Raw genomic sequence first — 56,573 nt, forward strand, 5'->3', positions numbered from 1 at the left:
CAGGACGGCGGCAACATCCGCATCCGCTGGTGGGCCGATGAACAGGGCGCGCACCTGTCGGTGCAGGACTCGGGGATGGGGATCGAGGCCAAGCACCTGCCGCGCCTGACCGAACGCTTCTACCGGGTGGACTCCAGCCGCAACTCCCACACCGGCGGCACCGGCCTGGGCCTGGCGATCGTCAAGCACGTGCTGCTGCGCCACCGCGCGCGGCTGGAGATCAGCAGCGTGCCCGGCCACGGCAGCACCTTTACCTGCCATTTTGCCGCTGTGCAGATGGATATCGGCAAGGGCAGATAGCCACAGCGGGTGGCTGGCACTGACCGACGCCGCCCTGCCCCCCCTTTGCTTTTGCCGCCTCAGCCGCTACATTGGCTGTCCTGCGCCGGCACAGCTGGCGGCTTTTTATCATCATTTTCGCAGACGGACCCCGTAAAACCCCATCATGGACCCTTCCCCTGGTATCAGCGTCACCTCCCTGTTTGCCGACTTCGGCATGATTCTTTTTGCACTGTTCCTGGTCTTGCTCAACGGCTTCTTCGTTGCCGCCGAGTTCGCCATGGTCAAACTGCGCTCGACCCGGGTCGATTCGATCGCCGAGCTGCACGGCTGGCGCGGCAGCATTCTGCGCAAGGTGCACAACCAGCTCGATGCCTACCTGTCTGCCTGTCAGCTGGGTATCACCCTCGCCTCGCTGGGCCTGGGCTGGGTCGGTGAGCCGGCCTTCGCCCACCTGCTCGAGCCGTTGCTGGCGTACTTTGGCGTCGACTCGCCGGAGCTGATCAAGGGCGTGTCGTTCTTCATCGCCTTCTTCGTTATCTCGTACCTGCACATCGTTGTCGGTGAGCTGGCGCCCAAGTCGTGGGCGATCCGCAAACCCGAGCTGTTGTCGCTGTGGACGGCGGTGCCGCTGTACCTGTTCTACTGGGCCATGTACCCGGCCATCTACCTGCTCAACGCCAGCGCCAACGCCATCCTGCGGGTGGCTGGCCAGGGCGAGCCGGGGCCGCACCATGAGCACCATTACAGCCGCGAAGAGCTCAAGCTGATCCTGCACTCCAGCCGTGGCCAGGACCCGAGTGATCAGGGCATGCGCGTACTGGCGTCGGCGGTCGAGATGGGCGAGCTGGAGGTGGTCGACTGGGCCAACTCGCGCGAGGACATGATCAGCCTCGACGCCAAGGCGCCGCTCAAGGAAATCCTGGCGATGTTCCGCCGGCACAAATTCAGCCGCTACCCGGTGTACGATGCCGAGCGTGAGGAATTCACCGGTTTGCTGCACATCAAGGACCTGTTGCTGGAGCTGGCCGACCTCGACCATATCCCCGGCAGCGTCGACCTGGACGACCTGACCCGGCCACTCGAGCGGGTGTCCCGGCACATGCCGCTGTCGCAGCTGCTCGAGCAATTCCGCAAGGGCGGCGCGCACTTTGTGCTGGTTGAAGAAGCCGATGGCAAGGTGATCGGCTACCTGACCATGGAAGACGTGCTGGAAGTGCTGGTCGGTGATATTCAGGACGAGCACCGCAAGACCGAGCGCGGCATCCTCGCCTACCAGCCAGGCAAGCTGCTGGTGCGCGGCGATACTCCGCTGTTCAAGGTCGAGCGGCTGCTGGGCGTTGACCTTGACCACATCGAGGCCGAAACCCTTGCAGGGCTGGTCTACGAGACGCTGAATCGGGTGCCTGAAGAAGAGGAACTGCTCGAAGTCGAAGGCCTGCGCATCATCATCAAGAAGATGAAAGGGCCCAAGATCGTTCTGGCCAAGGTGCTCAAGCTGGAATAACCAGCACATCTTTGGGGCTGCTGCGCAGCCCCAATTTCACGGATTGCCCGCCGTGAAATTAGGCAACCCGCCAAGGGGTCGGTCGAACTGATAGGGGATCGACTCCAGTGCCAAACCGACATTGCGCTGCACCACAAAGTGTAGATGCGGCCCGGTGCTGTTGCCGGTATTGCCCGACTTGGCCAGCGCATCCCCTACGCTGACCCGCTGCCCCTCGCCGACCACCACCGAGCCCTGCATCAGGTGCAGGTAGACGCCCATGGTGCCATCGCTATGAAGAATGCGCACAAAGTTGCCTGAGGCATTGGTACCGCGGCCGTTCTGGCTGTTCTCGGTCTTGATCACCACCCCGCCGCGCGCAGCGACGATCGGTGTGCCTTCAGGCATGGCGATGTCCATCGCATAGCGGCCCTTGGCGCCGAAGTGGCTGTAGCGCCCGTTCGGCCCCTGACTCAAACGAAACGGCCCGCCACGCCAGGGGAACGGGTAGCGAAATGCCTGCGGCCGCTGCAGCGGGCTGCCGAGGGCGTAGTCGAGTTTGCTTTGATAACCCAGTTGCTTGCCGGGCTGGGCCATGACCACGCTGAGCAACTGGGTCGAGCGTGCTGGCAGCACCTTGCGCACGATCCGCGGCGCGTTGCCCCCCTGAGCATTGCTCAGCCCTTGCAGCCGCAACTCGACCTCGACCGGCGCGAACAGCTCGTTGTGCGCGCTGAAGCGCATCCCGCCGGTAATCACCTCGCTGTACAGCCGCACCTGGCCGTCGAGGCGCTCGACGATCGGCTCGCGAAAGATCACATAGACCTTGGCGCCTTCGCTGTCGTGATCGGAGTACGACACAACACCGTAGGCATCAGTGGTTCGATACAACGTCATGGCCACACTCGACGCCGAAGCCGTGAGCAAGGCACAGAACAGCAGCAGGCGGCTGGGCATGGATGGTGGCTTTATGACAGTTGGGTTCTGTCGAAGCCTAGCAGGCGGATTGCCATTGGGTATGGCAGTTGGTCGGCGCAGCCGCGGCCCGTGCTGACAGGGGCCGCGGCTGCGTCGGACAGCGCCTCACGCGCCGGGAGTGAAGTGCTTCTGAGTAGTGCCGCGGGCAATCAAGCGCGACAGGTAGTCGAGCTTCTGCGCGTCTTGGTCGACAAACTTGAAGGTCAGCTGCAGCCAGTCGCTGTCCGGCTTCGGCTCCATCGCCGCCACTGCATGCAGATAGCCGTTCAGACGCGCGACTTCAGCGTTGTCACCCTGCTCAAGGTCGAGCACCGCGCCTTCAAGCACCTGCGGCAGGTTGGCGCTGCGACGCACCACCAGCAGCGCTTCCTTCAGGCTCAGGGCCTTGATCACACAGGCTTGCGCGCCGCTGGCGAGGCGCAATTGGCCTTGGCCACGACCGGCCGGTGCGGCACTTGGCGCGGCCTTCGGTGCTGCTGCGGGGACCAGCGGCCGGGCAGCCTCGGCGGCTACCGGAGCGGCTCTGACAGCCTCCGGGCGACCACCGGTCAAGGCGCTCAGCGAGTCATTGGCAAACGCCGAATTGACCTTGGCCACGCCGCCCGAGATCAGGCTGTCGAGCTTGCCGATCTTGCTCAGGGATTTTTTCACCTTGGTCAGCAGCTGTTCGTTGGTGAACGGCTTGCCGACAAAATCGGACACCCCGGCCTGAATCGCCTGAATCACGTTTTCCTTGTCGCCACGGCTGGTCACCATGATGAACTGCAGGGCTTTCATCTCTGGCTGCTGACGGCACCAGGTGAGCAATTCCAGGCCCGACATTTCCGGCATTTCCCAGTCGCACAGGACCAGGTCGAAATGCTCCTTACCGAGCAATGCCATGGCTTTGCGGCCGTTCACTGCATCTTCGATGACCATACCCGGGAAGGCGTTGCGCAGGCACTTCTTCACCAGATCGCGAATGAACGGGGCGTCATCCACAACCAGCACATTGACTTTACTCATCGATACTCCTCTTGATCCCGACTAGCATAACGCTCACTGATGGCCATTTGCCAAGCAGCGAATCAGGTCGGGACGTCGCACACTGTTCGCGGGTGCCTGCTGGCTGCTCGACCGCAAACGAAAACGCCCGGCACTGGGCCGGGCGTTGAGGCTCGGGAGCAATCCTATTTATCGTCCGATTCAGCCAAAACATTAGCGATTTCAGCCTCGCGGCCTGCGGTGCCTTCGACCTCGGCTTTCATCCGCTTCAAGCCCATGTGGCGCACGTCGGTGCCGCGCACCAGGTAGATCACCAGTTCGGCGATGTTGCGCGCGTGGTCGCCGATCCGCTCCAGCGAACGCAATGCCCAGATCACGCTGAGTACCCGCGAGATCGAGCGTGGGTCTTCCATCATGTAGGTGACCAGCTCGCGCAGCGCAGTCTTGTATTCGCGGTCGATGGTCTTGTCGTACTGCGCTACCGACAGCGCCAGCTCGGCGTCGAAGCGGGCAAATGCGTCCAGTGCGTCGCGGACCATGTTGCGCACCTGGTCGCCGATGTGGCGCACTTCGACGTAACCACGCGGCGACTCGCCTTCTTCACACAGCTGGATGGCGCGGCGAGCGATCTTGGTCGACTCGTCGCCGATGCGCTCAAGGTCGATTACCGATTTGGAAATGCTGATGATCAGGCGCAGGTCAGAAGCCGCCGGCTGTCGACGGGCCAGAATGCGCACGCATTCTTCGTCGATGTTGCGCTCCATCTGGTTGATCTGCTCATCGACTTCGCGCACTTGCTGGGCCAGGCCCGAGTCAGCCTCGATCAGCGCGGTGACCGCATCGTTGACCTGCTTCTCGACCAGCCCGCCCATGGCCAGCAGGTGGCTGCGCACTTCTTCGAGCTCGGCATTGAACTGCTGGGAGATGTGATGGGTAAGGCTTTCTTTGTTGATCATGCGTTCGCTCCGCGCAGAAGCCAGCTGCTGCAAGCTTCAAGGTATTCGGGTCGGTGACGGCGTGAAGCCGGCAGCGGCTACTAGCCGTAACGACCGGTGATGTAGTCTTCGGTCTGCTTCTTGGCCGGGTTGGTGAACAGCGTATCGGTGTCCCCATACTCGATCAGTTTGCCCATGTACATGAACGCGGTGTAGTCGGAAACGCGCGCCGCCTGCTGCATGTTGTGGGTGACGATGACGATGGTGTACTTGGATTTCAACTCGTAGATCAGTTCTTCGACCTTGAGCGTGGAAATCGGGTCGAGCGCCGAGCACGGCTCATCGAGCAGCAGCACTTCTGGCTCGACGGCAATCGTGCGGGCAATCACCAGACGTTGCTGCTGACCACCGGACAGGCCCAGAGCCGACTCGTGCAGGCGGTCTTTGACCTCATCCCACAAGGCCGCGCCGCGTAGCGCCCATTCGACCGCTTCGTCGAGGGTGCGCTTCTTGTTGATGCCCTGGATGCGCAGGCCGTAGACCACGTTCTCATAGATAGTCTTGGGGAATGGGTTGGGCTTCTGAAACACCATGCCGACCCGACGACGCAGCTCGGCTACGTCTTCGCCCTTGCGGTAGATGTTGGTGCCGTAGAGGTTGATTTCGCCTTCTACGCGGCAACCGTCAACCAGGTCGTTCATCCGGTTGAAAGTGCGCAGCAAGGTCGACTTGCCGCAGCCGGACGGGCCGATGAAGGCGGTCACGCGCTGCTTGGGGATATTCAGGCTGACGTCGAACAGCGCCTGCTTGTCGCCGTAGTACAGGGACAGGCCAGGCACCTCGATGGCCACAGCTTCTTCAGCCAGGCGCAGGCTCTGCTTGTTGCGACCCAGGGCCGACATGTCGATGCCATGAGCTTGAGTTTCATGTTGCATGGTTTCACTCCGTTTGTAGCTGCCGGCTTCGAGCTGCAAGCTGCGGTCTGGGCAAAAGCGCCTGGCTGCTGAGCCCGGCGCTTGTGGCGTGAAGCTGAATCAGTGGTCGAGCGCCTTGTACTTCTCGCGCAGGTGGTTACGCATCCACACCGCCGACAGGTTGAGCGTGGCAATCACCAGCACCAGCAGCAACGCGGTGGCGTACACCAGCGGCCGCGCGGCTTCGACGTTGGGGCTCTGGAAGCCGACGTCGTAGATGTGGAAGCCCAGGTGCATGATCTTCTGATCAAGGTGCAGATAAGGGTAGTTGCCGTTGACCGGCAGCGTCGGCGCCAGCTTGACCACCCCCACCAGCATCAGCGGCGCGACTTCGCCAGCGGCGCGGGCGACGGCGAGGATCATGCCGGTCATCATCGCCGGGCTGGCCATCGGCAGCACGATCTTCCACAGCGTCTCGGATTTGGTAGCACCGAGCGCCAGCGAGCCTTCGCGCAGGGTCCGCGGGATTCGCGCCAGGCCTTCTTCAGTGGCCACGATCACTACCGGCACGGCCAGCAACGCCAGGGTCAGCGATGCCCAGAGCAGGCCCGGGGTACCCAAGGTCGGCGCTGGCAACGCTTCCGGGAAGAACAGCCGGTCGATCGAGCCGCCCAGCACGTAGACAAAGAAGCCCAGGCCAAACACGCCGTAGACGATCGCGGGGACGCCGGCGAGGTTGTTCACGGCGATGCGGATCAGCCGGGTGACCGGGCCCTGCCGGGCGTATTCACGCAGATAGACCGCCGCGAGCACACCGAACGGGGTGACGATGATGGCCATGATCAGGGTCATCATCACCGTGCCGAAGATGGCCGGGAAGATCCCGCCCTCGGTGTTTGCCTCACGCGGGTCGTCGCTGAGGAATTCCCACACTTTGGCGAAATAGGTGCCCAGCTTGGTAACGATGCCCATGCCATTCGGCTGATAGGCATGCACGACCTTGTCGAGGTTGATCTCCAGCTCGCGGCCATTGCCATCGCGCACCACCAGGCTGTCCCGGCTGAAATCGCGGTGCAGCGCGCCGAGGCGTTCTTCGATGGCCTTGTAGCGGCTGTTCAGCTCGGCACGCTCGGACTCAAGGTCTGCCTGCGCGGTGGCGTCCAGCTTGCCCGCCAGCTCCAGCTTGCGGCTCTGCAGGCGCAGGCGTTCAAGGCCATGGTTGATGGCACCGATGTCTTTCTTCTCAAGGTCTTGAAGCTCGCCGGCAAGTTCGCTCGCGCGTTTCAGGCGGGCTTGCAGTTCGCCCCAGGCCGCATCGCCCTGGGCCACTACCTGGCCGTCCTGCTTGACGCTGACCAGGTAGCCATAGAAGTTGCCCCACTCGCGGCGCTCCAAGGCGATCAAGTCCGCCGGGGCGGTCTGATCGACCAGCCAGTCGCCGACCACCCAGGTGAAGTCGCTGCCATTGATGTCGCGGTTGCCGACCTTGATCAGCTCCCGAGTCATGAATTCCGGGCCGTTGTCCGGCACTGGCAGGCCAGCGCCCTTGAGCCGCGCCAGGGGTACCTGTTCCTGCTGCACTACTTCGCCGACGACGATGTGCTCGGCCTGCCCTGGCACCTTGTAGGTGGCCTGGATCACGTCGGCCGGCCAGAAGTGGCCAAGGCCGCGCACGGCGATCACCGCCAGCAGGCCAACGGTCATGATCACGGCGATGGCGACGGCGCCACCGCTGATCCAAACGCCGGGAGCGCCGCTCTTGAACCAGCCTTTGAGGGAATCCTTTTTCACGGATCTCTACCTTTCTATCAAAGCGACGAGTATTTCTTGCGCAGACGCTGACGAATCAGCTCGGCCAGGGTGTTCATCACAAAGGTGAACATCAGCAGCACCAGCGCGGCGAGGAACAGTACCCGGTAGTGGCTGCCGCCGACTTCCGACTCCGGCATCTCCACCGCGACGTTGGCCGCGAGGGTGCGCATGCCTTCGAACAGGTTCATCTCCATCACCGGCGTGTTGCCGGTGGCCATCAGCACGATCATGGTTTCGCCGACTGCGCGGCCCATGCCGATCATCAGCGCCGAGAAAATCCCCGGGCTGGCCGTCAGAATCACCACTCGGGTGAGGGTCTGCCAGGGCGTTGCGCCCAGCGCCAGCGAACCCAGGGTCAGGCTGCGCGGCACGCTGAACACGGCGTCTTCGGCGATCGAGTAGATGTTCGGGATGACCGCAAAGCCCATGGCGATACCGACCACCAGGGCGTTGCGCTGGTCGTAGGTGATGCCCAGGTCATTGCTGATCCACAGGCGCATGTCGCCGCCGAAGAACCAGCTCTCAAGGAACGGGCTCATGGACAGCGACAGCCAGCCAGTGAAGAGGATCACCGGCAGCAGGATCGCGGCTTCCCAGCCGTCCGGCACGCGCAGGCGGATCGACTCAGGCAGGCGGCTCCAGCCAAAGCCGGCCAGAAGAATACCCAATGGCATCAGCAGGAACAGGCTGAACACGCCCGGCAAGTGCGCTTCCAGGTACGGCGCGAGGAACAGACCGGCGAAGAAGCCGAGAATCACCGTCGGCATCGCCTCCATCAACTCAATCACCGGCTTGACCTTGCGGCGCATGCCCGGAGCCATGAAGTAGGCGGTGTAGATCGCAGCAGCGATGGCCAGCGGTGCCGCCAGAATCATCGCGTAGAAGGCTGCCTTGAGGGTGCCGAAGGTCAGTGGCGACAGGCTCAGCTTGGGCTCGAAGTCAGTGTTCGAGGCAGTCGACTGCCAGACGTACTTCGGCTCCTCGTAGTTCTCGTACCAGACCTTGCCCCACAGCGCGCTCCAGGACACTTCCGGGTGCGGGTTCTTCAGGCTCAACGGCAGCAGTTTGCCGCCTTGCTCGATGATGATGCGGTTGGCCCGCGGCGACAGGGCCAGAATGCCTGCGCCATCGGCAACTGGCTCGACCAGCAAGGTGCGGTGCGCGGTGCTGTGGAACACGCCCAGCTGGCCGGCGCTGTCCAGAGCAATGAAGCCCTTGCGGCGCTCTTCGGCGTCGATCTGCACCACCGGCGCGGTACCGAGCTGGAAGCTGCGGATCAGTTTGAAGCGCGACTCGCCATCCGGGTCGCGGGCCATGAACCACTGGCTCAGGCCACCCTTGGAATCACCAAAGATCAGCGAGATACCGCCCACCAGCTGGGTGCTCGCGGTGATTTCCGCCTGGCCGTCTTCGAGCAGCTTGTAGCGACCGTTGAGATTCTTGTCGCGCAGGCTGAACACATCGGCCTGGGCGCGACCGTTGACCACATACAGCCACTGCTGACGCGGGTCGACATAGATTGCTTTGACCGTTTCGGTCATCTGCGGCAGGTCGATGCTGGTCTGCTCGCTGCTGACCTCGCCGGTCATCATGTTTTCTTCGCGGGTCAGCTGGCTGACCAGCAACTGCGAGCCGTGCGAGCCGGCCAGGATCAGCGACTCACCATTGAGGCTGACGTTGACATGTTCCAGCGCGCGGCCTGCGCTATCGAGCACGAATGGCGTCTCGCCGTAAGGGAAGTCGATGCCCGGGTTGATGGTCTTCTTGTTGTCCGGGTAGGTGACCTTGTAGGTGTGACTGAACACCAGTGCCTGACCGTTGGACAGACCCAGCACGATCAGCGGGCTGCCCGGTTGATCAGCGCTGATCGAGGTCACGTGCGCACCGGCCGGGACTGGCAGGTCAACACGTTTCAGCTCGGCACCGGTCTTGCTGTCGAAGAACAACGCCTGACCTTGGTCGGACACGCGCAGGCCAACCAGGTTTTGTTCTTCAAGCGCGATCAACAGCGGCTTGCCGGCATCCTGCTGCAGCCAGGTGGGCTGCAACGCCTGCTTGCGGGTCAGCTCGGCGCCCTGGAACAGCGGCAGCACCACGTAAGCCAGATAGAAGAAGATCAAGGTGATTGCCGCAAGCACGGCAAGCCCGCCCACCAGTACATACCAGCGGGTCAGGCGATCTTTGAGGGCGCGCATGCGGCGCTTGCGTTGCAACTCGGGCGTATTGAAGTCAATGCGCACCGGCGGAGCCTTGTCGCTCATGGTGGAGTTGGCCAGATCATTCATGCGCACACCCTAGCGGTCCCATATTACAAAAACATGACAGTGCGTTGACGCAACAAAGCCCGCCGCACAGTAAGCCTGGCGCCGGACCGAAAATAGCTGACAGGGCCGGCCCGCAGGCCAACCCCGTCCAGTGTTACTTAATGCTTGGCAACGTTGCCGGCATGCGACAGGCCCAGATCAGCCAGCGCCTTGGCAGCTACCTTGGCCGGCAGCGGGATGTAGCCATCTTTTACTACAACCTGCTGGCCTGCTTGCGACAGCACCAGCTTGATGAACTCGGCGTCGAGCGGAGCCAGCGGCTTGTTCGGCGCCTTGTTGACATAGACGTAGAGGAAGCGCGACAGCGGGTACTTACCGTTGAGGGCGTTCTCTTCGTTGTCTTCGATGAACTCGCCACCTTCTTTCTTGGCCAGCGGCACGGTCTTGACGCTGGCAGTCTTGTAGCCGATGCCCGAGTAGCCAATGCCGTTCAGCGAGCTGCTGATCGACTGTACCACCGAAGCCGAACCAGGCTGCTCATTGACGTTAGGCTTGAAGTCGCCTTTGCACAGGGCTTCTTCCTTGAAGTAGCCGTAGGTGCCGGATACCGAGTTGCGACCGAACAGCTGCACCGGCTTGTTGGCCAGGTCGCCGGTCACACCGAGGTCACCCCAGGTTTTCACGTCGGCCTTGGCACCGCACAGGCGCGTCGACGAGAACACCGCATCGACCTGCGCCATGGTCAGGCCCTTGATCGGGTTGTCCTTGTGCACGAAGACTGCCAGGGCGTCGACCGCGACCGGGATAGCAGTTGGCTTGTAGCCGTACTTCTGCTCGAAGGCCTGCAGCTCGACGTCCTTCATCTTGCGGCTCATCGGGCCGAGGTTGGCGGTGCCTTCGGTCAGCGCGGGTGGCGCAGTCGAGGAGCCGGCAGCCTGAATCTGGATGTTTACGTTGGGGTATTCCTTCTTGTAGGCCTCGGCCCACAGAGTCATCAGGTTCGCCAAAGTATCGGAACCGACGCTGGAGAGGTTGCCCGATACACCGGTGGTCTTGGTGTAAGTCGGGATCGCTGGGTCGACAGCGGCCACCGCGTTGGCGGTTGCAACGCCAGCGGCGACGAACGTGAGGGCCGCCATCAAACGCTTCAGTTTCATGCCTTGCTCCTAGCAGGAATAGGGGGTGTGCTGGATGGAACGGGCCCCAGTATCTGCAGGGCGCATGAACACTCTATGACTTCAATGTGACAATTGGATGAAAGGCCATCATCGCACCCGCGAGATGGCCTTTCACTTTTGCTCGAGTTGAAACGCCTTTGTCAGCGTTTTTTCGCCAGCAGATACAAGCCCACCAGCAGGCCGACCGTGCACAGCACCGCCACGTAGTAAGCCGGCGCCATCGGGCTGATCTTCAACAGGCCGGTCACCGCCATCGGCGTCAGCCCGCCGAAGATCGCATAGGCGACATTGTAGGAGAACGACAAGCCGCTGAAGCGCACCGCCGCTGGAAACGCCTTGACCATCACATACGGCACCGCGCCAATCACGCCCACGCACAGACCGGTGACCGCATACAGCGGGAACAGCAGCTCGGGGTGGTTGGGCAGGCTGTGGTAGAAGCTCCACGAGCTGGCCAGCAGCGCCAGGCTGCCGATCACCAACACACGCCCGGCACCGAAGCGGTCGGCCAGGCTACCGGCGGCAATGCAACCCAGGCTGAGCAGGACGATGGCCACGCTGTTGGCCTTGAGCGAATCCAGCGCGCTGACCTGGTACAGCGTCTGCAGCAGCGCCGGGGTCATCAGGATGACGACCACGATGCCTGCCGACAGCAGCCAGGTCAGCAGCATCGACAGCACGATCGCGCCACGGTGGTCACGCAGCACTGCCCGCAGCGGCAGCTCTTCGGCGAGGGCCTTGCGTTGCTGCATCTCGGCGAACACCGGGGTTTCGTGCAGCCAGCGGCGCAGGTACACCGAGAACAGGCCGAATACACCGCCGACCAGGAACGGGATGCGCCAGGCGTAATCGGCCACTTCCACCGGGGTGTAGACGGTGTTGATCAGGGTTGCCACCAGCGAGCCGAGCAAGATGCCCGCGGTCAGCCCGGCGGTCAGGGTGCCGCAAGCGTAGCCGGTATTGCGCGCCGGCACGTGCTCGGAGACGAACACCCAGGCGCCGGGCACTTCCCCGCCAATCGCCGCGCCCTGGATCACCCGCATCAGCAGCAACAGGATCGGCGCCCACAGGCCGATCTGCGCGTAGGTCGGCAGCAGGCCCATGATCAGCGTCGGCAGAGCCATCATGAAGATGCTCAGGGTGAACATCTTCTTGCGCCCGAGCAGGTCACCGAAGTGCGCCATGATGATGCCGCCCAAGGGCCGGGCCAGGTAACCCGCGGCAAAGATGCCGAAGGTCTGCATCAGACGCAGCCATTCGGGCATGTCCGGCGGAAAGAACAGCTTGCCGACCACGGTGGCAAAGAACACGAAGATGATGAAATCGTAGAACTCCAGCGCCCCGCCCAGGGCGGACAGCGAGAGCGTCTTGTAGTCACTGCGGGTCAGCGGCCGCGAAGGCTGCTCGATACTGCTCGGCACGGAGGTCATCGGAGGTCTCTTGTAGGACGTGCAGGCCGCTTGTAACGCGGCTTCTGGATAGTTGAGGGAGGAAGATAACAAATTGCCTGCCGGCGCTCATAGCGGCAGAAAAACTCTCTCGATATTCATCAATGCATGGTCGTGCCTGGCGGCAGGCGTCTATATACTGCCCATTCGAATGAAAAGAATGCTCCCGTTGTGGGATGTTGTGCGAAAACGCCGGTCATTATGCTCAGGCGGTTTCGCAGAGTTTCCCTGCGGCCGCCCTCCAAAACGAAATCAGCGTAGTATGAGCTGATCGTTTTCACGGCGACCTTGATTGCGCCAACCAACGAAGCGTCACGGGTCAGAGGCCCCACGGCATGATTGAGCTCGAACAAGAAGATCCTATTCCGCAAGGCGATTTGGCTCTGCAGATCACCGCGTTGCCCCGCGAAACCAATGGCTTTGGCGATATCTTCGGCGGCTGGCTGGTCGCGCAGATGGACCTCGCCGGTACCGCCATGGCCAGCCGCGTTGCCGGTGGCCGGGTGGCAACCGTAGCTATCGACCGCATGGCCTTTCTGGTCCCGGTGGCGGTTGGCGCGCAACTGTCGTTCTACACCCAAACGGTGGAAATCGGCCGCAGCTCGATCCAGATGATGGTCGAAGTGTGGAGCGACGACCCGCTGTCCAGCGAATGGCGCAAGGTCACCGAGGCGGTGTTCGTGTTCGTCGCCATCGATGGCAGTGGCCGCACCCGCTCGGTCCCTCGTCGCTGAGCCACGCCGGGGTTAAACTCGTTGCACAGCACAGGGTCGAAAACCCAGGTGCAAACAACGAGATGAGCATATGGCTAACTTTCAGGTCGAAACCGAAACCCACGGCGAGCTTGCTTGCTGGCGCGTCAGCTGCCCGCAGGCGGAACTGCTGATTGCTCAGCAAGGCGCGCAGATTCTCAGCTACCAGCGCATCGGCCAACCGCCGCTGCTGTGGTTGAGTGAACAAGCGCTGTTTCGTCAGGGCAAATCGGTGCGTGCCGGGGTTCCGGTATGCTGGCCGTGGTTTGGCAACCTGCAACGTAACCCACAGCCTGTTCAAAAAATGTACAGCGGCACAGACGCCCCGGCTCATGGGCTGGTGCGTGGCCGGGACTGGCAGTTGCTGGGCATCGAGCAGGTTGGCGAAACGGTCCAGATCCAATTCTCGCTGCCTGAGGCTGCCAACGGCGAACTGCCGGGGTGGCCGCACAAGGTCGAGCTCAAGCTGCTGATCGAAGTTGGCGCGCAGCTCAGTGTCACCCTCACCAGTCACAACCTCGGGGATGACAGCGTCACCATCAGCCAGGCCTTGCACAGCTACTTTGCCGTAAGCGATGTGCGCCAGGCGCAGGTCGAGGGTGTTGCAGGGCTGAGCTACATCGAAACCCTGGCTGACTGGGAGCAGCGCACGCAGCAGGGCGCGCTGGCGTTCAACGGCGAAACCGACCGCATCTACCTCGATAGCCCTGAGCAGCTAAGCATTGTCGACCCGCACTGGCAGCGACGGATTAGCCTGACCAGCAGCGGCTCGCGCTCGGCGGTGATCTGGAACCCCTGGACCGACCGCGCCCGCGAATTGCCGGACATGGCAGACGATGGCTGGCAGCGCATGCTGTGCATCGAGACGGCGAATGTCTGGGATGACGTTGTCGAGCTCAAGCCTGGTGAGCACAATGTCTTGAGCGTTCAGATCGCCAGCGAAACGCTCTGATCTGCTGGCCCCGGTGAGGGCTGCGCCCTCATTTCGCGACACAAGGCCCCTCCTACAAGGGACCGCGTTGCCAGGTAATGCGCGATCCCTGTAGGAGCGGCCTTGTGTCGCGAAAGGGCTGCGAAGCGGCCCCAAAATTCTGCGGTGCTGCAAATATCCTGGTGGCCTACATCACAGGTCCGCATCTTCCACGACCCGCACCTGCTTGGCCTCCAACGCATAGGCAGCATCCGCCAGATCATTGCTGACCTTCTCCACCTGCAGACGCCCGCTGACCCACAGCGGTGTGTAGATATCGTCGATCTTTAGACCTTTCGGATAGCGCACCAGCACCAACTGATTGGGCGGTGGCGGTGGTACGTGGATGCAGGCGCCTGGATACGGCACCAGGAAGAACAACGTGCTGTTGCCCTTGGCGTCGCTTTCCAGCGGCACCGGATAACCACCGAGGCGAATCTGCTTGCCGTTCATGGCCGGCACGGTCTTGCTCGAGTACATCACTGCCGGCAAGCCTTTGCTCTGCTTGAGGCCGCCCTTGTCGGTAAAGGTACCGGTAGCTTCAGGCGAGTCGTGGTCGATTTCTGGCATCTGCTCCAGCGCCAGTTGGTCCGACTTGGGCATCAGTTCCAGCCAGTCGGTTTCGGGCAGCTCGGCATGGGCCAGGGTGCTGGCCAGCAGGAGGGGAAGGAGGAACAACGCACGCATGAGAACGCTCGGCAACTCGGGGAGAATTGCCGAGCATTCTACCGTGCAATCAGCGTTTCTTGATCATGCCGTAAATCACCAGCAGGACCACGGCGCCAACCAGCGCACCGAAGAAGCCTGCAGCCTGACCGGCCTGATAGATGCCCAGTGCCTGGCCGCCGTAGGTCGCCAGCAGGGAGCCTGCGATACCCAGGAGGATGGTCATGATCCAGCCCATGCTGTCGTCGCCTGGCTTGATGAAACGCGCCAGCAAGCCAACGATGAGGCCGATGAAAATGGTTCCGATGATGCCCATGGCAATCCCTCTGCATTTGAAGATGAGGCATGCCAAAGCCTAGACAGCGCTTTGGCATGTTGCCATCTCAGAGGGCAGGCAACCGGCAGAGGTTCCCTCAGCCTGCGATCAACGCCTCTACTTCGGCGATTTTCTCATGCAGGCTGACCATGTCGGCGCAGCGCAGAGTGGCATGGCCGACCTTGCGCCCGGCCTTGAAGGCCTTGCCGTAGTGATGCAGGTGGCAGTCGTCGACGGCAACGATCTTGTCCACCGCCGGCACTTCACCGATGAAGTTGAGCATGGCGCTCTCACCGACCTTGGCAGTTGAACCCAACGGCAGGCCGGCGATGGCCCGCAGGTGGTTTTGGAACTGGCTGCACTCGGCGCCTTCGATGGTCCAGTGCCCGGAGTTGTGCACGCGCGGGGCGATTTCGTTGGCCTTGAGGCCACCGTCGACTTCGAAGAACTCGAACGCCATCACGCCGACATAGTCGAGCTGCTTGAGCACGCGGCCAACGTAGTCTTCGGCCAGCGACTGCAACGGGTGGTCTTCACTGGCGACCGACAGGCGCAGAATACCGTTGTCGTGGGTGTTGTGCACCAGCGGGTAGAAGCGCGTTTCGCCGTCGCGACCACGCACCGCCACCAGCGACACTTCGCCAGTGAACGGCACGAAGCCTTCGAGCAGGCACGGCACGCTGCCCAGCTCGGCAAAGGTACCGACCACATCTGCAGCTGTGCGCAGCACCTTCTGGCCCTTGCCGTCGTAACCCAGGGTACGGGTCTTGAGCACGGCCGGCAGGCCGATGCTGGCGACTGCCGCGTCGAGGTCAGCCTGCGAGAGGATGTCGGCGAAGGCTGGGGTCGGGATACCCAGGTCGCGGAACATGCTCTTCTCGAACAGACGGTCGCGTGCGATGCGCAGCGCTTCGGCGCTCGGGTACACCGGCACGAACTGCGAGAGGAAAGCCACGGTTTCGGCCGGGACGCTTTCGAACTCGAAGGTTACCAGGTCGACTTCGTCGGCCAACTGGCGCAGGTGGTCCTGGTCGCCATAGTCAGCCCGCAGATGCTCGCCGAGCGGCGCGGCGCAGGCGTCCGGGGCCGGGTCGAGAAATGCGAAGTTCATGCCCAGCGGAGTACCCGCCAGGGCCAGCATGCGGCCCAACTGGCCGCCACCGATTACACCGATCTTCATGTGCTAAGCCTCAAACCTGACGCGGGTCAGGATTGTCCAGGACGGTTTCGGTCTGCTCTACGCGGAACTGCTTGAGCGCTGCGTGGAACTGCGGGTACTTGGCACCGAGGATGCTCGCCGACAGCAGCGCAGCGTTGATCGCGCCAGCCTTGCCGATGGCCAGGGTCGCGACCGGTACGCCGGCCGGCATCTGCACGATCGACAGCAGCGAGTCGACGCCCGAGAGCATGGCCGACTGGACCGGCACGCCGAGTACCGGCAGGTGGGTCTTGGCGGCGCACATGCCTGGCAGGTGGGCAGCGCCACCAGCACCGGCGATGATCACCTCGATGCCACGGCCATCGGCCTCATCGGCATACTGGAACAGCAGATCCGGAGTACGGTGGGCAGAAACCACCTTCACTTCGTAGGGAATGCCGAGTTTTTCCAGCATATCGGCGGTGTGGCTAAGGGTGGACCAATCGGACTTGGAGCCCATGATCACGCCAACCAGTGCACTCATCGTCGAGCCTCTTCGCTTGTGCGCCCGCAGGCGCGTCAAAAAACAACAAGCCACGCGGGACGACCGGCGTGGCTTGTATGCTGATCACGACCGGAATATCTATCCGGTCCAGGGGCCGCGCAGTATAACGTAACGCAAGCGCATCCCGGCACCCCTGGCGACCAACTGTCGAGCCTATTTTTCGGGGGTTTGGCTGACTTTCGGGTCAACTGTGCCGCCTTCCAGTTTGCGCCACAGCAGCCTTACGTTGGCCTTGCGCACCAGTGCGCAGCGGTACAGGCGGATCTCCAGCGGCACATGCCAGGCACTGCTGCCGCATACCGCCAGCTCGCCGCGGGCCAGCTCACCCTGCATCGACAGGCGCGGCACCCAGGCCACGCCCATGCCTTCCAAGGCCATGCTCTTGAGGCTGTCGGCCATCGCCGTTTCATAAACGGTGGTGTAGCGCAGGTTGCGCTGACGCAGCAGCAGGCTCACCGAACGGCCCAGAAACGCCCCGGCGCTGTAGGCCAGCAACGGCACGCTGTTTTCACCTTCCAGGTCGAACAGTGGCTGACCATCCGGCCCGACTGCGCAAACCGGCAGCATCTCGGTGGTGCCCATGTGCAGTGACGGGAAGATCTCGGCATCCATCTGCAGCGCAGCGTCCGGGTCGTAGAAGGCCAGCATCAGGTCACAGCCGCCTTCGCGCAGGGCGTGCACGGCATCACCGACGTTGGTCGCGACCAGCCGAGTGGCGATGTTGAGGCCGTCGTTGCGCAACTGGGCCACCCAACGTGGGAAGAACCCCGAGGCCAGTGAGTGCGCCGCAGCCACCTGTATAACCTCGCCCTGCCCGCCCTCTAAATGATGCAAATGGCGGAGAACTTCGCTTAATTGGTCGACAACAGTGCGCGCCGTGACCAGAAACAGCTGCCCGGCTTCAGTCAGCTCGATCGGCGTGCGCGAGCGGTTTACCAGGGTCAGCCCGAGTGCCGCTTCAAGGCTGCGGATGCGCCGGCTGAAAGCAGGCTGGGTAACGAAGCGACGCTCGGCCGCCTGCGAAAAACTGCGCGTCGAGGCCAGCGCGCTGAAATCTTCCAGCCATTTGCTTTCTAGGTTCATGCAGCCATCTCCCGGCATGCACCAAAATGGAACACGCTCGAATGTCAGTTGACGTCACATCAATCATTATGCCGTTTGTGCATAGGATAGCGCCTAACAGCATTGGCCGACAAATGCGCTCCAGCCTAGGATTGGCGGCATTCCGGCAGGTGCCGGGTCAAACTCGAGATGATATCTATCATGTCCTCCGCTGCATCGTTCCGCGTCGAAAAAGATCTGCTTGGTACCCTTGAAGTCCCTGCTGATGCCTACTACGGCATCCAGACTTTGCGCGCTGCCAACAACTTCCACCTCTCCGGCGTCCCGCTGTCGCACTACCCGAAACTGGTAGTCGGCCTGGCGATGGTCAAGCAGGCTGCTGCTGATGCCAACCGTGAGCTGGGGCACCTGAGCGATGCCAAGCATGCTGCGATCAGCGAGGCTTGCGCCCGCCTGATCCGTGGTGACTACCACGAGCAGTTCGTGGTCGACATGATTCAAGGCGGTGCTGGTACTTCTACCAACATGAACGCCAACGAAGTCATCGCCAACATCGCGCTGGAGGCCATGGGTCACCAGAAGGGCGAGTACCAGTACCTGCACCCGAACAACGACGTGAACATGGCGCAGTCGACCAACGACGCCTACCCGACTGCGATCCGTCTGGGTCTGCTGCTGGGTCACGACGCTCTGCTGGCCAGCCTCGACAGCCTGATCCAGGCCTTCGCTGCCAAAGGTCAGGAATTCAACCACGTACTGAAGATGGGCCGCACCCAGCTGCAGGACGCCGTACCGATGACCCTCGGTCAGGAATTCCGCGCCTTCGCCACGACCATGACCGAAGACCTCAACCGTCTGCGCTCGCTGGCACCTGAGCTGCTCACCGAAATCAACCTCGGCGGCACCGCCATCGGCACCGGCATCAACGCCGACCCGGGCTACCAGATGCTCGCCGTGCAGCGCCTGGCGGCCATCAGCGGCCAGCCACTGGTACCGGCTGCCGACCTGATCGAAGCGACTTCCGACATGGGCGCCTTCGTGCTGTTCTCGGGCATGCTCAAGCGTACTGCGGTCAAGCTGTCGAAGATCTGCAACGACCTGCGCCTGCTGTCCAGCGGCCCACGTACCGGCATCAACGAGATCAACCTGCCAGCGCGTCAGCCAGGCAGCTCGATCATGCCCGGCAAGGTCAACCCGGTTATCCCGGAAGCGGTCAACCAGGTCGCCTTCGCGATCATGGGCAACGACCTCGCCCTGACCATCGCTGCCGAAGGTGGCCAGCTGCAGCTGAACGTGATGGAGCCGCTGATCGCCTACAAGATCTTCGACTCGATCCGCCTGCTCCAGCGCGCCATGGACATGCTGCGCGAGCACTGCATCGTCGACATCACTGCCAACGAACAACGTTGCCGTGAACTGGTCGAGCACTCGATCGGCCTGGTCACCGCACTGAACCCGTACATCGGCTACGAAAACGCCACCCGTATCGCCCGCATCGCCCTGGAAACAGGCCGCGGCGTACTGGAACTGGTGCGTGAAGAGAAGCTGCTCGACGAAGCGATGCTCAACGACATCCTGCGTCCGGAAAACATGATTGCTCCACGCCTGGTGCCACTCAAGGCATAACCGGCTGCTGTAACCCGTCTCACCAGGTTTGAGGGACTAGACACCTCTCGACCTTTCAAGGGCCCGAGCGCATGCATCGGGCCCTTTTTTTATCTGCGCTTTGCCGCCCCGGGGTATCAGCCTGCGGTGCGGCACACAACTTGCTCGCTAATCCCTCCCAAGCCACGGGATAGACGAGCATGCTGCACAGCCACCTGACCACCCTCAATGCCGTTTCGCTGATCCTCAAGGTTTTTCAGGAAGAGCATAACGACGCCTCGAGCCTGCTGGCCGGCAGCGGCATTGGCCCGGCCGACCTTGGCCATGCCGATGCGCGCATCACCACCCAGCAGGAATTGCAGGTGTGTGCCAACGCCGTGGCTCGCCGCGAGGAGATCGGCTTGGAGCTCGGCCGGCGCATGCATGTGTCGTGCTACGGCATGCTCGGTTACGCCTTGCTCTCCAGTGCCACTTTGGGTGACGCCCTGCGCCTGGCGCTGCGCTACCCGGCGTTGTTGGGCACCGTGTTCAGCCTGCGCCTGATCGAAGATGGCCAGCGGCTGTGGCTGAGTGCCAGTGACTACGCCGACAGCCCGGCCTTGGCCAGCTTCAATGCCGAATTCTGCCTGGTATCACTGAAAACCATCTGCGAAGACTTGCTCGGCCAGCCGCTGCCGTTGCTGGCAGCCCGCTTCGCTCAGCCAGCGCCTGGCTATCACGGGCTGTATGCCGAGACTTTCGACTGCCCGCTGGGCTTTGCCGCCCGTGACAACGCCTTCGCCTTCGAGCGGCGCTGGCTGGACACGCCGCTGCCGCTGGCCGACCCGATTACCCACAAGGCCATGAGCGAGCGCTGCCGCCAGCTAAACCTGGAGTTCACCGGGCGCCAGGCCTGGCTCGGGCGGATTCGCCAGCTGTTGCTGCAGCAACTGGATGCAGCACCTGGCCTGGAAGGCCTGGCGCGGCAAATGAACTGCTCATCGCGGACCCTGCGCCGGCACCTGCAGTTGCTGGGCAGCAGCTACCAGCAGATCCTCGACAGCCTGCGCTTCGAGCGTGCCAAGCAATTGCTCGCCGAGGACCAGATGCCCATCTACCGAATCGCCGAAACCCTCGGCTTCAGCGAGACGGCGAGTTTCCGCCATGCCTTTCAACGCTGGAGCGGTGTAGCGCCGAGCCACTTTCGCGGTTAGCCCAGAGTGGCCAGCGAGCTTGGCCACATTGATCCCCTTTTGGCCATGCCTGCCGTTCTCCCTCAGCTGCCCGCCCCTGACAATGGGTCACGCCAGTTACTTCGGAGAACAACAAAATGCTGACGATCTATTCCGATGATCACCGCCTGCACCACGGCCGTTGCGAGCTGATCGACGGGCAGCTGATGCCCTGCTTCGAGATGCCTTCGCGCGCCGATCATGTGCTTGAGCGGGTCAAGGCGCGCAATCTTGGCCCGGTACAAGCGCCTCGCGACTTTGGCCGCGCACCGTTGCAGCGCATCCACAGCGCCGACTACCTGAATTTCTTCGAAGGCGCCTGGGCGCGCTGGGCCGCACTGGGCCACGACGGCGACCTGCTGCCATTCACCTGGCCCGCGCGCACTCTGCGCCAGGTCAAACCGACGGGGCTGCATGGTGAGCTGGGTTACTACAGCTTCGATGCCGGTGCACCGATTACCGCCGGCACTTGGCAGGCCGCCTACAGCGCTGCGCAGGTCGCCCTCACCGCCCAGGACGCCATCCAGCAAGGCGCCCATGCCGCCTTTGCGCTGTGCCGGCCACCGGGCCACCATGCCGCCAGCGAAGTCATGGGCGGTTACTGCTACCTGAACAACGCCGCCATCGCCGCCCAGGCATTCCTCGACCAGGGCCACAACAAAGTGGCGATCCTCGACGTCGACTATCACCACGGCAACGGCACTCAGGACATCTTCTACAGGCGTGACGACGTGTTCTTCGCCTCGATCCACGGCGACCCGCAGGACGAATTTCCGTTCTTCCTCGGCTATGCCGATGAGCTTGGCGAAGGCCCCGGCGAGGGCTGCAACATCAATTATCCGCTGCCCGCCGGCAGTGATTGGACGGCGTGGAAGCAGGCGCTGGTGGCGGCCTGCGAGCGCATCGCCCGCTATGCACCGGATGTGCTGGTGATCTCGCTTGGCGTCGATACGTTCAAGGATGACCCGATTTCGCAGTTCAAACTCGACAGCCCGGATTACCTGGAAATGGGCGAGCACATTGCACGGCTGGGCAAGCCGACCTTGTTCGTGATGGAAGGTGGCTACGCTGTGGAAGAAATCGGCATCAACGCAGTCAACGTGCTGGAAGGTTTCCAGCGTGCCCAGCCAGGAGCCTGACCATGATCCACCTCAAGCACATCCTCGCCCCGTTGCTCGCCGTTGGCCTGCTCAGCAGCACAATTCAGGCTCAGGCCGAACAGCGCACGTTGCGCGTGTACAACTGGTTCGACTACATCACCCCGCAGACCCTCACTGATTTCCAGAAAGACAGCCAGGTCAAACTGATCTACGACATCTTCGACACCAACGAAGCGCTTGAAGCCAAGCTGCTGACCGGCAACTCGGGCTATGACGTAGTAGTGCCGTCCAACGTGTTCCTGGCCAAGCAGATCGAGGCCGGCGTGTTCCAGCCGCTGGACCGCAGCAAACTGCCCAACTGGCAGCACCTCGACCCGGCCTTGATGAAGCTGATCGAAGCCAATGACCCCGGCAACAAGTACGCCGTGCCCTATATGTATGGCACCGTGCTGATCGGCTTCAACCCGGCCAAGGTCAAGGCAGCGCTGGGCGACAACGCGCCGGTGGACAGCTGGGACCTGATCTTCAAGGAAGAAAACCTGGCCAAGCTCAAGCAGTGCGGCGTGGCCGTGCTCGACTCGCCGTCCGAGGTGCTGCCGCTAGCGCTGAAGTACCTGGGCCTGGACCCCAACAGCAACAAGGCCGAGGACTACAAGAAGGCCGAAGCGTTGCTGCTTAAGATTCGCCCGTATATCACCTACTTCCATTCCTCGAAGTACATGGCTGACATCGCCAATGGCGATATCTGCGTCGCGGTCGGCTATTCCGGCAGCTTCTCCCAGGCCGCCAACCGTGCCCGGGAAGCCAGCAATGGCGTAGTCGTGGATATGCGCCTGCCGAAAGAAGGTGCGCCGATCTGGTTCGACATGCTGGCGATCCCGAAGAATGCCGCCAACGCCGAGGACGCGCATGTGTTCATCAACTACCTGCTGCGCCCGGAAGTGATCGCGCCGATCAGCGACTTTGTCGGTTACCCCAACCCCAATAAAGACGCTACCGAGAAGGTCAGCGCGGCGATTCGCAACAACCCCAACCTGTACCCGACGGCTGAGGCGATGCAAACGCTGTACACCCTCAAGCCCTTGGCGCGCGATGCCGAGCGGGCCCGAACCCGCGCCTGGACCCGGATCAAATCTGGTACCTGATAGCATTCGGGCCATCACGCCGCTCTTTGTAGGAGCGGCCTTGTGTCGCGAAAGGCCAGCGTAGCTGGCCCGGCGATATCGGCTGCGAAGGTGAAATCTGGGGCCGCTACGCGCCCCTTTCGCGGCACAAGGCCGCTCCTACACACCGCGGTTCTCCTACCGCCAGGCCTTGCGCAGGCGCATCACGGCGTCTGCAATCTGCGCTTCCGGGACCGCGGCAAAGCCGAGCACCAGCCCTGCGCGCTTATCCACAGGTTCATCGCTGTCTTCCAGCCAATAGCCGCTCAGCGGATTAACCTCTACCCCCGCCGCTTCCGCCAATGCCACCAGCGCCTGTTCTCTGGCAAAGTTATCCACAGGCACCATCACGTGCAGCCCTGCCGCCACTTCCGGCATCGCACCCAAGCCCGCTACGGTGGTCGGCCAACCGGCCTTGAGCACATTGCGCCTGCTCAGTGCCGCCCGCCGCATGCGCCGGATATGGCGCTGGAAATGCCCCAACGCCATGAACTGCGCCATCACCGACTGCGTACCTACCTCGGAATGACGCACCGCCAGCGCACGGGCCTGGCTGAAGGGCTCGACCAAGCTTTGCGGCAACACCAGATACCCCAACCGCAAGGCCGGGAAGGCAATCTTGCCAAAGGTGCCTACGTACAACACCCGCCCCTGCTGATCCAGCGCAGCCAAGGGCGCCAGCGGTGCGCCGCTGTAGCGGTACTCGCCGTCGTAATCGTCCTCGATGATCCAACCGTCGCTGCGCTCGGCCCAGGCCAGCAATTGCAGGCGCCGGGCGAGGCTCATGGTGACGCCGGTGGGGTATTGATGAGCCGGCGTTACATAGGCCACGCGGCAATCCGGTAGCTGCTCGAGCCTGGCGCAATCCAGGCCCTCAGCGTCCACTGGTACTCCATTGACCTGACCGCCCGCAACGGCAAAGGCGTGCCCTGCCGCCCGGTAGCCCGGGTTTTCCACAGCTACGGCCTGGCCAGGCTGCACCAGCAGCTGTGCACAAAGGGTTATCGCCTGCTGTGCACCACTGGTGATCACTATTTGCCCAGCCGTGCAGCTGATGCCCCTTGATTGGCGCAGGTAAGCGGCAATCAGTTCGCGCAGCTGCGGTTCACCAGCCGGGTCGCCATAGCCAAGCCGGGCTGGATCGGGATTACGCCAGAAACCCGCATGCAGCTTGGCCCAGACGTCGAACGGGAACAGGTCGAACGCAGGTACGCCCACCCGAAACGCACGAGGAGGACCGCTGCGGGGCGCGGGTAGATGATGATTTTTCAGACGGTCCAACCACACGCTGGAAGACGCATTGCTGGATAAATCCTCAGTGCTTTTATCCACAAATGTGGATAACCCTGTTGATAACCTAGGGTATAACCCTGTGGATACTTCTGTGGACAGTTTTGGCAGGCGGCTGACATAGGTGCCATCGCCCACCCGACTTTCAATGTACCCCTCGGCGTACAACTGGTCGTATGCGCGCACCACGCTGTTGCGCGACAGCGCCAGCACCTTGGCCAGATCGCGGCTGGCTGGGAGCCGGGTGCCACTACTCAGACGACCATCCAGCACCCTCGCGCGCAACGCCTGATACAACTGCAAGCTGAGACCTCGACGGCGGTCGAGCACGATCCCGGCCGGGTCGAATGGCAGTGCAAGCGGCTGATCACGCATGGCATTGGACCTATGAAAACAGTCATTAATGGCTCTTAACCTGAGCCAATAGCCTGCCTAGGATAGAGCCATTGCACAAGGATCCCGCCATGTACAACAGCAAACCCCATCAAGAGCATGATCTACAGCGCTTGCAGCAACAGATGCTGGAAACCCGCCTGGCTGTACTCATCACCCACGGCGAACAGGGTTTGCTTGCCAGCCATATCCCGGTGCTGATCGACACCGGCGATGGTGAGTACGGCACGGTTTATGGCCACCTGGCCCGGGCCAACCGCCAGTGGCAGGAGTTGCAACAAGGCAGCGAAGCACTGCTGGTGTTTGCCGGTGCCGATGCTTATGTCAGCCCCAGCTTCTATCCGAGCAAAGCCGCCACGCACAAGGTCGTGCCGACCTGGAACTACCTGGCCGTGCATGCCTACGGCAGCGCTGAAGTGATCGAAGATGGCGCCGCCCTGCTCGACATCGTCAGCCACCTGACCGACCGCCACGAACAAGGCCGCGACACGCCCTGGCAGGTAGGCGATGCGCCAAGCGACTACATCGAAGGCATGTTGCGCGCCATCGTCGGTTTTCGCTTGCCGATTAGCCGCATACAGGGCGCACGCAAGCTTAGCCAGAACCGCTCCGCCGAAGATGTCGCAGGCGTGCGCGACGGCCTGGCCAGCAGCACCGACCCGCAAGACAACCAACTCGCCGCGCAGATGCGGCCACTGTGAAGGAATCACCCATGCCAGCCGTTATTATCCGCCCCGTCACCGCCGACGATCACGCCGCCTGGCTGCCACTGTGGCAGGCCTACCTACGCTTTTATGAAACCGAGCTGGCCGACGAGGTCAGTGCGGTAACCTGGCAGCGCCAACTCGATCCGCAGCAGCCCACCCACTCGGCGCTGGCCTGGGTCGATGGCAAGGCGGTGGGCATGGTCAACTGGATCTATCATCGTACCAACTGGAGCGTCAGCGACGCCTGCTACCTGCAGGACCTCTACGTCGACGGCAGCCAGCGCGGCCTGGGTATCGGCCGCCAGCTGATCGAGCATGTGCACAGTACCGCCAAGGCCATCGGTTGCTGCAAGGTCTACTGGATGACCCACGAGACCAATGCCACCGCCATCAAGCTGTACGAACACGTGGCCGAACGCCCAGGCTTTATCCAATTCCGGCAAACGCTGTAAGACAGGAGCCGTAGATGAGTCAGCCAAGTAACTGGAAACCCGCGACAGTTCCGCAAGCCGAGCCGATCGAGGGCCGCTTCATCCGCCTGGAAAAGCTCGACCCGGCTCGCCACGGCGATGACTTGTGGGAGGTGCTGCAGGGCCCCGAGGCAGACCCGACGCTGTGGGATTACCTGCCTTACGGCCCGTTCAGCGAGCGAGCGAGCTTTGATCGCTGGCTGGACGGCAACGCGGCCAGCCGCGACCCGCTGTTCTACAGCGTCATCGACCGCGCCAGTGGCCAGGTACAGGGCATTCTCAGTTTGATGTCGATAGTGCCGGACCACGGCCGCATCGAGATCGGCCACATCGCCTTTGCTGGCGCGATGCAGCGCACGCCCAAAGGTAGCGAGGCGGTCTATCTGCTCGGCAAGCTGGGTTTCGCCCTGGGCAACCGCCGCCTGGAATGGAAGTGCAACAACGCCAATGCCCGCTCCAAGCGCGCGGCGGAGCGTTTCGGTTTTGTCTTTGAAGGGGTGTTCCGCCAGCACATGGTGATCAAGGGCCAGAACCGCGACACGGCCTGGTACTCGATCACCGATGACGAATGGCCCACCGTTGCGGCGGGCTTTGAGCGTTGGCTGAGTGCCGACAACCAGCGCCCAGAAGGTCAAGCGCAGACGCTGGAAGCCTGTCGTAACCCGCGCTGAATCAGCTCAGGTTGTTTTTCAGCTCGGCGATATGCTCCGGACCGATGCCGCAGCAACCGCCGAGCAGGCTTGCACCGCGCTGACGCCAGTCCTGCGCCCAGCTCAGGTAGCCCGGCGGGTCGAGGTCATCGCGCAGCTCGTCGAGGCCGTCGTTGGCGGTGGCATCCTTGGGCTGCGGCGGGAAGGCGTTGGCGTAGGCACCGATGGCGATATCAGCACCCAGGCGCTCGAATACCGCACGGGCGGCGTCGATAGCGGCGCCGATCACTTCTGGCTGGCTGCAGTTGAACAGCAGCGCAGCCACGCCCAGCTCCGCGACCGCTTCGGCGGCCTGGGTCACGGTCTCACCGGAACGCAGGGTCGGCACGTCACCGACGTCTTCATCCTGCAGCGTGAACGACACCCACAGCGGCTTGCCGTCCGCCGGCAGCTGCCGGGCAATCGACTGTACTTCGATGATCGCGCTCTGCGTTTCGGCCAACCACAGGTCGACATACGGCGCTAGGCCGACCACCAGCGGCAACAGCACTTCGCTGACGCGCTCCGGCTCGTACAAGTCCGGGCGATACGAGCCGAACAGCGGCGGCAACGAACCAGCCACCTTCACCGCACGCTCGCTGGCATCGGCAGCCGTGCGCGCCAGCTGACCAGCGGTGGCGGCCAGAGCAAAGCCTTCATTGGCGAAGCGCTCTTCACCAATGTGGAACGGCACTACCGCATAACTGTTGCTGGTAATCACCCCGGCACCGGCCTCGATGTAGGCAGTGTGCACGGCGATCACTGCCTCTGGCGCCTCGCTCAAGGCCAGTGCAGACCACTCTGGCTGGCGGAACGGCGCGCCACGGCGCTGCAGCTCCCGACCCATACCGCCATCAAGAATTTCCAACGCTCGCTCGGCCATATAACTTCCGCTTATATTGATATGAATAATATTCACTAGTGATGTAAAACTTATAACTATTAAATAACCATCAGCGTTTTTTTAACAACCTTTTTGCAGGTGTCCTTATGCGTTTACCTTCCTTGCTTTGCGCGGGCCTGCTGGCCTTGAGCGCTACCTCTGCCTTTGCCGGTGCCACCTTGGACCGCGTCGAGTCGCGCAAGGAAGTCGTCAACGTATTGATGGAGAGCTATCCGCCGTTCTCCTTTTTGAATGACCAGAACCAGCTCGACGGTTTTGACGTCGACGTGGCTAAGGCGGTCGCACAGAAACTCGGGGTCAAGCTGCGCCTGGAAACACCGTCCTGGGACGTGATCGCCGCCGGCCGCTGGAGCGGTCGCTATGACCTGTGCATCTGCTCGATGACGCCGAGCAAGGCCCGCGCTGAAGTGTTCGACTTCCCGGTTGAATACTACGCTTCGCCGGCGGTGATCGTGGTCAATGCCAAGGATGATCGCATTCACTCAGCCAAGGACCTCGAAGGGCGCAAGGTCGGCCTGACCAGCGCCTCCAGCTACGAGAGCTACCTGAACAAGAACCTGGTGATCGAGGGCGCCGAAGAGCAAAAGCTGGAGTACCCGTTCGAGTTCGTCCAGATTGCCCCGTATGACACCGACAACGTCGCTTTCCAGGACCTCGGCCTGGGTGCCGGCGTACGCCTGGATGCAATCCTCACCAACCTGGTGACCGCGCAACCGCGTCTGAATCAGGACAAGCGCTTCAAGCTGGCCGGCGCGCCACTGTATGAAGAGCCCAACTCGGTGGCCATCGAAAAAGGCGACCCGGAGTGGGATGCCAAGGTGCGTCAGGTGTTTGCCGAGCTGAAAGCCGATGGCACGCTGGCCAAGCTGTCACAGAAATGGATCGGCGCTGACATCAGTAAATGAACGCTCATCAACCCGCTCCCAAGCCCGTAGGTAAAACCGCCTTGCGCCTGTTCGGCTTTCGCACACGGCTATACCTGACGTGGCTGGTGTTGCTGCTGCTGTTTGTCGGCTTCTTTCTCAGTTTTGATCTGAATTTCGCGATTATCGTCGACAAGTTCCCCAATCTAGCGGGCTTCAAGCTGGGCCCTAACGGCTTCCTGCAGGGCGCGGCGCTGACGTTGTTCCTGTGCCTGTGCTCGATGCTGGTGTCGGTGCTGTTGGGCTTTGCCGCAGCGCTGGCGCGACTGTCGCCAAGCGCGGTGCTGTTTGGCGTGGCCAGTTTCTACACGTCGTTCTTCCGCGGCACGCCGTTGCTGATCCAGATTCTGCTGATCTACCTCGGCCTGCCGCAGTTGGGGCTGGTGCCGGGGGCGATTGCTGCGGGGATCATCGCCCTGTCGCTGAACTACGGTGCTTACCTGAGCGAGATCTTCCGCGCCGGGATCATCGGCGTAGCGCTCGGCCAACGCCAGGCGGCACTCGCTCTGGGCATGCGTCCGGCAGCGATCTTCTGGCATATCACCTTGCCGCAGGCGATGCGCACGATCATCCCGCCGAGCGCCAACCAGTTCATCTCGATGCTCAAGGATTCGTCGCTGATTTCGGTGATGGGGGTTTGGGAGGTGATGTTTCTGGCGCAGTCGTATGGGCGTTCCAGCTATCGGTATCTGGAGATGCTGACTACAGCGGCGGTGATCTATTGGGTGCTGTCGATCATGCTGGAACTGGTGCAGGCAAGGCTTGAGCGCTACTTCGGCAAAGGCTATCAGCGCTGAGATTGGATAAAAAAAGGGGAGCTATCCGCTCCCCAATGAGGTTAACCGCTTGTAGATGAAGGCCTTGCTCAGCCCTCGATCTCGATCAGAATCTCGCCTGGTGTAACCCGGTCGCCCTTGGCAACATGGATGGCCACAACCTTGCCGGCGATAGGCGCCTGCACTTCGGTCTCCATCTTCATCGCCTCGGTGATCAGCACCGCCTGGCCGGCCTTGACCACATCGCCTTCCTTGACCAGCACATCGACGATGTTGCCCGGCATGCTGGTGCTGACATGGCCCGGCCCGCTGGCCTGCTTGCGCTTGCTGCCGCCACCGCCAACGAAATCGTTGAGCGGCTCGAATACCACTTCCTCCGGCATGCCGTCGATCGACAGGTAGAAGTGACGCTTGCCCTCGGCCTTGACGCCGACACCGGTGATGTCGACACGGTAGGTCTCGCCGTGCACGTCGATGACGAACTCGGTAGGCACGCCTTCGCCGCCAGGGGCAGCCACTGCGCCTGCCTCAGGGATTGGCAGGAGCACTTCAGGAGTCAGGGTGCCGGCCGCGCGCTCTTCGAGGAACTTGCGCCCGATGTCCGGGAACATGGCGAAGGTCAGCACGTCTTCTTCGCTTTGCGCCAGGGCACCAATGTCGGCACGCAGCTTGGTCATCTCGGGCTTGAGCAGATCGGCCGGGCGTACGTCGATGACTTCTTCGCTACCGATGGCCTGGCGGCGCAGCTGTTCGTTGACCACACCCGGAGCCTTGCCGTAACCGCCTTGCAGGTACAGTTTGACCTCGTTGGTGATGGTCTTGTAGCGCTCGCCGGCGAGTACGTTGAAGAACGCCTGAGTACCGACGATCTGCGAGGTCGGGGTCACCAGCGGTGGGAAGCCGAGGTCTTCACGAACCCGCGGGATCTCTGCCAGCACTTCGTTCATGCGGTTGAGGGCGCCCTGCTCCTTGAGCTGGTTGGCCAGGTTGGAAATCATCCCGCCAGGGACCTGGTTGACCTGCACACGGGTGTCGACCGCGGTGAATTCGCTCTCGAACTGGTGGTACTTCTTGCGCACGGCATAGAAGTACAGGCCGATTTCCTGCAGCAGTTGCAGGTCCAGGCCAGTGTCGAACTCGCTGCCCTTGAGCGCGGCAACCATCGACTCGGTACCCGGATGGCTGGTGCCCCAGGCGAAGCTGGAGATGGCTGTATCGATATGATCGGCGCCGTTTTCCACGGCCTTGAGCTGGCACATAGCGGCCAAGCCAGCGGTGTCATGGGAGTGGATGAATACCGGCAGCGACTGCTCAGCCTTGAGCGCTTTGACCAGCTCGCCAGTGGCGAACGGCGTCAGCAGGCCGGCCATGTCCTTGATTGCCACCGAGTCACAACCCATGGCTTCCATCTGTTTGGCCTGGGCCACGAATGCGTCGATGGTGTGCACCGGGCTGACGGTGTAGGCAATGGTGCCCTGGGCATGCTTGCCGGCAGCCTTGACCGCTTCGATTGCCACACGCAGGTTACGCACGTCGTTCATGGCGTCGAAGATGCGGAACACGTCGATGCCGTTGACCGCTGCCTTGGCCACGAAGGCCTTGACCACGTCATCGCTGTAATGGCGATAGCCGAGCAGGTTCTGCCCGCGCAGGAGCATCTGCAGGCGGGTGTTGGGCAATGCCGCTCGCAGCTGGCGCAGGCGCTCCCACGGGTCTTCCTTGAGGAAGCGCACGCAGGCGTCGAAGGTTGCGCCGCCCCACACTTCCAGCGACCAGTAGCCGACCTTGTCGAGCTTTTCGCAGATCGGCAGCATGTCTTCGGTGCGCATGCGCGTGGCCAGTAGGGACTGGTGGGCGTCGCGCAGGATTGTGTCGGTTACGTGGATTTTCTTGGACATTGTTGTATTCCTCACAGGCCTGCGTGGGCGGCGATGGCGGCGGCGATGGCCAGGGCCAGCTCTTCGGGTTTGCGCTTGATCGAGTAGTTGGTCAGTTCAGGGTGGCTTTCAACGAAGCTGGTATTGAACTGGCCGCTACGGAATTCCGGGTTGCGCAGGATTTCCTGGTAGTACGCGGCGGTGGTCTTGACCCCCTGCAGGCGCATGTCGTCCAGGGCGCGCAGGCCGCGGTCCATGGCTTCTTCCCAGGTCAGTGCCCAGACCACCAACTTCAGGCACATCGAGTCGTAGTACGGCGGGATGGTGTAGCCGGTGTAGATCGCCGTATCGGTGCGCACGCCCGGGCCGCCCGGGGCGTAGTAACGGGTGATCTTGCCAAAGCTTGGCAGGAAGTTGTTTTTTGGGTCTTCGGCGTTGATGCGGAACTGCAACGCGTAGCCGCGGTGCTGGATGTCTTCCTGCTTGACCGACAGCGGCAGACCGGAGGCGATGCGGATCTGCTCGCGGACCACGTCGATACCGGTGATTTCTTCGGTGATGGTGTGTTCGACCTGGACCCGGGTGTTCATCTCCATGAAGTACACCTCGCCATCGGCGAGCAGAAACTCCACGGTACCGGCGTTCTCGTAGTCGACCGCCTTGGCCGCGCGCACCGCCAGATCGCCAATGTAGGCGCGTTGCTCCGGGGTCAGCTGCGGGCTGGGGGCGATTTCGATGAGTTTCTGGTTGCGGCGCTGGATCGAGCAGTCACGCTCGAACAGGTGCACCACATTGCCAAAGCTGTCGCCGAGGATCTGCGCCTCGATGTGCTTGGGGTTGACGATGCACTTTTCCAGGAATACTTCAGCCGAGCCAAAGGCCTTGGTGGCTTCGGAGATCACCCGGGGAAACGCCTGCTCGAGCTCTTCGCGGCTGTTGCAGCGACGGATACCACGGCCGCCACCACCGGAGGTTGCCTTGAGCATGACCGGGTAGCCAATGCGCTCACCTTCGTTGAGCGCCTCGTGGATATCCGCCACGTTACCCTCGGTGCCGGGGGTGACCGGGACACCGGCCTGGATCATGGTCCGGCGTGCTTCGGTCTTGTCGCCCATGCGCCGAATCACATCCGCCGACGGGCCGATGAACTTGATCCCACGCTCGGCGCAGATCTCCGCCAGCTCAGCGTTCTCGGAGAGAAAACCATAGCCAGGATGCAATGCATCACAGCCGGTCTCGACCGCCAGGTTGACCAACTTGCGCGGGTTCAGGTAGCCAGCCAGTGGCTCGGCACCAATGCTGTGGGCCTCATCTGCACGCTTGACGTGCAGCGCATGGCGGTCGGCGTCGGAATAGATCGCCACCGAACGAATGCCCATTTCAGCGCAGGCACGCACGATCCGAACTGCAATTTCACCCCGGTTGGCGATCAGGATTTTTTTTATCACTGGATTCTTCCCAAAGCCGTTGGAACATACGAGCCGGTTCTACCGCTCGGCGCGGCCAGACGCTGCTGGCCAGTCGCACATTCACCCTAGCGCCAGCGCACGATAAACAAAAATCAATATTTGTTAGGGGCAGCATTAGCAAAAGCTTATAGTTCGGTAACAAGGTTTTGCCAAACGGTGGGTATAAATGCGTAAGTCATTGATGCGTATGACATTGCGTCAGTTGCAGATCTTCAATGAGGTGTGCGATTTGCGCTCTTACAGTCGCGCTGCCGAAGAGATGTCGTTGACGCAACCCGCCGTAAGTCTACAGATCCGCCAGCTGGAAGAGCTGGTTGGCCAGCCGTTGTTCGAGTATGTCGGCAAGAAGCTGTACCTGACCGAAGCCGCCGAGGCGTTGCAGCGCGCCAGCCGCGACATCTTCGGCCGCCTGGAAAACCTCGACATGCAACTGTCGGACATGCAGGGCTCGCTGCAGGGGCAGCTGAAACTGGCCGTCGAGTCCAGTGCCAAGTACTTCGTGCCGCACTTGTTTGCGGCCTTCAAGGAGCGTCACCCCGAGGTCAACCTGACCCTCACCGTGGTCAACCGGGCGCAGGTGATCCGGCGCCTGTCGGACAACCGCGACGACTTGATCATCATGTCGATGGTGCCGCAGGACATGGGCCTTGAGTTTCTGCCGTTTCTGAACAACCCGATCGTTGCCGTGGCACCACCGGATCACCCGCTGTGCAAGCTCGACACGCTGCGCCTGCAAGACCTCGAGCCGCATACCCTGCTGATCCGCGAACAGGGCTCAGGCACGCGCAAGGCCTGCGAAGAATACTTCAAGGACAAGCGCGTGCACTTCACCCAGACCCTCGAGGTAGCCTCGGCAGAAGCGCAGCGCGAGTGTGTCAGCGCCGGCCTCGGCATTGCCCTGCTGACCCGCCATGCGTTGCGCCTGGAACTGGCCACTGGCAGGCTCAAGGAGCTGCCAGTGGAAGAGCTGCCGCTGTACCGCAGCTGGTGTGTAGTGCAGGCCAAAGCCAAGCGTCAGTCGCCGGTTGCCCTGGCGTTTCTTGCGTTCATCCGCAGCGAACGTGCGTTGATCAGTGGGCTTGTGGAGCGTTTTTCGGCGACGCCCCCGGCAGTACCTGCCACACCGTGATATCCCTCAGTTCGGAATAATCGGCGATTTCGCGCAACAGTTGCCGTTGCTCGGAATAGCTTTCGATCGCCCGGCGGAATTCCATCCGGCGCTGATCCTTCTGCTGTTGTTTGCGCGCTTTGGCGTTGGGTTGAAACGAGCCATCGAAGTCACGAGTCATGCCTGTCTCCCTGAGCGAGTGCGGGGAGCTTCAGACTGACCGAGCTGGTTTACCGTGAGGTGACAGCTCGATTAACTTTTATGGTCAGTCGTCCATGGCCTTGATCGACTTGGGCGACAGGCGCAGGCTGCGCAAGCTGCGCTTGACGCTCTTGAGGTGGTTGACCAGGCTCGGCCCGCGCGCCATGGCCACGCCCATGGCCAGCACGTCGATCACCACCAGGTGGGCAATCCGCGAGGTCAGCGGGGTGTAGATCTCGGTGTCTTCGTGCACGTCGATGGCCAGATTGACTGTGGATAACTCGGCCAACGGTGTCTGGCTTGGGCACAGGGTGATCAGGTTGGCGCCGCTCTCACGGACCAGATTGGCCGTGATCAGCAAGTCCTTGGAGCGCCCAGACTGCGAGATGCACACCGCCACGTCACCGGGCTTGAGGGTTACCGCCGACATCGCCTGCATGTGCGGGTCGGAATACGCCGCCGCGCTGAGCAGCAGGCGGAAGAACTTGTGCTGGGCGTCGGCCGCGACCGCGCCAGATGCACCAAAGCCGTAGAACTCAACCCGCTGGGCCTGGGCCATGGCTGCCACAGCACGCTGCAAGGCCTCCGGATCGAGCTGCTCGCGCACCTCCATCAGGGTATGCAGGGTGGTGTCGAAAATCTTCAGGCTGTAGTCGGCAACCGAGTCGTCTTCGTGGATCGCGAACTGACCAAAACTGGCGCCAGCAGCCAGGCTCTGCGCCAGTTTCAGCTTCAGATCCTGAAACCCTGAACAGCCAATCGCCCGGCAAAACCTCACTATGGTCGGCTCGCTGATACCGACGTTGTGGGCAAGGTCGGCCATCGAGCTGTGCATGACGGCAGCGGGGTCCAGCAGCACATGGTCGGCTACTTTCAGTTCCGATTTACGCAGCAAGTGGCGCGATTGGGCGATATGGTGCAACAGATTCACGGGCTGGACTCGGTTATGATCGACTGGCCGGGGATGTAGCTTTCTTGTAGTTATACTACATGACCGGCAAAGCGCCCAGTTAAACGAACGTGGAGAGTGGTGGCTTGACGATTCCTTGCGACATTCTGGTCTTTGGCGGCACCGGTGATCTGGCCCTGCACAAACTGCTGCCGGCGCTCTATCACCTGTACCGCGAGGCGCGCCTGCACAATGCCGTACGGATCATCGCGCTGGCACGGCGCAACCTGCACCGCGACGACTTCCTCAAGCTCGCCGAACGGCATTGCCGGGTGCAGATCGCCCGCAACGACTTCGATGAAGAGGTGTGGCGACGCTTCTGCGCGCGGCTCGACTACTTCGCCATGGACGCCTCGCAGAGTGCTGACTTCGGCCGCCTGGCACGCTATCTGGGCGAGCCTGGCGGGCTGACCCGTGTGTTCTATCTGGCCACCGCGCCGCACCTGTTCGTACCGATCGCCACCCACCTGCGCATCGCCGGGTTGGCCGACCACGAAGCGCGCATCGTGCTGGAAAAACCCATCGGCCACTCGCTGCAGTCGGCTACCGCGATCAACCAGGCCATCGGTGAAGTGTTCGCCGAATCGCAGGTGTTTCGCATCGACCACTACCTGGGCAAAGAGACCGTGCAGAACCTGATGGCGCTGCGCTTTGCCAATGCCCTGCTGGAGCCGGTGTGGCGCAATGGCCAGGTCGATCATGTGCAGATCAGCGTGTGTGAAACCCTCGGTGTCGAGAGCCGCGGCGGCTACTACGACCGGGCCGGCGCCACCCGCGACATGCTGCAGAACCACCTGCTGCAGTTGCTCTGTCTGGTCGCCATGGAGCCGCCGGCGCAGTTCGAGGCCGAGGCCGTGCGCGACGAGAAGGTGAAGATTCTGCGCGCGCTCAAGCCCATCAGCGGCCAGGACGTGCAGGACAAGACCGTGCGCGGCCAGTACAGCGCCGGGCATATCGGCGGCCAGGAAGTGCCGGCCTACTATTTCGAGAAAGACGTCGACAACGACAGCGATACCGAGACCTTCGTCGCCGTTCAGGCGCAGATCGACAACTGGCGTTGGGCCGGGGTGCCGTTCTACCTGCGCACCGGCAAGCGCATGGCGCGGCGCTCGTCGCAGATCGTCATCCAGTTCAAGCCGGTGCCGCACGAGCTGTTCAGCGGCGGTCAGGTCAATCAATTGCTGATCCAGCTCCAGCCCGATGAGCGCATCAGCCTGCGCATGATGACCAAGACCCCGGGCAAAGGCATGCGTCTGGAGCCGGTCGAGCTGAACCTCAACCTCGCTCAGGCGTTCGGCCAGACCCGCCGCTGGGAAGCTTACGAGCGCTTGCTGCTGGACGTGCTCGACGGCGACTCGACGCTATTCATGCGCCGCGATGAGGTCGAAGCCGCCTGGGCGTGGATCGACCCGATCCTGCAGGGCTGGGAAGAGCACTTCCAGGCCCCGCGGCCATACCATGCCGGCAGCAATGGGCCAGAGCTGGCCAACAGCTTGCTCAGCCGCCACGGCAGGCACTGGTACAGCTAAGCCTTGGCGGCGGCCGGGTTGCTCAGCAACCCTATAAAGGCTGCCGCATCCACCGGCTTGCTGATCAGATAGCCTTGCGCCTCATCACAACCCTGGGCTGTGAGCACGTCCAGTTGCTCCTGGGTCTCGACACCCTCGGCCACGACCTTCAAACCGAGGCTATTGGCCATGACGATGATCGCACGGGTGATCGCGGCGTCCTGACTGCCCTCGTGCAGCCCGCTGATGAAGGTCTGATCGATCTTCACGTAGTCCACCGGCAAGCGCTTCAGGTAACTCAGTGATGAATAGCCCGTGCCGAAGTCATCGATCGCCAGTTTGACCCCCAGCGCATGCAGCTGCTCGAAGATGGCGATGATGTGCTCGACACTATCCAGCAGCTGGCTCTCAGTCAGCTCAAGCTCCAGTTGCTCTGGCGCCAGCCCGGTTTCTTCCAATACCTGGCGCACCAGGCTGACCAGCTTGCCTTGGCGCAGCTGATAGACCGACAGGTTGACCGAGACGCGAACCTGCACGCCCTCACGCAGCCACTGGCACGCCTGCCGGCAGGCCTGGCGCAGAACGAACTCGCCCATCGGCGCGATCAACCCGGTTTCTTCGGCCAGGCCAATGAACGCGCTGGGCGGGACCATGCCCAGTTGCGGATGCTGCCACCGCACCAATGCCTCGGCCGCATGCAGCTTGCCGCTGCGCAGGCACAGTTTGGGTTGGTAATAGACGCACAGCTGACCCTCATCGATGGCCTTGCGCAGCTGAATCTCCAGCTGCAGGCGCTCCAGGGTGCTGGCGCGAAGGCTCTCGGTGTAGAACTGGAAGTTGTCACCACCCAGGTGCTTGGCGTGACGCTTGGCCATGTCCGCCTGGCTGATCAGGGTATTGCCATCGAACGCCGCGTCAGACAACAGGCTGATGCCCACCGAGGCACTGATCACCACCTCATGATCATCCTGGCGCAACGGCACGCGCAGCTTGTCGAGCAAGCGGGTGGTCACCCGGACGAGGCTGGACAGGTTGCTGTAGCCGTCGAACAGCACGGCAAACTCGTCGCCCGACAGGCGCGCCACGGTGTCGGCTTCGGGCACGGCATTGGCGATCCGCTGGGCGATCTTTTTCAGCAACTGGTCGGCCAGCTCGTGGCCGAGGCTTTCATTGAGCAATTTGAAGCGATCAACGTCGATGTGCAGCAAGGCCAGGCTGCGCCCGTTCAGCCGCGCGCGCTGGCCGGCCTCATGTACGCGCAAACGGAACAGCGCCCGGTTGGCCAGGCCGGTCAGCTCGTCATAGTGAGCGAGGTAGCGCAGCCGCTCTTCAGACGCGCGCCGCGCCGACAGATCGGTGAAAAAGCCGACGATATTGTTGAGCTTGCCAGACGCTCCGCGCACGGCTGTGAGTTGCAGCCACTGCGGATACAACTCGCCATTGCGGCGGGCTTCGACCAGCTCGCCCTGCCATTGGCCGTGCTGGGCCAGGGCATGCTCCATGGACTGCTGATAACGTCGGGCGTCGCTGCTGCAGGGCAGCTCGAGCAACTGGCGGGCGAGCAGCTCGGCAATGGAGTAGCCGGTCATCTGGCAGTAGGCCTGGTTGACGGCAAGCAAGGTGAAGTCGGCCGTGAGCACCACGATACCGTCGTTGCAGGCTTCAAATACAGACGACGCCAAGCGTTGCTGTTCTTCAAGCGCCTTTTGCGCGTAGATGCGCTGCAGGTCTTCGTTCAGCGCCTGATTCTGAAAGCGCCGTAACAGGCTGCGATCGACCAATCGATGGACCTGCCAGGCGACCACCATCAGCGCCCCCAGCAGAATCAGCCCCAACCAACCCCAGCCGCGTTGCTGGCCGGCGTCGAAGTAGAACAGGAAGGCAATCGGCGGCAGCAGGCAGGGTAAGGCGAAACTGAGAAACGCCGGCAGGCTGACGGCATAGGACACGCTGGCAGACAACGCCGCTACCCCAAGCAAGCCGAACACCCAGGCCTGCTGGACGAAATTGGCCACCGGCACCAGGGCAATTGCTGCGCTGGCCAGGGTCAGGCCACTGAACGCCGAGCCCAGCAGAAACATCCGCCGCCAGCTCAGGCTGGCCTGGCGCTGGGTCGGTGCAGCGTCGAACGCGGTGACCTGCACCAAGCGCAGCCCCGCCAGCGCCAGCAACCAGATCAGCCAGGTGCCCAGCAGCAGATAGCGTCCAGGGCTCCACAGCAGCCACGCGCAGAGCAGGCCGTTGAACAGCATCAATAGTGTAGGCAGCAGCGAGCCTTGATACAGCAGCCGGGTGCGCTCGATGGAAAGCTGAGTGGCGAATTGCCTGCGCACATTCCTCGACATCTGCGGCAATACGCCGACCGCCGTGCAATCCTGAGTCATGTCATTTTCTTGTTATTGGCTGGCGACAAAAAGTTGCCCGGATCTTACACAAGCGAAGGCGCAGGCCAAACTGCTCTGTGTCATCCAGTGCCCATACCGGCGGATCGATATCACAGAACCGATGAACGGCTGGCGCCCGAGGTGAATATTTATACAGTAGAGATTTGCCCCCTCCCCCCACAGCAACCTAGAATGGCCGGATGCGCACAGACGACCTCTCCCTCCTGCTGAATTCCCTCAACGATGCCCAACGCCAGGCCGTAGCGGCCAAGGTCGGGCGTCAACTGGTGCTTGCTGGTGCCGGTTCCGGTAAAACCCGCGTGCTGGTGCACCGTATCGCCTGGTTGATCCAGGTCGAACAGGCCTCGCCGCACTCGATCCTGTCGGTGACCTTCACCAACAAGGCTGCCGCCGAAATGCGCCAGCGGATCGAGCAACTGATGGGGATCAGCCCCGCCGGCATGTGGGTGGGTACCTTCCACGGCTTGGCCCACCGCTTGTTGCGGGCACACTGGCAGGAAGCCAAGCTGGCGCAGAACTTCCAGATTCTCGACAGCGATGACCAGCAGCGCCTGGTCAAACGGGTGATGCGCGAGCTGGGCCTGGATGAGCAGCGCTGGCCGGTGCGCCAGGCCCAGTGGTTCATCAACGGGCAGAAGGATGAAGGCCTGCGCCCGCAGCACATTCAAGCGGGCGGCGATCTGTTCCTGGCGACCATGCGCAGCGTCTATGAAGCCTACGAGCAAGCCTGCGAACGCGCCGGCGTGATCGACTTCTCCGAACTGCTGCTGCGTGCGCTGGACCTGTGGCGCGACAACCCGGGCCTGCTCGAGCACTACCAGCGGCGCTTCCGCCACCTGTTGGTGGATGAGTTCCAGGACACCAACGCCGTGCAGTACGCCTGGTTGCGCCTGCTCGCCAAAGGCGGCGACAGCCTGATGGCGGTGGGCGACGACGACCAGTCGATCTACGGCTGGCGCGGTGCCAAGATCGAGAACATCCATCAGTACACCGAAGACTTCCCCGACGCCGAGATGATCCGCCTGGAGCAGAACTACCGCTCCACCGGCGGCATCCTCAAGGCCGCCAACGCCCTGATCGCCAACAACACCGACCGTCTCGGCAAAGAGCTGTGGACCGATGTCGGTGAAGGCGAGCCGCTGACCTTGTACGCCGCCTACAACGAGCACGACGAGGCACGTTATGTAGTCGAGTCGATCGAGAGCGTGATCAAGCAAGGCCATGCGCGCAGCGACATCGCCATCCTCTATCGCTCCAACGCCCAATCGCGGGTGCTTGAAGAGGCCCTGCTGCGCGAACGCATCCCTTACCGGATCTACGGCGGCCAACGCTTCTTCGAGCGTGCCGAAATCAAGAACGCCATGGCCTACCTGCGCCTGCTCGAGGGCCGTGGCAACGACGCTGCGCTGGAGCGGGTGATCAACGTGCCACCGCGTGGCATCGGCGAAAAGACGGTTGAAGCGATCCGCGACCATGCTCGCCATGCGCAGCTGTCGATGTGGGAAGCGATGTGCCAGCTGATCGCCGCCAAAGGCCTCAAAGGCCGCGCCGCGAGCGCGCTGGGTGCCTTTATCGAGTTGATCGAAGGGCTGGCGGCCAAAGCCGTCGACATGCCACTGCACGTCATGACCCAGACCGTCATCGAGCAGTCCGGGCTGATCATCTATCACCAGGAAGAAAAAGGTGAAAAGGGCCAGGCACGGGTAGAAAACCTTGAGGAACTGGTCAGCGCTGCGCGTAACTTCGAAAGCAGCGACGAAGACGCCGACCTGTCGCCGCTGTCGGCCTTCCTCGGCCACGCCTCGCTGGAAGCCGGTGAGTCGCAGGCTGATGAACACGAAGACAGCGTGCAATTGATGACCCTGCACAGCGCCAAGGGCCTGGAATTCCCCTACGTGTTCCTGGTCGGCCTGGAAGAAGGCCTGTTCCCGCACAAGCTGAGCCTGGAAGAACCTGGCCGCCTGGCCGAAGAGCGCCGTCTGGCATATGTCGGCATCACCCGGGCCATGCGCCAGCTGTTCATGACCTACGCCGAGACGCGTCGTCTGTATGGCAGCGAGACCTACAACAAGGTCTCGCGCTTCGTCCGCGAAATCCCCGCTGGGCTGGTGCAGGAAGTGCGCCTGTCGAACTCGGTCAGCCGCCCGTTCGGCGGCTCGCAGGCGCCGGCCAGCAGTATCTTTGCCAATGCCAACATCCCGCAGACCTCGTTCAACCTTGGCCAGCGCGTGCAGCACTCGGTGTTTGGTGAGGGCGTGATCCTCAACTTCGAGGGCTCTGGCGCCCAGGCACGGGTGCAGGTGAATTTCGCCGAGGGCAGCAAGTGGCTGATGCTCGGTTACGCCAAGCTCGAGGCCATCTAAGCCAACGCGGATGCCTGAGCGGTTGCTGAATGACCGTTCAGGCAAAAGCTCGAAACATTATGCTGCTGGTCATGTCTGCTACAACATGTGCAACATGACGCGCGTGCAATCCACAATCAGGGGATATCCCACTTATGCAACGTTTTCTTAGCATCGCCCTGGCGCTGTGCCTCGGCCTGACGCTGAGCCTGGACGCCAATGCCAAACGCTTCGGCGGCGGCAAGAGCTCGGGCGCCGCGCCTATGCACCAGACTCGCCAGGCTACGCCAAACACTCCAGCTGCCGCACCTAATGCTGCAGGTCGTGCGCCGGCCGCCGCCAGCGGTGCTTCGCGCTGGTTGGGCCCACTCGCTGGCCTGGCCGCCGGTGGTCTGCTGGCCTCCATGTTCATGGGTGACGGTTTCCAGGGCATGCAGATCATGGACTTCCTGATCATGGGCCTGATCGCCTTCCTGGTGTTCCGCTTCATCGCTGCGCGTCGCCGCAAGCAACAACCACAAGTTGCTGCTGCCGGCCATGCACCGTTCCAGCGTGAGGCTTACAACCAGCAAGCAGCGCAGCCGTCGATCTTCGGTGGTTCTGCAGCACCAGTTGCTGCCGCACCTGCGATCAACGCACCCGCCTGGTTCAACGAGCAAAGCTTCCTGAATGCCGCGCGCAGCCACTTCCAGACGCTGCAGCAGCACTGGGACGCCAACGAGATGGACAAGATCTCCGAGTTCGTGACCCCGCAACTGCTTGCCTTCCTCAAGCGCGAGCGCGCTGATCTGGGTGATGGCTTCCAGTCCACCTACATCGACAACCTCGAAGTACAGTTGGACGGTGTCGAAGATCGCGCCGACAAGACTATCGCCACCCTGACCTTCAGCGGTGTGTCGAAAACCTCGCGTTTCGACCAGGGCGAGGCGTTCAGCGAAAGCTGGCACATGGAGCGCGCCCAAGGCGACAACCAGCCTTGGCTGGTCGCCGGTATCCGCCAAAACGGCTGATCCAGGCTTGCTGCATAAAAAACCCCGGGCTTGCCCGGGGTTTTTGCTTTTGCCAGAGCGCCCTACTAGGGTATAACCCGCAGCGTTGTCATCAAGCGAGAGGATGTGAACCGTGGAAGAAGTGATCGAACAACTGCGTGAAGCCAATGAGCCGGTGCCGGTGCCCCTGGAGCTTCCTGACGAAGATCAGTTGGTCGAAGTCGAGGAGCAGCTGTTCATCAATATTCCGTTCGTATTCAAGGAATATCTGCTGACAGTCAGCGACGTTATCTACGGCAGCCTGGAGCCGGTCACCGTCACCGACCCACAGTCACACACCTACCTGCCGGAAGTTGCTGCCAACGCCTGGGATGCCGGCGTACCACGCGAGCTGATCCCGATCTGTCAGGACGGGGAGAACTACTACTGCGTCGAAGAAGACGGCACCGTGGTGCTGTGGTCGGGCGAAGAAGAGCTGGTCACCGAAGAAAGCTGGGAATCGGTCTGGCACTGGGCGCGCGACGTCTGGCTGGAAAGCTGATCCGGCTCAATGCAATCGCGGCGCACTCTGCACCGCGATTGCGTTGAATGTCAGTGGGCCTGATCGCGGTTGTTTTCCAGGGTTTCGAGCAGAGCGATCTGCATCCGCGTGTGCACGCGGATGAACCAACGCCACAGCACCGCGACAACCACCGCAGCAACCACCACGATCACCAGCAGTAGCTCGTTGGTCGGCAAGATACTCGCCGACAACGCCGACAGCAGCAGGAAGATCACCAGCAGTGACAACAACGGGATAACCTCGGCGATCACCCGCCGGACCCGCTGCGTATGCCGCCCGGCCATCTCTGGCTTGACCCCCATCTCCGCCAATAGCATCGACAGCGCCTTGAGCTTGCGGTACGCCGCAATCAGGAACGGCAGCGACAGCAACAGCGCGGCGCCCCAGATCAGCGCCTTCTGCTGGCTGACATCGCCCAGCCACTCGCTCAGCCACAGGCCGATCCGCTCGGCAAAGTAGCCCCCGGTAAAGAAGATCGCGATCACCAACGCCAGGTTGACCCCAACCTGCAGCAGGATGCGCCGGATCATCGCCGCGAGCATGGCGCCCTCACCTTGCGGCTGAATGCTGCGTAGCCATTCGCCATACAGCGACAGCACCCGCGACAACCGGCTGGGCATGATCTGGCCGAGCTTGATCGACAGCGGATCAGCCGCCCGAATCAGGTACGGCGTGAGCAAGGTGGTAATCGCCGAGACCGCTACTGCCACCGGATAGAGGAAGTCGCTGGTGACCTGCAAGGTCATGCCCAGCGCGGCGATGATGAACGAGAACTCGCCAATCTGCGACAGACCCATGCCGACCCGCAGCGAGGTACGCCCATCGTTGCCGGCAATGAACGCACCCATGCCGCACGAGAGCATCTTGCCCAGCACCACGGCAATGGTGATCACCACAATCGGCCAGGCGTAGTCGACCAGCACCTGCGGGTCGATCATCAGGCCGATGGCCACGAAGAAGATCGCGCTGAACATGTCGCGTACCGGCTCGATCAAGCGTTCGATCTTCAGCAGTTGCCGCGACTCGGCCATGATCGCACCGATCAGGAAGGCACCGAGGACCATGCTGTACTCGAGCTTGACCACCAGCAGGCAGAAGCCGAAGCACAGCCCCAGCACGGTGATCAGGAGCATCTCGTTGCTTTCGAACTTGGCCACGTAGGCCAGCAGCCGCGGCACCAGCAGAATGCCGATGACCAACGCCACGATCATGAACAGCGACAACTTGCCGACTGTGGAGAAGACTTCGCCAGAGCTTACCGAGCCGCTGACGGCGATACCCGAGAGCAAGGCGATGATGCCGATACCGAGGATGTCCTCGACGATCAGCACGCCGAAGATCAGCTGCGCGAAGCGCTCGTTCTTCATCTTCAGGTCATTGAGGGCTTTTACTATGATGGTGGTCGAGGAAATCGCCAGGATCGCGCCGAGGAACAGCGAGTCCATGGTGTTCCAACCAAACCAGCGGCCGATTTCGAAACCGATCCAGATCATCAGGACGATTTCCAGGAAGGCCGCGATAAATGCCGTGGCACCCACCTTGAACAACTTGCGCAGGCTGAACTCAAGGCCCAGGCAGAACATCAGGAAGATCACCCCAAGCTCGGCCAGGGTCTTGATCGTATCTTCGTCGTGAATGAGGCCAAATGGCGGGGTGTGCGGGCCGATGATAAAGCCGGCAACGATGTAACCCAGGACCACCGGCTGTTTCAACCGATGAAAGAGGATGGTGACCACGCCCGCCACCAACATGATTACGGCAAGATCCTGGATGAAGCTTATGGCATGCATGGCGTGCTACTCCTTGTTCACGGTGCCAGAGCAGACCGCTCCTCCGCTGAGGCGAACCTGAGCGGGCAGCAAGTACATACTGTGATTAAAGCGGGAAAGCCCATGTTGCATGGGCCGACTCAGGTTACCATCGCGCCCGGACGCAAAACGTCTGCGCAATATGCAGAAACAGATCGGTTGATGTGCTGCTGCACGTTTTGTGATGCGAGCTCTGACCGCTGCCCGGGTGTGGTGCACAACACCGCTGACGGCCCATGCGCGTGACGACGGAGCGCTCTGCGGCGTCCCGTATCTAGATCGGAAATTCAACAGGGGTACCAAGAAGTGTCTGCAGATACCGGCCCCGATTCAGCGCAACCTCACCGTGAGCACTCTATGGAACCTGGAAACGCCCAGCTGACTATGACCGTCCTGATGACTCCGGACATGGCCAACTTCTCCGGCAACGTACACGGCGGCACCTTGCTCAAATACCTCGACGAGGTGGCCTATGCGTGCGCCAGCCGTTATGCGGGGACGTATGTAGTGACCCTGTCGGTCGATCAGGTAGTGTTCCGCGAGCCTGTGCATGTCGGTGAGCTGGTGACGTTCATGGCATCGGTCAACTACACCGGCAATACGTCGATGGAAGTCGGCATCAAAGTGGTAACCGAGAACATTCGTGAGCGCTCCGTTCGCCACTCCAACAGCTGCTTCTTCACCATGGTGGCGGTGGATGACAATCGCCGGCCAGTCCCGGTCCCGGCGCGCCTGCCGCAAAGCAGCGAAGAAAAACGCCGCTTCCTCCAAGGAAAACAGCGCCGGCAGATTCGTCAGGAGCTGGAAAAACGCTACCAGGACCTGAAAACCGACTCGATTTAAACGCTCAGGCGCTGCGCTTCGAAACGCACCCGCGGATGGGCAATGCGATCCTGGGCTCGCACCAGCTGCAGTTCGTAGCTGGCGCAGGCTTGGGTTTCCAGCAGCACCTCATGGACAGCCGCTGCGGTGTATTCAAACGCTTGCAGCCAGCTGTCGCCCAGCAGCACGCGAGCCAGGAACAGCCCTGAGGTGAGGTCACCGACGCCAACCGGCTGGCGTGGGAAGCACAGCAGCGGCCGGCGCAGGTGCCAGCAGTCTTCGCCGGTTACCAGCAGCATTTCGAAAGAATCTTCGGCGCGGCCGGGATAGCTCAGGTGCTTGACCAGCACCACCTGCGGCCCGCGGGCGAGCAGGTTGCGCGCCATGGCCACGCAATCTTCCAGCGACTGCGCCTTGCGCCCGCTGAAGCTGTCCAGCTCAAGCTGGTTAGGGCAGAGAATATCGGCCTTGGCCGCGGCCTGTTGCAGAAGGAACTCGCTGACCTCGGCCGGCACGCTGCAGCCCTTCTCGGCATGGCCCATGACCGGGTCGCACAGATACAGCGCCTTTGGGTTGACCGCCTTGATCCGCTCGACGCCAGCCAGAATCGCCCGTCCCTGCTCGGCGCTGCCCAGATACCCGGACAACACCGCATCGCAGTTGCCCAGCTCGCCGATGTTGGCAATGCCTTCCACCAACGCAGGAATTTGCGCTGGAGCAAGCACTTCTCCGGCCCACTGGCCATACTGAGTATGGTTGGAGAACTGCACCGTGTTCAGCGGCCAGACATTCACGCCTATGCGCTGCATGGGAAACACCGCGGCGCTGTTTCCGGCGTGGCCGAAGACCACATGGGATTGGATCGCGAGCAAGTGCGGCGTGCGTTTCATGCAGAGGTTTCCAAAACTGATTTCAAGATAAGAACGTCGCGCAGTATGAACCCGATTGCCACCTGTACGACAGGCCAGGGACGCAGTTAAGCTGGATCTACCTGTTTGGAGCATATGCAAATGTTGACCCTGGAGAACCTCTTCTTCCTGATGCTGCTGGCCAGCGGCGGCGCCTGGCTGTGGCATAACCACGGGCTGCGCGAGAAAGCCCTCGAGCGGGTCAAACAGCATTGCGCCAAACTCGACCTGGAGCTGCTGGACGAGGCCGTAGCGCTCAAGCGTATTGGCTTTGTCCGCGACGCCAACGGCCGCAAGCGCCTGGCGCGGATCTACAACTTCGAGTTCACCGTGACGGGCGAGCAGCGCCATCCGGGTACGGTCACACAGTTTGGTGCACACACCATGCAGATCGAACTGGCGCCCTACCCGTTCGAAATCAAACCGGCGCCGCGCAGCGACAACGTGATCGAGATGCAGCAGTGGCGCCAGGATCACAACCGTTGGAGCAATGATCAGCGCTGAATACGGCAGTCGGTCATGGCCTGCTGCAGCGCAGCTATAGGCTGCTCTTGCTCGAAGATCAGCTCCAGCCGTGAATCCTTGCGCCATTCGCTGCGCTGCCAACTCAAGGCGCCGTCAGCTAGCCCGTTGAACGACTGCCAGCCAGTTGTGCTGTGGATAACTCCTTTGGCTCTGAGCCAGGCCGTGGTGCTGAGAAAATGCTCGATGCGGCCTTGTTCGAAGCGTTGGGATGGATGCCAGCGCCAGCCACAGCTCCAACCACCTTCGCCTTTTTTAGCGGCAAACAATGGCTTGTCGCTACTTGTCCACAATGAGGCGGCTGGCTGGAGATAGTTGTCCTCAGGCAACGGCGCAACCGTCACAGCATGGGTCGGGCCTGTGGAAAACTGTAAAAGTTCTGCGATCGCCAGCCGTCCTTGTTCGGTCCAGAAAGCGGGTTTGCCGGATAACTGCGCGGTTATTGCCAGCCGCTGAGGATTATCCACAGCGTCGGCCTTGTTGATTATCAACAGCTCCGCTGCCGCCAGCGCTTGTTGCTGCGCCTCTGCCAAGCGCTCTCCCCTGACCAATGCTGACGCATCCAGTACCATCATCAGTGGCTGCAACTGCAGTATGCCGGCCCAGGGCGCCTGGCTTAACTGCTGCAACAGCTGCAACGGATGACCCAGGCCGGACGGCTCAATAAACAGCCGGTCCGGGCGAGCTTTGCGCAGCAGCCGACCCAGCCCAACCTGAAACGGCACGCCATTGACGCAGCACAAGCAGCCACCGGCAACCTCAGCGATGGCAACGCCGTCTTCGTCACGGTGCAACAGCGCAGCGTCCAGGCCAATCTGACCAAACTCGTTGACCAGCACTGCCCAGCGCTCATTGGCAGGCCTTTGCACAAGCAAATGGCCAATCAGGCTGGTCTTGCCGGCGCCTAGAGGGCCGGCAACAATGTGGGTGGGGATGTTCTTGAGCATGTCGATGGATCTGCGCAGAGCGAGGCAAAGCGGCCCCGTAACCGGAAGCGTCCACTATGCCCCGCCGGCTCAGGCAGTCAAGGCTAGCCTGCGAATCGCGAGGTTATCCACAGGCATCGTTTTACGCTGCCATATCCTCATGCCAAGCGCCGAACGGGTCTGAAAATTTCAGCCACGCGTCAGAACCAGCGGCCATCTCCTCATCAGTTAATAGGCACGCATCCAGCGCTGTGGATAACTGTGCAAAGTCGATGTTCTGCCCGATGAATACCAGTTCCTGACGGCAATCACCGGCTTCCTCACTCCAGTGACCCAGGATCGCAGCCTTGCTGGCGTCGTCCTGCGGCCACTGGTCCTCCGGCACAAAACACCACCAGCGCCCCGCATAGCTGTAGCGCATCATGCCGCCCGCCTGCGACCAACTACTCGCCTCCTGATACTTGCTGGCAAGCCAGAAGAAGCCTTTCGAGCGCAGCAGTCGGCCGTTGGTCCATGGCTTGTGGATAAAGTCGAAGAACCGCTGCGGGTGCAGTGGCCGACGCGCCTGCCAGGAACTTGCGGCGATGCCGTATTCCTCGGTCTCTGGTACGTGCTCGCCGCGCAGCTCCTGCAGCCAGCCGGGTGCCTGCGCTGCCTGCTCGAAGTCGAACAGCCCGGTGTCGAGAATCTGCGCCAGCGGCACTTGGCCCATCACCATCGGCACGATTTGCGCGCGGGCATTGAGGCTACGCAGGATCGCCATCAGCTCGTTGCGCTGGTCCTGGCCGATCAGGTCGATCTTGCTCAGCAGCAGCACATCGGCGAACTCGATCTGCTCGATCAGTAGGTCACTGATCGAACGCTCATCGTCTTCGCCCAGCGTCTCACCGCGGCTGGCCAAGGTATCTGCGGCCTGGAAGTCGTGCAGAAAATTCAACCCGTCAACCACGGTCACCATGGTGTCGAGCCGGGCCAGGTCAGACAGGCTCCGACCTTGTTCATCGCGGAAGGTGAAGGTCTCGGCGACTGGTAGCGGTTCGGAGATGCCGGTCGACTCGACCAGCAGGTAATCGAAGCGGCCGTCCTCGGCCAGCCGGGCCACTTCTTCGAGCAGGTCTTCGCGCAGGGTGCAGCAGATGCAGCCGTTGCTCATCTCGATCAGTTTTTCCTCGGCGCGGTTGAGGCTGACGTTGCGCTGCACTTCGCTGGCATCGATGTTGATTTCGCTCATGTCGTTGACGATGACGGCGACGCGCAGGTTATCGCGGTTGCGCAGCACATGATTGAGCAAGGTGCTTTTGCCTGCGCCAAGAAAGCCAGACAGCACGGTGACGGGGAGACGGGTGGACATGGCAAACCTCATCAGGCGAACGCATTCGAAACGATGCATTTGCTTAATGTTATATTATAACAATACAATTTGGCCAACCTGTCCTGCGAATAATCTCTCCCGGAAGCCACCCATGATCCTGCCCGATATTGCTGCACAGATGGACGCACAGGCCCTGCCGCTGGATTGGGTCGGCATGCAAGGCATCGCGCTGCCCGTGACCATCGAGGGGCACCGGGTGAGTGCTCGCGCCAGCGCAGGTGTCAATCTGGTTGATGGACGCTCGCGCGGTATCCACATGTCGCGCTTGTACCTGGCATTGCAAAGCCTTGAGCAGGACGAACTGTCGCCTCTTGTCTTGCGCCGCCTGCTCAGCGAGTTCCTCGACACCCACGAAGGCCTGTCTACGGCCGCTCATTGCAGTCTGAGTTTTGATTATCTGGTCAATCGACCTGCGTTGATCAGCTCGCTAGCCGGCTGGAAGAGCTATCCAGTAACCGTTGATGCGTCGATCAAAAACGAAATGTTCCACGTGGAACTATTTGTGCGGATTGCCTATTCCTCGACATGCCCATGTTCCGCTGCGCTGGCGCGTCAGCTCATTCAGCAGCAGTTCCTGGATGATTTCGCTGGTGTGGAACTGCAGCAAGAGGCAGTGCTTGCCTGGCTCGGCAGCAGTGAAGGCATCGTCGCCACACCGCACAGCCAGCGCAGCGAAGCACACATCAAGGTGAGGTTAGCCACGAGCGACGACACAATGCCTTTCAGAGTGCTGATAGATAGCACGGAGGCAGCACTGGGCACTGCGGTGCAGACAGCAGTGAAGCGCGCCGATGAGCAGGCCTTTGCTTTAGCCAATGGGCAGAACCTGATGTTCTGCGAAGATGCTACCCGCCGCCTGCATGTAGCGATGCAGGCGCTGCCTTGGGCAAATGGATTCAGCGTAAAGGTCGAGCACGCAGAGAGCCTGCATGCGCACGATGCGGTAGCCGTCAGCGAATGGCGCTGGTGAAACAGCAACCGGCTGCTGGGGCAGCCGGTTGCAACAATAGCGCTTAGCCGCCCACCCGTGGCTTGACCGTGCCACAGTCGCTACCCAGCCACAGCGCGCGGGTATTCATGCTGCCCTTCTGTTCCACACCCGAAGCATTGAAGGTGCCGTTGACCTTGGTGGTGAATTCGCGGTCACTGAGGAACGTCGCTTCACCCTGACCCTGCGCTTTCGGGCAGCTGAATTCAAACTTCCAGATCTTGCCGGTGCGGTCAGTGATCTTCTGGGTGCAACCGGACTTGGGGTCCTGCAGCGGAATATCGTCGGTCTTGACCTGCTCCGGTGTCAGGCACGAGCGCACGCCATTGCCACCAACGGTAATACCTTGCTTAGCCAGCACGCCTTCCATCATCGCCCGTTGCTCAGGCGGCAGGTTCTTCAGCTGACCAAGCATGAAGCCCATGTCGGGCAGCGCTTTGCCATCGACCTGCATGTCGCTGGTGGTCAGCTCCCACAGCCCAGGCTGGAGCATTTGTGCGTGGACCAACGGGCTGGTCAGACCCACGACCAGGGCGAACAGGGGCAGGCGGATGTTCATCAATAAATGCTCCTTGGCATAACCGGGCAACTGGCCGGACTCAGCTTAGACGTCAAATTTGTCAGTCGGTTGCACGCTAGACTAGACCCGTGGTCTGTTATCAGTAGTGTTCTCAGCAAGCAGGATGCACATGGATTACCACAGCCTCTATTTCTTCGGTTACGTGATTGGCTTCACTCATTTATTGGGGATGGTAGCTGCTCTGCATGCCGTGCTCACCGTGCGCACTGCCCAGGGCGCAATTGCTTGGGCGATGCCGTTGCTGTTCATCCCATATCTGGCATTGATCCCTTATCTAGTCTTCGGCGCCCGCTCGTTCAACGCCTATATCAAGGCGCGCCGTCAGGCCAACCAGGAAATGCACGTGGCGATGGCCAACCTGAACTGGCGGCCATGGGTTGAAGAAGCATTGGCGGCGCGCGAGTCGGACAGTTACAAGGCCCTGCGCGCCATGCCCAAGCTGGGTCGCATGCCGTGCCTGGCGAACAACCAGGTCAAGCTGCTGATCAATGGCCGGGCTACCTTTGACGCGATCTTTGCTGCGATCGACAAAGCGCGGCAAGCGGTGCTGGTCCAGTTTTTCATCATCCACGACGACATCATCGGCCGCGAGCTACAGCAGTTGCTGTTGCGCAAGGCTGGCGAGGGTGTGCAGGTTTTCGTCCTCTACGACCGCATCGGCAGCCACGCGCTGCCTGCCAGCTACGTGAAGGCGCTGCGCGATGGCGGTGTGCAAGTAAAGGCTTTCGCCACCCGTGGCGGCTGGTTCAACCGCTTTCAGGTCAACTTCCGCAACCACCGCAAGATCGTCGTGGCCGATGGTGAAGTCGGCTTTATCGGTGGGCATAACGTGGGCGATGAATACCTGGGCGGCAACCCACAGCTGTCCCCTTGGCGCGATACCCATGTCCAGATCAACGGCCCGGCCGTGGCCTGCCTGCAGGAGTCATTTGCCGAGGACTGGTACTGGGCAACGCGCGAGCTGTCGCCGCTGATTCTGCAGGACAACTACCCGGACAACGGCGTGCTCTGCCAGCTGCTGGCGAGCGGCCCGGCTGATCCCCAGGAAACCTGCTCGCTGTTCTTCGTCGAGGCTATCCATTCGGCGGTGCACCGGGTGTGGATAACCACGCCCTACTTCATCCCCGACGAGGCCGTGTTTGCCGCATTGCGCCTGGCTGTGATGCGCGGCGTGGACGTGCGCGTGCTGATTCCGGCGCGACCGGACCATCGCGTGGTCTACGCTGCTTCCAGCCTGTTTGCCTTCGAAGCGGTGCGCGCCGGCGTACGCATGTTCCGCTACCAGCCAGGCTTCCTGCATCAGAAGGTGGTGTTGGTTGACGATGAGGTCAGCGCCATTGGCAGCGCCAACCTGGACAACCGCTCGTTCCGGCTGAATTTCGAAATCACCCTGCTGACCGTTGACCGGGCGTTTGCCGATCAGGTCGAGGCGATGTTGCAGGAGGACTTCTCCCACGCCAAGGAGATCACTGCCGAGGACAGCCGCGATACCCATCGCCTGCAACAGCTTGGGATGCGTATCGCTCGGCTGATATCTCCGGTGCTCTGAGGGCGCTCAGCGATACAGATCTTCGCGCGTCCATGGCAGATCGTGGTGGCCATCGGCATAGGGTTTGACCGCGAGGATCTGGTGCAGGTTGATCCAGCCCTTGCTGAAGGCATAGGCACACCCCGCCAGATATAGCCGCCAGATACGCAGAGTCTTGGCCGGCACTATCGCCGCTGCCCGGTGCAGCTGGTGCTCGAGGTTTTCACTCCACTGATGCAGCGTCCTCGCGTAATGCAAGCGCAGGCTCTCGACATCCACCACCTCGAGCCCGGCGGTGCAGATGCTGCTACTGATCATTGACAGGTGCGGCAGCTCGCCATTGGGGAACACGTAACGGTCGATGAACGCGCCCGCCCCTCTGCCCACCGGTCGGCCATCCACATGCCGCGCCGTGATGCCATGATTCATCACCACCCCACCCTCACGCACGGCGCCGAACAACGTCTGGCAATACAGGTCGAGGTTGGCATGGCCGACATGCTCGAACATACCGACACTGACCACCTTGTCGAAGCGTCCGTCCTGCGGCAGATCGCGATAGTCGAGGATCTGCAGATCGACCCGCTTGGTCAGCCCCTCCTCCTTGACCCGCTGGCGCGCCAGCCTGAGCTGCTCCTTGCTCAAGGTGATGCCGAACACCTTGGCGCCATACTCACGCGCAGCGAAGCGCGCCAGCCCGCCCCAGCCACAGCCGACGTCCAGCAGGTAGTCGTCCTGCTGCAGGCGTAGCTTGCGACACAGGTGGTCGAACTTGTCTTGCTGGGCCTGATCGAGGGTGTTGTCCGGCTCCTTGAAGTAGGCGCACGAGTAGGCCATGTCCTGGTCCAGCCACAGCTGGTAGAACTCATTAGACACATCGTAGTGGTAGGAGATGGCCTGCGCATCGGTGTGCTTGTCGTGCGCGGAGCGTACCGGTGCGGTGTCCTGCTGCCCCACCAGCAAGGCATCGCTGAGCTCATCGCAGACCCGGATCGCCTCGCCGATGTCGCCTTCCAACTCCAGCTTGCCTTCAACGAACGCAGTGCCCAGCTCACCCATGCTGGGGTGGCTGAGCTGGCTGATCAGTTGCGGTTCCTTGATCAGGATGGTGACCTGAGGGCTAGGCCCCAGATCGAACTGATTGCCATCCCAAAGCTTGAGACGCAAGGGTAAATGCAGCTGCTGCAGTGCGGGTGGAAGTTGCGCTTGCATGAAGAGTCCCCCGTGTGAAGTTCGGACGTCTTCGCAACAGGGTAGTACAGCTACTCAGCCAGGGAGCTGACGCTGGTCGGCCAGGGTCAGCGAGGCGCGCTGACGTCGGCCTGACCGCTCGCCAACAACGCCCCACGAACAAAGCCTTGCGCCAGGCATCGCTCGATGAACCCGCGAACGTATGCAGCGCCGGCATCCCTGCCGCGTGGCACTGCCATGGCCTGGCGAATAGCGGTAAACGCGCCGTCCATTACCCGGTACTCAGGGTTACCCAAGGCAAACTGCTCCAGCGGCTGACGCACCCCTGCCGCGGCATCCAGCCCATTGGCGATGAACAGATCCACGGCGGCAGGGGACGTGTCTGCACGCTCCAACTGCGCATGCTGCAGGGTACGGGACAGATACAGATCATAGGCCGCGCCCTTGCTCACAGCGATACGGGTTTGAGCCTGATCGAGCTCGTCCACGTGCTGCCAGGCTGAATCACGCTTGACTAGATAAGTACCTTCGATGAGCACATAGGGCTCGGTGAAATCGATCTGAGCGGCCCGCACCGGCTCGATCGCCAGGAACGCGACACGCCACAGGTCTTGGTCCAACGCCGCAAACACCTTGCCGGCGGCGTCGAAGCCGGTTATCTGCAATTCGACACCGAGTTCAGCGGCCAGCGCTTTGGCCAAGGCAACGGACACGCCCAAGGGTGTGCCATCAGCGCCCTGCTGGGCGAGGACCGGATTGCCGTAGTTGATCGCAACTCGCAGCGTTCCTTCGGGAGCAAGATCGGCTAATACTTCTGGGGTCATCCCGTGCATGTCAGGGTTCCGCTGCAATGGCTGGCTGGATTGCCGAGGGTATAGGAGTGGCGCCCATCATTCACTCCACCGCCTCGTACGGCAAGCCAACATAGTTCTCCGCAATCGTTTTACGCCCGGCTTCCGAGCTCACGAAGTATTCCAGTTCGGTCTGCTGCATGCGTTGGCTGAAGGCGTCGGTGCCGGGGAATTGATGCAACACCGAGGTCATCCACCAAGAGAAGCGTTCGGCCTTCCAGACTCGGCGCAGGCAGATCTGCGAGTAACGCTCGAGCAGGTCCTGGCGGCCTTCGTGGTAGTACTTGAGCAGGATTCGGTAAAGGGTGCTGACGTCGCTGGCGGCCAGGTTCAAGCCCTTGGCGCCGGTAGGCGGGACGATGTGGGCGGCATCCCCGACCAGGAACAGGTGGCCATACTGCATTGGCTCGACCACGAAGCTGCGCAGCGGCGCGATGCTTTTCTCGATGGAGGGGCCGGTAATCAGCTTGGCGGCAACGGCTTCGGGCAAACGGCTCTTGAGTTCGTCCCAGAAGCGCTGATCCGACCAGTCCTCGACCTTTTCATCGCTGGCGACCTGCACGTAGTAACGAGTGCGCGTGGGCGAGCGCATGCTGCACAGGGCAAAGCCGCGCTCGTGGCTGGCGTATATCAGTTCTTCGTTGACCGGCGGCGTATCGGCCAGAACGCCCAGCCAACCGAACGGATACACCCGCTCAAATTCCTTGAGCACGCCGTCCGGGATCGATTTGCGGGAAACGCCGTGATAGCCATCGCAGCCGGCGATCAGGTCGCAGTCGATGCGCACCTGGTTACCGTCCTGGATGAACGTGACGTAAGGCTTGTCGCCCTTCAACTCGTGCAGTTGCACATCGCTGGCGTCGTAGTAGGTAGGCGCACCACTGTGCCGGCGAGCCTGCATGAGATCGCGGGTGACCTCGGTCTGGCCATAGATCATCACGGTCTTGCCGCCAGTCAGTTCGCGCAGGTTGATGTGCTCGACACGACCGTTGAAGGCCAGCTCGAAACCATCGTGCACCAGCCCTTCCTGATCCATCCGTGCACAAACACCCGCCTCGCGCAGCAGATCAACCATACCTTGCTCAAGCACGCCGGCGCGGATCCGGCCGAGGACATAGTCAGGGCTCTGGCGCTCGATGATCACGTTGTCGATACCGGCGTTTTGCAGCAGTTGGCCGAGCAGCAGTCCAGACGGACCCGCCCCGATAATGGCAATTTGAGTCTTCATTGTTCTTATCCTCATGAGCCGGGGCTCAGGGTTACGATTAGTCGTTCTGTATTTTTCGCAGATAGAGGTTCCATAAGAAGGCACTTTCTGCTTTATTTTTAGGACTTTTCGAGGATCTGCGGATATCGGCAATGGCGAACGTGAATGGTATCCCGGTGTTCAAGCTCTACGGCGAGACGTCCTGGCCGACGCCAGATCTGATCCACTGCGAGTCGATTCCTGAGCGCAGTCGTCTGCATGACTGGGAAATCAAGACCCACCGCCACGGCGATCTGGCGCAATTGCTCTACGTGCAGGCTGGGCAGGCCCGAGTCCTGGTCGAAGATGTCGAACAGCAAGTGAGCGGTGGTGCCTTACAGATCGTTCCGGTGATGAGCATTCACGGGTTTCGCTTTTCCGAGGACATCCAAGGCTATGTGATCAGCCTGGCCAAGCCGGTACTCGACCGCTTTGCGCCGCTGCTCGAAGGCAAGCCAATGGCTGAGGCACACTGCTACCTGGCTGGCGAAGACCGAGCCTACCTGGAGCAGTTGTTCGCCCAGTTGACCGAGGAATACGTATTGCGCCGACCGGAGCGCGACTTGATGTTGCAGTCGCTGCTGTGTGCCCTGCTGGTATGGATCTCACGGCGTGCTCGCGAGCGTGCTCAGCACATCGCGAAACCCCGTGAGCGCGGGATGCAGCACCTTGATCATCTGGCGCAGCTGATAGAAAAGCACTTCCGTGAACACCAGCAGATTGATGACTACGCCCGGCAGATCGGCGTCAGCACTGCCCACCTCAATGCGCTGTGTCGGCAACTTGCCGGCCAGTCTGCGCTGCAACTGGTCAACCAGCGGGTAATCCTCGAGGCCAAGCGCAACCTGGTCTACACCTCAATGACCATCGGCCAGGTGGCCGACAGTCTGGGCTTTGCCGAACAGGCTTACTTTTCGCGCTTCTTCAAGCGGGCTACCGGGCTGACGCCGAAGGAATTCCGGCTGCAACGCCGGGAAGTTTAGATGCTTTACAGGCCAAGCTCGGTCAGGCCTGGGTGATCATCCGGGCGGCGGCCCAGTGGCCAGTGGAACTTGCGCTCGCTTTCCTTGATAGGCATGTCGTTAATGCTGGCGAAACGACGATGCATCAGGCCATCCGATTCGAACTCCCAGTTCTCGTTACCGTAGGAGCGGAACCAGTTACCTGAGTCATCATGCCACTCATACGCGTAGCGAACGGCGATGCGATTATCGGTAAAGGCCCAGAGCTCCTTGATCAGGCGATAATCGAGTTCTTTTTTCCACTTGCGGGTGAGAAAGCCTTTGGCTTCTTCGCGATTGGCGGCAAATTCAACACGGTTACGCCATTTGGTATCCAGCGTGTAGGCGAGCGAGACTTTCTCGGCATCCCGGCTGTTCCAACCGTCTTCAGCCAGTCGAACTTTTTCAATCGCTGTTTCGCGAGTGAAAGGAGGAAGTGGCG

The 56,573-nt window shown here is 61.7% G+C and carries 52 protein-coding genes (2 of these 52 running past the window's edge); 23 read left to right on the forward strand and 29 right to left on the reverse strand.

Annotation, left to right across the window (positions count from 1 at the left end; genetic code table 11):
- Together phoR and M2396_RS11595 are read left to right on the forward strand one after the other, a co-directional pair.
- Positions 1-300: the end of a phosphate regulon sensor histidine kinase PhoR gene (gene phoR / locus M2396_RS11590; RefSeq protein ID WP_101322856.1), read on the forward strand. The gene continues 1,011 nt to the left of window position 1, outside the view; the window shows 300 of its 1,311 coding nt (coding positions 1,012-1,311); its start codon lies beyond the left edge, outside the window; it ends in the stop codon at positions 298-300.
- Between the two features lie 145 nt (positions 301-445).
- Positions 446-1,786, forward strand: a complete 1,341-nt coding sequence (locus M2396_RS11595; RefSeq protein ID WP_101322855.1) for a hemolysin family protein — start codon at positions 446-448, stop codon at positions 1,784-1,786.
- A gap of 36 nt (positions 1,787-1,822) precedes the next feature.
- On the opposite strand, the gene M2396_RS11600 is transcribed toward M2396_RS11595, so the two are convergent.
- From M2396_RS11600 to M2396_RS11635, 8 genes are all read right to left on the reverse strand, one after another.
- The gene (locus tag M2396_RS11600) at positions 1,823-2,722 is read right to left on the reverse strand and encodes a M23 family metallopeptidase (protein ID WP_259074859.1); all 900 of its coding nucleotides are present in this window, start codon (positions 2,720-2,722) and stop codon (positions 1,823-1,825) included.
- Positions 2,723-2,848: 126 nt separating this feature from the next.
- Positions 2,849-3,748 (reverse strand): response regulator, encoded by a 900-nt coding sequence (locus tag M2396_RS11605; RefSeq protein ID WP_259074861.1) that lies wholly within the window; start codon positions 3,746-3,748, stop codon positions 2,849-2,851.
- A gap of 164 nt (positions 3,749-3,912) precedes the next feature.
- Positions 3,913-4,683 (reverse strand): phosphate signaling complex protein PhoU, encoded by a 771-nt coding sequence (gene phoU / locus M2396_RS11610; protein WP_103435538.1) that lies wholly within the window; start codon positions 4,681-4,683, stop codon positions 3,913-3,915.
- 80 nt (positions 4,684-4,763) lie between these two features.
- A complete protein-coding gene (pstB, locus tag M2396_RS11615; protein ID WP_101322851.1) occupies positions 4,764-5,597 on the reverse strand; it encodes a phosphate ABC transporter ATP-binding protein PstB in 834 nt (277 codons plus the stop codon).
- 99 nt (positions 5,598-5,696) lie between these two features.
- Positions 5,697-7,367 carry a phosphate ABC transporter permease PstA gene (gene pstA / locus M2396_RS11620; RefSeq protein WP_101322850.1) on the reverse strand — a complete coding sequence of 557 codons (1,671 nt, stop codon included), beginning with the start codon at positions 7,365-7,367 and terminating at the stop codon, positions 5,697-5,699.
- A gap of 17 nt (positions 7,368-7,384) precedes the next feature.
- Positions 7,385-9,673, reverse strand: a complete 2,289-nt coding sequence (locus M2396_RS11625) for an ABC transporter permease subunit (RefSeq protein WP_259074865.1) — start codon at positions 9,671-9,673, stop codon at positions 7,385-7,387.
- 137 nt (positions 9,674-9,810) lie between these two features.
- On the reverse strand, positions 9,811-10,809 hold the full coding sequence (locus tag M2396_RS11630) for a phosphate ABC transporter substrate-binding protein PstS (RefSeq protein WP_150573458.1): 999 nt from the start codon (positions 10,807-10,809) through the stop codon (positions 9,811-9,813).
- 161 nt (positions 10,810-10,970) lie between these two features.
- Positions 10,971-12,260 (reverse strand): MFS transporter, encoded by a 1,290-nt coding sequence (locus M2396_RS11635; protein WP_150570346.1) that lies wholly within the window; start codon positions 12,258-12,260, stop codon positions 10,971-10,973.
- 353 nt (positions 12,261-12,613) lie between these two features.
- Here M2396_RS11635 and M2396_RS11640 point away from each other — a divergent pair, with 353 nt between their 5' ends.
- Together M2396_RS11640 and M2396_RS11645 are read left to right on the forward strand one after the other, a co-directional pair.
- Positions 12,614-13,012, forward strand: a complete 399-nt coding sequence (locus tag M2396_RS11640) for an acyl-CoA thioesterase (protein ID WP_101322846.1) — start codon at positions 12,614-12,616, stop codon at positions 13,010-13,012.
- A 70-nt stretch (positions 13,013-13,082) separates the two neighbouring features.
- Positions 13,083-13,982 (forward strand): D-hexose-6-phosphate mutarotase, encoded by a 900-nt coding sequence (locus tag M2396_RS11645; protein WP_259074867.1) that lies wholly within the window; start codon positions 13,083-13,085, stop codon positions 13,980-13,982.
- Positions 13,983-14,153: 171 nt separating this feature from the next.
- Here M2396_RS11645 and M2396_RS11650 read toward each other — a convergent pair whose 3' ends face one another.
- The 5 genes from M2396_RS11650 to M2396_RS11670 form a co-directional block, all read right to left on the reverse strand.
- Positions 14,154-14,687, reverse strand: coding sequence for a DUF3299 domain-containing protein (locus M2396_RS11650; protein ID WP_181088500.1), 534 nt, complete (start codon positions 14,685-14,687; stop codon positions 14,154-14,156).
- A 49-nt stretch (positions 14,688-14,736) separates the two neighbouring features.
- Positions 14,737-14,982 carry a GlsB/YeaQ/YmgE family stress response membrane protein gene (locus M2396_RS11655; protein ID WP_101322843.1) on the reverse strand — a complete coding sequence of 82 codons (246 nt, stop codon included), beginning with the start codon at positions 14,980-14,982 and terminating at the stop codon, positions 14,737-14,739.
- Between the two features lie 97 nt (positions 14,983-15,079).
- Entirely contained in the window at positions 15,080-16,162 is a 1,083-nt protein-coding gene (locus tag M2396_RS11660) for a 5-(carboxyamino)imidazole ribonucleotide synthase (protein WP_150570343.1), read from the reverse strand.
- Between the two features lie 10 nt (positions 16,163-16,172).
- On the reverse strand, positions 16,173-16,664 hold the full coding sequence (purE, locus tag M2396_RS11665) for a 5-(carboxyamino)imidazole ribonucleotide mutase (RefSeq protein ID WP_101322841.1): 492 nt from the start codon (positions 16,662-16,664) through the stop codon (positions 16,173-16,175).
- A gap of 174 nt (positions 16,665-16,838) precedes the next feature.
- Complete coding sequence (locus M2396_RS11670) at positions 16,839-17,768, reverse strand: LysR substrate-binding domain-containing protein (protein ID WP_101322840.1); 930 nt, start codon at positions 17,766-17,768, stop codon at positions 16,839-16,841.
- Between the two features lie 180 nt (positions 17,769-17,948).
- Here M2396_RS11670 and aspA point away from each other — a divergent pair, with 180 nt between their 5' ends.
- The 4 genes from aspA to M2396_RS11690 all read left to right on the forward strand — a co-directional run bounded on the left by aspA (position 17,949) and on the right by M2396_RS11690 (position 22,808).
- Positions 17,949-19,373, forward strand: a complete 1,425-nt coding sequence (gene aspA / locus M2396_RS11675; RefSeq protein ID WP_101322839.1) for an aspartate ammonia-lyase — start codon at positions 17,949-17,951, stop codon at positions 19,371-19,373.
- A gap of 179 nt (positions 19,374-19,552) precedes the next feature.
- Positions 19,553-20,545, forward strand: coding sequence for an AraC family transcriptional regulator (locus tag M2396_RS11680; RefSeq protein ID WP_259074874.1), 993 nt, complete (start codon positions 19,553-19,555; stop codon positions 20,543-20,545).
- Between the two features lie 116 nt (positions 20,546-20,661).
- The gene (locus tag M2396_RS11685; protein ID WP_101322837.1) at positions 20,662-21,702 is read left to right on the forward strand and encodes a histone deacetylase family protein; all 1,041 of its coding nucleotides are present in this window, start codon (positions 20,662-20,664) and stop codon (positions 21,700-21,702) included.
- 2 nt (positions 21,703-21,704) lie between these two features.
- On the forward strand, positions 21,705-22,808 hold the full coding sequence (locus M2396_RS11690) for a polyamine ABC transporter substrate-binding protein (RefSeq protein WP_259074877.1): 1,104 nt from the start codon (positions 21,705-21,707) through the stop codon (positions 22,806-22,808).
- 156 nt (positions 22,809-22,964) lie between these two features.
- Here M2396_RS11690 and M2396_RS11695 read toward each other — a convergent pair whose 3' ends face one another.
- Positions 22,965-24,491, reverse strand: coding sequence for a PLP-dependent aminotransferase family protein (locus M2396_RS11695; RefSeq protein WP_259074880.1), 1,527 nt, complete (start codon positions 24,489-24,491; stop codon positions 22,965-22,967).
- A gap of 89 nt (positions 24,492-24,580) precedes the next feature.
- On the opposite strand from M2396_RS11695, the gene M2396_RS11700 reads away from it, so the two are divergent.
- The 3 genes from M2396_RS11700 to M2396_RS11710 are packed head-to-tail and all read left to right on the forward strand — an operon-like array spanning position 24,581 to position 26,357.
- Positions 24,581-25,210, forward strand: coding sequence for an FMN-binding negative transcriptional regulator (locus M2396_RS11700; RefSeq protein ID WP_259074882.1), 630 nt, complete (start codon positions 24,581-24,583; stop codon positions 25,208-25,210).
- Between the two features lie 11 nt (positions 25,211-25,221).
- On the forward strand, positions 25,222-25,668 hold the full coding sequence (locus M2396_RS11705) for a GNAT family N-acetyltransferase (RefSeq protein ID WP_259074885.1): 447 nt from the start codon (positions 25,222-25,224) through the stop codon (positions 25,666-25,668).
- Positions 25,669-25,682: 14 nt separating this feature from the next.
- Positions 25,683-26,357: a GNAT family N-acetyltransferase gene (locus tag M2396_RS11710; protein ID WP_259074887.1), complete on the forward strand. Its 675-nt coding sequence runs from the start codon at positions 25,683-25,685 to the stop codon at positions 26,355-26,357.
- A gap of 1 nt (position 26,358) precedes the next feature.
- Here M2396_RS11710 and M2396_RS11715 read toward each other — a convergent pair whose 3' ends face one another.
- Positions 26,359-27,258 (reverse strand): homocysteine S-methyltransferase family protein, encoded by a 900-nt coding sequence (locus tag M2396_RS11715; protein WP_178080805.1) that lies wholly within the window; start codon positions 27,256-27,258, stop codon positions 26,359-26,361.
- Positions 27,259-27,365: 107 nt separating this feature from the next.
- Between M2396_RS11715 and M2396_RS11720 the strand changes: the two genes are divergently transcribed.
- Both M2396_RS11720 and M2396_RS11725 read left to right on the forward strand, forming a co-directional pair.
- On the forward strand, positions 27,366-28,184 hold the full coding sequence (locus M2396_RS11720; RefSeq protein WP_101322830.1) for an ABC transporter substrate-binding protein: 819 nt from the start codon (positions 27,366-27,368) through the stop codon (positions 28,182-28,184).
- On the forward strand, positions 28,181-28,999 hold the full coding sequence (locus tag M2396_RS11725) for an amino acid ABC transporter permease (protein WP_101322829.1): 819 nt from the start codon (positions 28,181-28,183) through the stop codon (positions 28,997-28,999). The genes M2396_RS11720 and M2396_RS11725 overlap by 4 nt, the downstream gene beginning before the upstream one ends.
- A gap of 68 nt (positions 29,000-29,067) precedes the next feature.
- Here the strand turns inward: M2396_RS11725 and oadA are convergent, their stop codons facing one another.
- On the reverse strand, positions 29,068-30,876 hold the full coding sequence (oadA, locus tag M2396_RS11730; protein WP_101322828.1) for a sodium-extruding oxaloacetate decarboxylase subunit alpha: 1,809 nt from the start codon (positions 30,874-30,876) through the stop codon (positions 29,068-29,070).
- Between the two features lie 11 nt (positions 30,877-30,887).
- Positions 30,888-32,303 carry an acetyl-CoA carboxylase biotin carboxylase subunit gene (locus M2396_RS11735; RefSeq protein ID WP_101322827.1) on the reverse strand — a complete coding sequence of 472 codons (1,416 nt, stop codon included), beginning with the start codon at positions 32,301-32,303 and terminating at the stop codon, positions 30,888-30,890.
- A gap of 202 nt (positions 32,304-32,505) precedes the next feature.
- Between M2396_RS11735 and M2396_RS11740 the strand changes: the two genes are divergently transcribed.
- A complete protein-coding gene (locus tag M2396_RS11740) occupies positions 32,506-33,453 on the forward strand; it encodes a LysR family transcriptional regulator (protein ID WP_181003831.1) in 948 nt (315 codons plus the stop codon).
- Here the strand turns inward: M2396_RS11740 and M2396_RS11745 are convergent.
- Complete coding sequence (locus tag M2396_RS11745) at positions 33,395-33,613, reverse strand: PA3496 family putative envelope integrity protein (RefSeq protein ID WP_101322825.1); 219 nt, start codon at positions 33,611-33,613, stop codon at positions 33,395-33,397. The two genes, M2396_RS11740 and M2396_RS11745, sit on opposite strands and share 59 nt — an antisense overlap.
- An 84-nt stretch (positions 33,614-33,697) precedes the next feature.
- The gene (gene hexR, locus M2396_RS11750) at positions 33,698-34,564 is read right to left on the reverse strand and encodes a transcriptional regulator HexR (protein ID WP_101322824.1); all 867 of its coding nucleotides are present in this window, start codon (positions 34,562-34,564) and stop codon (positions 33,698-33,700) included.
- A 104-nt stretch (positions 34,565-34,668) separates the two neighbouring features.
- Here hexR and zwf point away from each other — a divergent pair, with 104 nt between their 5' ends.
- On the forward strand, positions 34,669-36,111 hold the full coding sequence (gene zwf, locus M2396_RS11755; protein WP_101322823.1) for a glucose-6-phosphate dehydrogenase: 1,443 nt from the start codon (positions 34,669-34,671) through the stop codon (positions 36,109-36,111).
- On the opposite strand, the gene M2396_RS11760 is transcribed toward zwf, so the two are convergent.
- Positions 36,108-38,474, reverse strand: a complete 2,367-nt coding sequence (locus tag M2396_RS11760; RefSeq protein ID WP_101322822.1) for a bifunctional diguanylate cyclase/phosphodiesterase — start codon at positions 38,472-38,474, stop codon at positions 36,108-36,110. The genes zwf and M2396_RS11760 overlap by 4 nt on opposite strands.
- Before the next feature lie 200 nt (positions 38,475-38,674).
- Here M2396_RS11760 and uvrD point away from each other — a divergent pair, with 200 nt between their 5' ends.
- The 3 genes from uvrD to M2396_RS11775 all read left to right on the forward strand — a co-directional run bounded on the left by uvrD (position 38,675) and on the right by M2396_RS11775 (position 42,367).
- Complete coding sequence (gene uvrD, locus M2396_RS11765) at positions 38,675-40,858, forward strand: DNA helicase II (protein ID WP_259074899.1); 2,184 nt, start codon at positions 38,675-38,677, stop codon at positions 40,856-40,858.
- 134 nt (positions 40,859-40,992) lie between these two features.
- Positions 40,993-41,847 carry a Tim44 domain-containing protein gene (locus M2396_RS11770; protein WP_101322820.1) on the forward strand — a complete coding sequence of 285 codons (855 nt, stop codon included), beginning with the start codon at positions 40,993-40,995 and terminating at the stop codon, positions 41,845-41,847.
- Positions 41,848-41,959: 112 nt separating this feature from the next.
- A complete protein-coding gene (locus M2396_RS11775; RefSeq protein ID WP_101322819.1) occupies positions 41,960-42,367 on the forward strand; it encodes an SMI1/KNR4 family protein in 408 nt (135 codons plus the stop codon).
- A 50-nt stretch (positions 42,368-42,417) separates the two neighbouring features.
- Here the strand turns inward: M2396_RS11775 and M2396_RS11780 are convergent, their stop codons facing one another.
- Positions 42,418-44,178, reverse strand: coding sequence for a cation:proton antiporter (locus tag M2396_RS11780; RefSeq protein WP_150572367.1), 1,761 nt, complete (start codon positions 44,176-44,178; stop codon positions 42,418-42,420).
- 375 nt (positions 44,179-44,553) lie between these two features.
- Here M2396_RS11780 and M2396_RS11785 point away from each other — a divergent pair, with 375 nt between their 5' ends.
- Positions 44,554-45,039: an acyl-CoA thioesterase gene (locus tag M2396_RS11785; RefSeq protein ID WP_101322816.1), complete on the forward strand. Its 486-nt coding sequence runs from the start codon at positions 44,554-44,556 to the stop codon at positions 45,037-45,039.
- Here the strand turns inward: M2396_RS11785 and pdxY are convergent.
- A complete protein-coding gene (gene pdxY, locus M2396_RS11790; RefSeq protein ID WP_101322815.1) occupies positions 45,036-45,908 on the reverse strand; it encodes a pyridoxal kinase PdxY in 873 nt (290 codons plus the stop codon). The genes M2396_RS11785 and pdxY overlap by 4 nt on opposite strands.
- Before the next feature lie 120 nt (positions 45,909-46,028).
- Between pdxY and M2396_RS11795 the strand changes: the two genes are divergently transcribed.
- Complete coding sequence (locus M2396_RS11795) at positions 46,029-46,430, forward strand: DUF3301 domain-containing protein (RefSeq protein ID WP_150572365.1); 402 nt, start codon at positions 46,029-46,031, stop codon at positions 46,428-46,430.
- On the opposite strand, the gene M2396_RS11800 is transcribed toward M2396_RS11795, so the two are convergent.
- Positions 46,421-47,395 carry a GTP-binding protein gene (locus M2396_RS11800; RefSeq protein ID WP_150570335.1) on the reverse strand — a complete coding sequence of 325 codons (975 nt, stop codon included), beginning with the start codon at positions 47,393-47,395 and terminating at the stop codon, positions 46,421-46,423. The two genes, M2396_RS11795 and M2396_RS11800, sit on opposite strands and share 10 nt — an antisense overlap.
- A gap of 121 nt (positions 47,396-47,516) precedes the next feature.
- Positions 47,517-48,725 carry a zinc metallochaperone GTPase ZigA gene (gene zigA / locus M2396_RS11805; protein ID WP_259074907.1) on the reverse strand — a complete coding sequence of 403 codons (1,209 nt, stop codon included), beginning with the start codon at positions 48,723-48,725 and terminating at the stop codon, positions 47,517-47,519.
- A gap of 112 nt (positions 48,726-48,837) precedes the next feature.
- Between zigA and folE2 the strand changes: the two genes are divergently transcribed.
- Positions 48,838-49,716: a GTP cyclohydrolase FolE2 gene (folE2, locus tag M2396_RS11810; RefSeq protein ID WP_259074910.1), complete on the forward strand. Its 879-nt coding sequence runs from the start codon at positions 48,838-48,840 to the stop codon at positions 49,714-49,716.
- Positions 49,717-49,759: 43 nt separating this feature from the next.
- Here the strand turns inward: folE2 and M2396_RS11815 are convergent, their stop codons facing one another.
- On the reverse strand, positions 49,760-50,293 hold the full coding sequence (locus M2396_RS11815; protein WP_259074913.1) for a DUF3617 domain-containing protein: 534 nt from the start codon (positions 50,291-50,293) through the stop codon (positions 49,760-49,762).
- A 130-nt stretch (positions 50,294-50,423) separates the two neighbouring features.
- Between M2396_RS11815 and cls the strand changes: the two genes are divergently transcribed.
- Positions 50,424-51,863 carry a cardiolipin synthase gene (gene cls, locus M2396_RS11820; RefSeq protein WP_259074915.1) on the forward strand — a complete coding sequence of 480 codons (1,440 nt, stop codon included), beginning with the start codon at positions 50,424-50,426 and terminating at the stop codon, positions 51,861-51,863.
- A 6-nt stretch (positions 51,864-51,869) separates the two neighbouring features.
- Here the strand turns inward: cls and cfaB are convergent, their stop codons facing one another.
- The 3 genes from cfaB to pobA form a co-directional block, all read right to left on the reverse strand.
- The gene (cfaB, locus tag M2396_RS11825; protein ID WP_188036927.1) at positions 51,870-53,054 is read right to left on the reverse strand and encodes a C17 cyclopropane fatty acid synthase CfaB; all 1,185 of its coding nucleotides are present in this window, start codon (positions 53,052-53,054) and stop codon (positions 51,870-51,872) included.
- Positions 53,055-53,140: 86 nt separating this feature from the next.
- Complete coding sequence (locus M2396_RS11830; protein WP_150570330.1) at positions 53,141-53,866, reverse strand: transporter substrate-binding domain-containing protein; 726 nt, start codon at positions 53,864-53,866, stop codon at positions 53,141-53,143.
- Between the two features lie 61 nt (positions 53,867-53,927).
- A complete protein-coding gene (pobA, locus tag M2396_RS11835; protein WP_188036926.1) occupies positions 53,928-55,112 on the reverse strand; it encodes a 4-hydroxybenzoate 3-monooxygenase in 1,185 nt (394 codons plus the stop codon).
- Positions 55,113-55,243: 131 nt separating this feature from the next.
- Here pobA and M2396_RS11840 point away from each other — a divergent pair, with 131 nt between their 5' ends.
- A complete protein-coding gene (locus M2396_RS11840; RefSeq protein WP_101322805.1) occupies positions 55,244-56,113 on the forward strand; it encodes a helix-turn-helix domain-containing protein in 870 nt (289 codons plus the stop codon).
- Positions 56,114-56,118: 5 nt separating this feature from the next.
- Here M2396_RS11840 and M2396_RS11845 read toward each other — a convergent pair whose 3' ends face one another.
- Positions 56,119-56,573, reverse strand: the 3' portion of a protein-coding gene (locus tag M2396_RS11845) for a nuclear transport factor 2 family protein (RefSeq protein WP_150570327.1). The gene runs 22 nt beyond the window's last position; the window shows 455 of its 477 coding nt (coding positions 23-477); the start codon falls outside the window, past its right edge; its stop codon occupies positions 56,119-56,121.

This window comes from Pseudomonas sp. BIGb0278 (assembly GCF_024809895.1).
Lineage (GTDB): Bacteria > Pseudomonadota > Gammaproteobacteria > Pseudomonadales > Pseudomonadaceae > Aquipseudomonas > Aquipseudomonas shirazensis.

Bases quoted from the DNA above. Each gene is read 5' to 3' on its own strand.
- M2396_RS11595 (WP_101322855.1), top strand. From the start codon at position 446: ATGGACCCTTCCCCTGGTATCAGCGTCACCTCCCTGTTTGCCGACTTC.
- M2396_RS11600 (WP_259074859.1), bottom strand. From the start codon at position 2,722: ATGCCCAGCCGCCTGCTGCTGTTCTGTGCCTTGCTCACGGCTTCGGCG.
- M2396_RS11605 (WP_259074861.1), bottom strand. From the start codon at position 3,748: ATGAGTAAAGTCAATGTGCTGGTTGTGGATGACGCCCCGTTCATTCGC.
- phoU (WP_103435538.1), bottom strand. From the start codon at position 4,683: ATGATCAACAAAGAAAGCCTTACCCATCACATCTCCCAGCAGTTCAAT.
- pstB (WP_101322851.1), bottom strand. From the start codon at position 5,597: ATGCAACATGAAACTCAAGCTCATGGCATCGACATGTCGGCCCTGGGT.
- M2396_RS11625 (WP_259074865.1), bottom strand. From the start codon at position 9,673: ATGAATGATCTGGCCAACTCCACCATGAGCGACAAGGCTCCGCCGGTG.
- M2396_RS11630 (WP_150573458.1), bottom strand. From the start codon at position 10,809: ATGAAACTGAAGCGTTTGATGGCGGCCCTCACGTTCGTCGCCGCTGGC.
- M2396_RS11635 (WP_150570346.1), bottom strand. From the start codon at position 12,260: ATGACCTCCGTGCCGAGCAGTATCGAGCAGCCTTCGCGGCCGCTGACC.
- M2396_RS11640 (WP_101322846.1), top strand. From the start codon at position 12,614: ATGATTGAGCTCGAACAAGAAGATCCTATTCCGCAAGGCGATTTGGCT.
- M2396_RS11645 (WP_259074867.1), top strand. From the start codon at position 13,083: ATGGCTAACTTTCAGGTCGAAACCGAAACCCACGGCGAGCTTGCTTGC.
- M2396_RS11650 (WP_181088500.1), bottom strand. From the start codon at position 14,687: ATGCGTGCGTTGTTCCTCCTTCCCCTCCTGCTGGCCAGCACCCTGGCC.
- M2396_RS11655 (WP_101322843.1), bottom strand. From the start codon at position 14,982: ATGGGCATCATCGGAACCATTTTCATCGGCCTCATCGTTGGCTTGCTG.
- M2396_RS11660 (WP_150570343.1), bottom strand. From the start codon at position 16,162: ATGAAGATCGGTGTAATCGGTGGCGGCCAGTTGGGCCGCATGCTGGCC.
- purE (WP_101322841.1), bottom strand. From the start codon at position 16,664: ATGAGTGCACTGGTTGGCGTGATCATGGGCTCCAAGTCCGATTGGTCC.
- M2396_RS11670 (WP_101322840.1), bottom strand. From the start codon at position 17,768: ATGAACCTAGAAAGCAAATGGCTGGAAGATTTCAGCGCGCTGGCCTCG.
- aspA (WP_101322839.1), top strand. From the start codon at position 17,949: ATGTCCTCCGCTGCATCGTTCCGCGTCGAAAAAGATCTGCTTGGTACC.
- M2396_RS11680 (WP_259074874.1), top strand. From the start codon at position 19,553: ATGCTGCACAGCCACCTGACCACCCTCAATGCCGTTTCGCTGATCCTC.
- M2396_RS11685 (WP_101322837.1), top strand. From the start codon at position 20,662: ATGCTGACGATCTATTCCGATGATCACCGCCTGCACCACGGCCGTTGC.
- M2396_RS11690 (WP_259074877.1), top strand. From the start codon at position 21,705: ATGATCCACCTCAAGCACATCCTCGCCCCGTTGCTCGCCGTTGGCCTG.
- M2396_RS11695 (WP_259074880.1), bottom strand. From the start codon at position 24,491: ATGCGTGATCAGCCGCTTGCACTGCCATTCGACCCGGCCGGGATCGTG.
- M2396_RS11700 (WP_259074882.1), top strand. From the start codon at position 24,581: ATGTACAACAGCAAACCCCATCAAGAGCATGATCTACAGCGCTTGCAG.
- M2396_RS11705 (WP_259074885.1), top strand. From the start codon at position 25,222: ATGCCAGCCGTTATTATCCGCCCCGTCACCGCCGACGATCACGCCGCC.
- M2396_RS11710 (WP_259074887.1), top strand. From the start codon at position 25,683: ATGAGTCAGCCAAGTAACTGGAAACCCGCGACAGTTCCGCAAGCCGAG.
- M2396_RS11715 (WP_178080805.1), bottom strand. From the start codon at position 27,258: ATGGCCGAGCGAGCGTTGGAAATTCTTGATGGCGGTATGGGTCGGGAG.
- M2396_RS11720 (WP_101322830.1), top strand. From the start codon at position 27,366: ATGCGTTTACCTTCCTTGCTTTGCGCGGGCCTGCTGGCCTTGAGCGCT.
- M2396_RS11725 (WP_101322829.1), top strand. From the start codon at position 28,181: ATGAACGCTCATCAACCCGCTCCCAAGCCCGTAGGTAAAACCGCCTTG.
- oadA (WP_101322828.1), bottom strand. From the start codon at position 30,876: ATGTCCAAGAAAATCCACGTAACCGACACAATCCTGCGCGACGCCCAC.
- M2396_RS11740 (WP_181003831.1), top strand. From the start codon at position 32,506: ATGCGTATGACATTGCGTCAGTTGCAGATCTTCAATGAGGTGTGCGAT.
- M2396_RS11745 (WP_101322825.1), bottom strand. From the start codon at position 33,613: ATGACTCGTGACTTCGATGGCTCGTTTCAACCCAACGCCAAAGCGCGC.
- M2396_RS11760 (WP_101322822.1), bottom strand. From the start codon at position 38,474: ATGACTCAGGATTGCACGGCGGTCGGCGTATTGCCGCAGATGTCGAGG.
- uvrD (WP_259074899.1), top strand. From the start codon at position 38,675: ATGCGCACAGACGACCTCTCCCTCCTGCTGAATTCCCTCAACGATGCC.
- M2396_RS11770 (WP_101322820.1), top strand. From the start codon at position 40,993: ATGCAACGTTTTCTTAGCATCGCCCTGGCGCTGTGCCTCGGCCTGACG.
- M2396_RS11780 (WP_150572367.1), bottom strand. From the start codon at position 44,178: ATGCATGCCATAAGCTTCATCCAGGATCTTGCCGTAATCATGTTGGTG.
- M2396_RS11785 (WP_101322816.1), top strand. From the start codon at position 44,554: ATGGAACCTGGAAACGCCCAGCTGACTATGACCGTCCTGATGACTCCG.
- pdxY (WP_101322815.1), bottom strand. From the start codon at position 45,908: ATGAAACGCACGCCGCACTTGCTCGCGATCCAATCCCATGTGGTCTTC.
- M2396_RS11795 (WP_150572365.1), top strand. From the start codon at position 46,029: ATGTTGACCCTGGAGAACCTCTTCTTCCTGATGCTGCTGGCCAGCGGC.
- M2396_RS11800 (WP_150570335.1), bottom strand. From the start codon at position 47,395: ATGCTCAAGAACATCCCCACCCACATTGTTGCCGGCCCTCTAGGCGCC.
- zigA (WP_259074907.1), bottom strand. From the start codon at position 48,725: ATGTCCACCCGTCTCCCCGTCACCGTGCTGTCTGGCTTTCTTGGCGCA.
- folE2 (WP_259074910.1), top strand. From the start codon at position 48,838: ATGATCCTGCCCGATATTGCTGCACAGATGGACGCACAGGCCCTGCCG.
- M2396_RS11815 (WP_259074913.1), bottom strand. From the start codon at position 50,293: ATGAACATCCGCCTGCCCCTGTTCGCCCTGGTCGTGGGTCTGACCAGC.
- cls (WP_259074915.1), top strand. From the start codon at position 50,424: ATGGATTACCACAGCCTCTATTTCTTCGGTTACGTGATTGGCTTCACT.
- cfaB (WP_188036927.1), bottom strand. From the start codon at position 53,054: ATGCAAGCGCAACTTCCACCCGCACTGCAGCAGCTGCATTTACCCTTG.
- M2396_RS11830 (WP_150570330.1), bottom strand. From the start codon at position 53,866: ATGCACGGGATGACCCCAGAAGTATTAGCCGATCTTGCTCCCGAAGGA.
- pobA (WP_188036926.1), bottom strand. From the start codon at position 55,112: ATGAAGACTCAAATTGCCATTATCGGGGCGGGTCCGTCTGGACTGCTG.
- M2396_RS11840 (WP_101322805.1), top strand. From the start codon at position 55,244: ATGGCGAACGTGAATGGTATCCCGGTGTTCAAGCTCTACGGCGAGACG.